Origin of the sequence: Limnospira indica PCC 8005, assembly GCF_000973065.1 — a bacterium.
GTDB classification, from domain to species: Bacteria; Cyanobacteriota; Cyanobacteriia; order Cyanobacteriales; family Microcoleaceae; genus Limnospira; species Limnospira fusiformis.
Map to the genome: position 1 here is coordinate 918,910 of NZ_FO818640.1, position 57,671 is coordinate 976,580.

Sequence of the window (57,671 nt, forward strand, 5' to 3'; positions counted from 1 at the left end):
GGAAATTACTATCGAGGTCATCATCATCCAAGTCAGCGCTATCGGGCATAAAAGCATATCCCGCCGCATCTGGAATCCCAAAACCCTCTACATCATCAAACTCTTCAAAATCCTCTAAAAATTCGTTGACTTGAGAACCAGAGGTTTGATTTGTCTTGTTGTGGGCGATCGCACCATTAGCCGTCCCATTGCTTACAGTTGACTCTTCCAGGCTATCGAGGTCAAACGTATCCGGGATATCATCCAGTTCCAACTCCTCAGATACTGAATCATTAATTTTGTCCCCATCCAGATTGAAATCAGAGAAATTTTCTTCTTCCTCATCTAAATTATTATTTGGGGTCTTATTCAGGCTGATCTGATCAGGTTTCACCAATCCTTTACCGTTACCATTACCGTTAGTTTCTGCCACAGTTTGATGCCTAGCATCAGCCATATCTTCTAGGGGAGAAAAAATATCATCCTCCTCTAGTTCCAGTTCTCCGATATCCAGTTCATCCTGCACATCGCCCAAATCCGGCGGTTTAATTTCTTCGGCAACATTATCAACTATCGGTTCATTAGTTATCGGCCCATCAGTTAAAGGTAGATCTGTCAGGCTGAAATCGTCATCCAAATCATCCAAACTGTCTTGATGTTCTTGAGTCACCCCAGGGGTATTTGTCGCGGGGGAGTCTTTATGGGAATCATCGATTAAATCTTCCTCAAACAAGTCTTCTGATAGTTGTTCGAGGGAGCCACTCATGGGGTCTTCTGGATCTAATCCTTCCGTCAACACCAGTTCATCCTCTTCGTCCATCACAAAGGGATATGATGTTTCTAGGTCAAAATTCAAGTCAGGGTCTTCTTCTTCCTCGTCAGTTTCTTGCCCCTGAGCAAAGGGGTTATTTAACGGGTTGGTTAGGTCCGGGTCTACCTCATCATCTAGGTCGAAGTTGGAATCATCTACCAGGGGATTAGCTTCTAATTCTAGGGGATTAAAGTTATCTTCTTCTAAGTCAAATTCATCTTCTAGGGAGTCATTTAGTTCTTCACCCCCTACACTGGCTTTACCATTCAAATTTTCCGGCTCTAGTTCATCTGCAGATCTATCTAAGTCCCCGAGGTCGTCGTCGATCGCCTCTAAGTTTTCCTCTGTTCCTTCCTCAAATTCGAGGTTACTTAGTTCATCTAAATCATCCAAGGCTGACGATATATCTATTTCTTCCATGCCCATATCTTCGTCATCATACAAATCCAGAGCATCATCCAGGGTTTCTATAGTTGCCGAGGGTTTTTGGGGATATTTCCCTAGTTGTTGGGATGCTGCCGTTAATTCTTCCAACTCATCTAATTGTTCATCGATCGCATTTAGATCTAGTTCTTCTTCCAAATCAAAATCGAGGGAACCGTTAGCATCATCACCTACCGAGCTCAAATCCTCTAGGATAGTTTCTTGAGCATCATCAAACTCATCATCAAACTCATCATCCAAGCTAATATCTCCCAAAGACGAACCGGTCTCCGAGTCCTCGCAGAATTGACTAGCTTCTGTCAAGTAGTCTTCCGCCTGTTCCACCAGTGCCGGGTCTTCCGTCAGGCTAAGGACCACCTCATATTGTTCCCGTGCCACATCGTATTGTTGTAAACCGTAGTAAATGTGACCACACAGGAGGCGAGCGAATGGGTCTTCCGGGTAGTCTTCCACTAATTTATAGACTAAAGTAGCCGCCTCGTCCAATTTTCCATCTGTGTAGGCTGCCTCAGTTTTTTGGTACTCCTGCAGATATTCTGCACTTGCTGTCATTGGCCATTCCCCTTACGACTCTATAAAGTTACCGCAAAAATTACATTTAAAACTTAAAACAACTGTATTAGCTTAGTTAGTATCTTGATTACTGCTTGGGCAAATGTTGGACTGATGATGACCACAACCCCCTCAATTGTAATCATCCTGAGCCACAATTAGTTATATTATAGTGATGCAGATAGCTGTATTGGTTCAATCACCTTGTATACAGCTTATTTATACTGCCCACCGAGCCGATCGCAAAACGGCAATTTGGTCTAACAGGCGCAAAGGTTTATCTGGTGAATCCTCCAGAACCCACTCCCCTTTTATATAGGGAGCCATGCTATCGGGAACCTGAACTGGCGTTCTCATTTTTTCTATGGGTAGCCAGTCCATAGCCGTCAGATTGTTTATCGACTCTACTGCTAAACCCAACATAGTATCTTGGTCTTCTACGGCAATTACGGGAATTTCCGTGCGATCGGTGTTTAATTGCATTGTATCTCCCAAAAACTGTCCTAGATCAGCCACCCAAACCACTCGTCCCCTCAAGTTGAGAGTCCCCAACAGTAGGGATGATACATTGGGAATGGGAGTAATGCGGTCAATTGATTGAGATAGGACTTCTTTGATACCCATAGCGGGCAAGGCAAATTCGGCACCCGATGCCACAAAAAAACGCAGATGCAACTCACCCTCTGGGGTTTCTAGCTCCTGAAACTCGGAGCCGTCTGCACCTTGACCCGTGATAAAATCGGGACTTCCAACCATTACCCCTCACCTACCCCCTTAATAGCTGTTTAACCGTCCCTACCAGTTCAGTCGGCTGAAATGGTTTGGCGATATAAGCATCTGCCCCCTGTTTCATGCCCCAATATCGATCGAACTCCTCTCCCTTGGAAGAACACATCACAATGGCAATTTTTTGAGTTTTCGGATCAGACTTGAGACGGCGACACAGTTCGTAGCCATTCATGCGAGGCATTACAATATCCAACACCACTAGATCGGGAGAGATTTGTTGAACTTGTTCTAGTGCCTCTACACCGTCGCTTGCTACCGCGACTTTTAAGCCACTTTCTCTCAGGAGATTTGAGATCATCTCCCGTTGTGTCACACTGTCTTCTACAACCATAATTGTATTCATACTATCTTGCTGAGTTGCTGGGTTCTAAGTTAACTGAGGCAGGGCGCGGAGGGACTGGGGCATTTCCAATATAATTCGGCCAACCCTCAGCTCCGAGACATTCCAGTTACAAGCCATTGGCTTTATTGCAACCGCGATATTCCACCCGCAGAGTTGATTTGATCAAATCCTTAATGCGAATGGATTTAATCTCAAGTATACCTAAGTTCGCCACCTATTGATTACACTTTGAAATCAGACCGAATAAGACTCCTCCGAGTCAAGAGAAGGCCACTTATGGGAAAAAGTCTCGGCGAGTTGACTTTCTAGCTTCCGGGAATGACCGTCGGCTGTACCCACATAGTTTTCTACCAGCGTCAGTAACTCCCTCTTGCTAAACGGTTTGGTCAGATAATTGGTCGCTCTCACCATTCGGGCTTTGAGGCGATCGATAAATCCATCAATGCCTGTTAGCATGATAATCGGAGTTTCCCGAAAAGCACTAGAACTTCGCAACATCGCGCAAATTTCATATCCATTTAGTTCCGGCATGGCGATATCGCATAAAATCAGATCTGGTTTCAGTTGGAACACTTGACTTAATGCCTTCAGGGGATGACCTATAGCCGTCGCCTCGTAGCCATGCTCCGTTAAGATTAACTCTACTGTCTCCCGAATTACGCGATCGTCATCAATACAGACAATGCGGGGAACCTTACTCTCGAACTGAGAACGGGGGTACGGACTTGGTTCGGTCGGCCGAAAGCGCAGTTGCACAAAACCCTGTTGTAAAAAAGGATAGATCGCCTTGGTGACTGCGACAATATCTCGGTTCAAATAACGGGAAATTTGTCGGAAAGTCGTTTTTCCGTCCGCCCAACGGGTTAAAGTTTCAAAGACATTGGGACGCACTACTTGTCTAAGTTTGTCTGGGTCTAAAATGAGGGGGCACTGACTGGGGGATTGGATATGGGGGTGAAAAGTTTTCCACTCCTGCACCTGTTTCATAATTTTAGGTAACACCGTGTTGATTTGTAAAGTCATTAATTGCGGTGCTAGGGGTGAACCCATTTCAAAGTTAAAAGCCCCGTGGTGAAGGCTGAGAAGGTCGAATAGGGTTTCGGAAATCATCCCATGGAGAATGCTGCGCCCCTGGGTGGGGGTAATCGCGTTTTGTTCTAGTAGCACCCACAAATAGCCGTATTCGGGCGCGTTAACTGCCGTAATTGACGGCACTTCTAACTCATTGAGGACTTCTGTTAACTTGTAGCGGTACAGGTAGTCCCGCAGTCTTTTCAGGCTACCCTCGCTTTCCCCAGCATAGACAATTCTACCGTTGGAGCAAAAAACTAGCCAGCAGTGACTCTTCAAGCGATCGCTATATTTTTCCGAAACTACCGAGGCGGCGGGGCTATAGGCTTCCACCATTAACTGACCGGTGCGTTGACCGACTTCGACCAACTGCAATATACTGCGGATATCGATTTCATTTAAAGAGCCTTGCATGAAGCCGCTTGGCCTCCTGACGATCGCTTAAATTTTTTTAATGTCCTCATACAACTCAATTAATGGGATTGAGGAGGGTAAGGGCAACATTACTGTCTTACACTCTCGTTAGGATAGCATAAATAGTGAATTAACTCAATCCATCGTGGTGGATAATGTATAATGGACAATTGATAATGGTGGACGCGGGTTCTCCCAGGACTTGACCTCCTCTGGGTAATACCCCATCACTTGCCCCCCGGCAATAATCAAGAATTGTGAATAATTAATAATTAATAATTAATAATTAATAATTAATTATTCCATTGATAATGGTGGACGCGGGTTCTCCCAGGACTTGACCTCCTCTGGGTAATACCCCATCACTTGCCCCCCGGCAATAATCAAGAATTGTGAATAATTAATAATTAATAATTAATAATTAATAATTAATTATTCCATTGATAATGGTGGACGCGGGTTCTCCCAGGACTTGACCTCCTCTGGGTAATACCCCATCACTTGCCCCCCGGCAATAATCAAGAATTGTGAATAATTAATAATTAATAATTAATAATTAATAATTAATAATTAATTATTCCATTGATAATGGTGGACGCGGGTTCTCCTAGGACTTGACCTCCTCTGGGTAATACCCCATCACTTGCCCCCCGGCAATAATCAAGAATTGTGAATAATTAATAATTAATAATTAATAATTAATAATTAATTATTCCATTGATAATGGTGGACGCGGGTTCTCCTAGGACTTGACCTCCTCTGGGTAATACCCCATCACTTGCCCCCCGGCAATAATCAAGAATTGTGAATAATTAATAATTAATAATTAATAATTAATAATTAATTATTCCATTGATAATGGTGGACGCGGGTTCTCCCAGGACTTGACCTCCTCTGGGTAATACCCCATCACTTGCCCCCCGGCAATAATCAAGAATTGTGAATAATTAATAATTAATAATTAATAATTAATAATTAATTATTCCATTGATAATGGTGGACGCGGGTTCTCCCAGGACTTGACCTCCTCTGGGTAATACCCCATCACTTGCCCCCCGGCAATAATCAAGAATTGTTAATTGTTAATTGTTAATTGTTAATTATTAATTGCTTATGGCTACTTTGAATCTGAAACCTTCCCACAAGGCGGTAAAGTCCTATTACCAAACATTACAAAACTTCCAGAAGTTGGGGGCGGCTAATGAAGGGGCGGTTAAAGTCGCTTTTGCGGATTTGTTAACTTCCTGTTGTCAGCAGTTTAATTGGATTTTGGTACAGGAAAACAGCCTGAAGTTGACCGACACAAAACGGATTCAAGTTGATGGGTTATTTGTCCGAGATGATACCCTAAAACATGGCATTTGGGAAGCTAAAGACACCGCCGACGACTTACCCAAAGAAGTACAAAAGAAATTTGCCAAAGGCTACCCCAAAGATAACATTATTTTTCAGTCCCCTGACCGGGTGATTATTTGGCAAGGGGGAAAACAAGTCTATGACCAGGATATCACCAAACCCGAAGCCTTGGTCGAAAGTCTAAAGTTGTTTTTTGAATATCGCCCACCCCAAATCGAAAATTGGGAGAAAGCCGCGGCCGAATTTGGCGATAAAGTGCGCGGGTTGGGGGAAAAACTGGTTGATTTAATCGAGAGTCAACGCAAAACTAATCCCCAGTTTATTGGGGCTTTTCAAGGGTTTAGTAACCTGTGCCGTCAGTCGATTAATCCTAATATTTCTGATGCGGCTGTGGAAGAGATGCTGATTCAGCATTTACTCACGGAAAGGATTTTCCGACAGATTTTTAATAACCCCGATTTTACCCGGCGCAATATTATCGCCGTGGAAATTGAGAAGGTGATCGAGGCTTTAACCTCGAAGTCGTTTAGTCGCGCTCATTTTCTGGGAGATGTTGATTATTTTTATCGCGCCTTAGAAGAGGCTGCGGCTACTATTACTGAGTATAGCGAAAAGCAGCATTTTTTAAACACGGTTTATGAAAGGTTTTTCCAAGGGTTTGCGGTCAATGTCGCCGATACCCATGGAATTGTTTACACGCCTCAGAGTATTGTCGATTTTATGGTGAGAAGTGTTGATGAGATTCTCCGCACGGAGTTTAAGAAATCTCTGAGTGATAAAGGGGTGCATATTCTTGACCCGTTTGTGGGGACGGGTAACTTTATTATGCGGATAATGCGGGAGATTAGAAAAACTGCCTTATCTCATAAGTATCAGCAGGAGTTACACTGCAATGAGGTGATGTTATTACCCTATTATATCGCTTCGATGAATATTGAGCATGAATATTTGACGGCAACCGGACAATATCAGCCTTTTGACGGGATTTGTTTGGTGGATACTTTCTCGGTGCAAGAAGCATCACAACTCGATTTATTTACTCCCCAAAATACCCAACGGGTCAAGCAGCAGCAAAGTTCCCCCATTTTTGTGGTCATTGGCAACCCTCCCTATAATGTCGGACAGCAAAATGATAACGACAATAACAAAAACCGCAAATATAGCCAAACGGGAGGAGTTGATCAACGGGTGGCGGAAACTTATGCGAAAGACTCGAAAGCGACTAATAAAAATAAACTTTCCGACCCCTACGTTAAGGCATTTCGCTGGGCGGCTGATAGGATTGAAGATGAGGGAATTGTGGCATTTGTCAGCAATAACAGCTTTATTGATAATATTGCTTTTGATGGAATGCGGCAGCATTTAGCCCAAGATTTTGACGCAATTTATATTTTAGATTTGGGGGGTAATATCAGAAAAAATGCCAGCAATCAACCGATTTATAATGTTTTTGATATCAAAGTAGGGGTGAGTATTAACCTGTTGATTAAAAAGAAGGAAGGTAACAAATCTCCGGGTAAAATTTATTATGCAGCGGTGGGTGAGTTTTGGCGGAAACAGGAAAAATACGATTATTTAGAAAAATGTCAGCATTTAGGTGGGGTAGACTGGGAAGAGATTAAACCGGACAAAAAACATACCTGGTTAACCGCAGGGTTGCAGGCGGATTTTGAAACCTTTATCCCCATGGGAAGCAAGGAAACCAAAGCCGACAAGGGAGAAGCAACGGGGGCGATTTTTAAGTTGTTTAGCAATGGAGTAAAAACTAATCGCGATGTTTGGGCGTATAACTTTAATCCTGATGAATTAGCCGCCAATATTCAAAGGGCGATCGCCACCTATAACGAACAAACCCGGAAATGGCTTGATTGTCCCGATAAATCGGCTAACGTCGATGATTTTGTGACCTATGATGATGCTAAAATTAGCTGGTCTGGAGACTTAAAAAATCATTTACAGCGTGGGGTTATCGTAGAATATGACCCGAAGCATATCAGACAGTCTCTGTATCGTCCTTTCACGAAATCTTGGCTTTATTTTGATGCAAAATTAAATAACCGTCGCTATCAATTCCCCTACATATTCCCCACCCCGGAGACAGAGAAAGAGAATCGGGTGATTTGCGTTACTAATCATACACAAATCCCTTTTTTGGTGCAAATAACAGATGTAATTCCTTCTTTAGATGTTGGCGGTCGTCCTGGTCAATGTTTCCCTTTCTACACTTATGACGAAGACGGAAATAACCGCCAGGAAAACATCACGGACTGGGCGTTAGATGCTTTTCGGGAAGAATACGAAAACCCGGCTATCAGTAAATGGGAGATTTTCTATTATATATATGGTTTGTTACACCATCCCAGGTATCGGGAAAAATACGCGGACAACCTGAAAAGGGAGATAGCGCGCATTCCCTACGCCCCCGACTTTGAGAGTTTTGCCAAAGCGGGAAAACGTCTAGCGGAAATTCATCTAAACTATGAAAAGCAACCGGAATATCGGCTGGAATTTATCGAAAATGATGAGGTCGCGTTAAATTGGCGTGTCGAAAAGATGAAACTGAGTAAAGATAAAACCCAGTTAATTTATAACGAGTTTCTGACGTTGGCGGGTATTCCCCCGAAAGTGTTTGCATATCGCCTGGGGAACCGATCAGCTTTAGATTGGATTATTGACCGCTATCAGGTTAAAATAGATAAACGCAGTGGTATTGAAAATGACCCCAACCGCTTAGACGATGAACAATATATTGTGAGGTTAATTGGTCAGGTGATTACAGTTAGCTTAGAAACCGTGGATATTGTCAATCAATTACCCTCCCTGGAATAAGGAAAAGATGATCGTCTACCCCCAGCCATATCGGTGAGTTATGGAAACCTGGGGGGAACCCTTGACAAATATCACCATGGCTGGTAGGTTAAAAGGGGGGGTAAAAATCAGCCTGTTTTGAGATTGCCCACAGAGGGGAAGATTCCCGAAATATCTACCCGCGAAAATCCTAGGAAGTTTACCCGTTGACGGGACTGGCGCAAATTGATGTGGTGGCTGAAGTGTTCGCTGATGACCATATTACCGCTGACCGTAACAGTGGGATTAATCGAAGTAGGAATTACCCCACCATCCCCCGATCGCATTCAGGAATTAACATCGTTTTTGGGTGCGGTCACGATTCCCACAGGTTTCCGATTTGAGGATACAGAAGTGGGGGGACTGTCGGGAATAACTTATAACCGGCAAAAAGATGTATATTATGCGGTGTCGGACTCCCAAGGCGATCGCGGTGACGCGAGATTTTACACGCTGAAATTGCACTGGAGTGGGGACCCTTTCCAATTAGAAGGGGTGGAAGTAATAGGAGTAACGCGGATATTAGACGCCAACGGGGAAGCCTTCCCATTGTATAGTTTAGACCCGGAAGGAATTGCTTTTACGGGAGAAACGGTTTGGATTGCTTCGGAAGGAAATATAGCGGCGGGTTATCCTCCGTTTATCAAGGAGTTTTCCCTAGAGTCGGGTCGCCAACTAAGTGAATTACCCATCCCAAAACAATTGTTTTCGCGGGATAATCCTAATATAGGAGTGAGAAATAATCTGGCTACGGAAAGCCTGACCCTAACCCCGGACGGAAAAACTCTATTTACAGCTACGGAAAATGCTTTAATTCAAGACGGACCGGCGGCCACGGTTAAGGAAGGAAGCCCTAGCCGGATAATTCGCTATAATTTGGAGACGGGTTTAGTAGATGGTCAGTTTCTGTATATGACAGAAGCGATCGCGGGTAGTTCCCTGATGTCTGAGACGTTACAGCTTAACGGACTGGTGGAGTTGCTGGCTGTGAGTGAGAGGCGATCGCTGGCTATGGAAAGGTCATTTTCCCTAGACCGGGGATTTGTGATCCGCCTGTTTGAGGTATCGGTGAAGGAAGCGACGGATATTAGGTCCTTGGACAGCCTGCGAAACCAATTAGAGGGAATTACCCCGGTTAGCAAAACTCCGGTCTTGATTCCCCCAGAGATACAGGCTGAGGTAATCTGGGATAATCTGGAGGGGATGACTTTTGGGCCAACTCTCCCGGACGGAAGGCGATCGCTAATCATGGTCAGCGACAACAATTTCCACCCGCTACTACACACCCGGATCGTAGTTTTTGCGATCGACCGCGAATATAGCGCGAAACCCTATCAGCAAAGGGTTTGGGAGTGGATAGAAAATTTTTTCGGTTCAGGGGTTGACAAAACCGGGAATTAAGCTGATAATAGATCTTGTGCTTAAAACGAAGCACGCGCACCTAAAAACAAATTAGGGTCTATAAATAGGGGACTGTAGTTCAATTGGTTAGAGCACCGCCCTGTCACGGCGGAAGTTGCGGGTTCGAGCCCCGTCAGTCCCGTTTATGTCAAACCCCTACCCTAACTGCGGTTACCGGGATTTACTCAACCCGATAGTCGTACCGTCACACTCAAAATGCACTCCATTTAGTCTTAGCACACGGGACGATTAGTGCATATCCCTTAGCAACAAAACTTAATTATTGACGGGTTAATCAATAAGCACAACTTAATCAATCTGTCAAATAGCTACATCACCCCCCAACCAGACACCGATAGGTTAAGTTAACTCCCTTGTGATACCCGTCAATGGCAAGCCTATCGGTTCGTACCTCACCATTGACTGCTATCACGTCGGTCGTTTCCCCAAAGAGTGTTTGTTCCGGTTGGGGGGAGGATATGTTTCAAAATCAACCACGATAGCCGTAGGTAGCCGTAGGGGGGAACCCGCTAGGGAATCAACGTACAAAGATATCAGACCGCCTTTCCGTGGACTAGACCTATAGGGGAAACTATGTGCGATCGCAAAATCTAAATCATCTCCTATCGGATCCAACCCGATACCCACCAACTTCTAATCAACCGGGAAATATCTGGGATGAGAGCGACTACCCACATAATCCTTAGCAAGTCTCCAATCTTTGGTGGTAATCACCCCGTGCGGAAACCGATACCAACATAATCAGTTCACCTCCAAAATCTTAGCCGTAGGTTGTAGGTAAAGCTATCTGTTGGGGGTAACTCAGTTCTGGGTAATATCTGGACATGATAGGGTAGGCATTCATATTTTAGAAGTTACATAATGTATTTACATAATGTAAATGAGAAAATACATAGACACCCCCTACAGTCAGAAACCATAGGGGGCCATTTTAGGATATTGGATTATGGGTTAGGCGCTAGGCTGTTAGCTGTTAGGGCTTACGCCAACCATCATCATCAATATCATCTCTGTTGATTGGGAGATGGGGTGATTGCTTTTTGCCCCCTAACTGTTGTTTACAGGCTATTTGTTCTAACGATTTTTGTAAAAACTCAAATAATATACCTAACTTATGATTATTTAAATCTAGTTTTGATTCGATAATTTTATTCTCCTTGACTATCGCATACGTTGAACACAAGACCACAATTATTATCAAAGCTAATTCAATAATTACGAATCTTTGACAGATTGATACTGTATTCATTACATTAATCTCCAAAAATAAAGGGTAAACCATTTAATCCTCTCCAAGGGTTCAAAGATTGCGTAAAAATTACTATATGGTGGTGATTCAATTATTTGATATTCATTTAGCCAAATAGTTTCACGTTTAACCATCATATTCTGTTTAACATCATTGTATGCGTAAAATTTTAACCAACCCGCCATTTTCCAATAAGTGGAAACCTGGTCAGCATCAAATAATATTCTAACAAATTTGCTACCCGATATATCTGGCAATCGCTTACTCCCGTGTGGGGTATCATCTTCTTGGATAAAATATTGATTGTAAGCTAAAAACCAATTAGTTTCAGATATATCATATTTGTTAGGCATATTATTAAGTTATCCAATGAGTAGGTTTAATAGTTTGAAGACTAGATTCTGTTATATGGGTTAATCCACTAACGTCTATTGATAACGGACTCCAGGGAAAATAAATATTGATATCATCCTCACACGATAATAAATCCCAACTCACCCCGTTATAACCACTATCTGTAAAGTGAGTTACTAGATATATTTCGTTGTTAGTTTGAGACATATAACAACGCAATCCTGCCACAGACGGGCTAAATGTATGGGCTTGATGATGTGTAGAAAACTGAATCGATATGACACCAGTGGCTAATACTCTATAAAACAATAAAATCGGAATAACACCTAATTCGCTATGAGACGCAATAACTATATCGCCTTTTATCCAGCCATAGGTATCGCTAGAATTAACCGTTATTTTGCAGACTTGGTTCCAATCTGATATAGTCGCAGAATCGTCAAAAAAACCGCCAACATATTTCTTGATTTTAAAATTGCCAACCGGACTACTGCTTCTGTCATTAAAAATAATATTTCTTGTGGTGATATCTCCGTTAACGTCTAACTCTGTTTGTGGTGTTGTGTTTGCAATTCCTAGACGAGAATTTTCAGTTAATACCATACCATCATCGTTGTTCCGTTAGGTCCCGGATTAAACCTTCTGCCATCGTGACTACCGCCCTTGAACCACGCAAAATTGAAGTCAGTTCTATAGTATTGTGTATGGTATTGAATGCCTATACCGTACCCGGGATGGTTCCCCCATAGGTTTATCGTTTGCCTCGTCACGTTAGTACTAAATCTAATAGTACCTAAAAATAATTTATTGCCGTCTATTGTTTGATCTCCAGTCAAATTAACTGTTCCCGGTAAGGTAGTGGGTTTGTCTGTAATATTATCCCAAGATAAATCAGTTAATTTAATTAAATCAGTGTTTGAGTCAATAACGGCTTGTATCCTTTCATTAGTTAAATAAAGGTTAACTTCACCTTCTGGTAAGTCATCGGTTGATTGCCCAAATCTACTGGAATAAATATTAAAGTTAGTCATAAATTAAGTCCTATTTAATAGGGGGAAATCCCCCCATATCATTTAATCAACAGTTACAAACTCAACTACAGTTACCGAAATATTTGCAACAGACTCGGCAATAGCTTGTAGTTTACTAGCGCCAATAGTGAGCATAACAGTATCGCCCGGTTTAACGGAAAATGCTGCATCAGCGATAGTAGTCCCCGTTGGGTCTAAAATTAGGTGAACGGGTACAGTAGACCGATTTTTGATAAATACATTACGTCCGTTTGTGTTAGCTTTTACTGCCACTAATTCGGCAATTGTATTAGCCGTTAAACTAATGGAAGTTGTAGTAGGTGTGCCCGGTATCTTAGCAGTAATATTGAGAGTGTCTAAATTTAGAGCGCTACTATAAACCGAAAAACTCATAATCACCTACCTCCTAAATAATTCCACTGTAGCCGGTTAGTAAGTGATTGTCTGCTCTAACCCGACAATCTGCGAAACACTATCCTCTGTTATCCCGTAGATACTAGCAGTAGATTTTAACTCATCATCCCATGCAGTGTTAGGCGGTAGCCATAAACATTGACCTGGTATGCAATTGCTGATGTGTCCATGACTAAACCAAACCCCAACGCTACCCGTGTTCTGTAGGTGCAAGCGATATCTGTAAGTATTAGCAGCGCGGATTAGGGTAGGTGTATTGCCTACTGAAATTCCAAAATTTTCGGGTTGGGTTAATGATGGTGTTTTCGGTAATGTGTCTAGTTGATATTCTGCCATACCGAAAATATTAATCGAATCATTATTGTGCAATTGATTTAGACATCTAGCCTTTAACACGGAATGTGAATCTATGGCTAACCCTTCTGTTTGATTGGTAATCAATTCGATTAATAAATTTTCGGTATGGATTCCCCCATAATAAGGGAGTTTTACGATACCTAGATTTAACCCGTTTTCTGTGGCTAGGTTCCAATAAAATATCTGTAAGTCTATAGAACCTTGTAACACATCTTGTTTCTTTTCCCATCTTTGGTAATAACTATCTTCTGGGTAAATCTTGGGTATTTGTGATTGATTGATACTAGGGATATAACACCTAGCGTTCAAACTAGAAACATAGGCATAAGCAGTAATATCGTAACGGAATCTATCAGTTATCAAACCTTCTAAAATTGCGCCATTAAATAACTCTACAGCGTTATTCCAATTACTAGCATTAATTTCCGTAGCAATATTTTTAATTCCTCTCATGAATATTCCTCAATTATCTTGTAATATTATATAATATTTCTAAGTTATTAATTAGTCTCATGTAGTTACTCGGTATGGTGAAAGATAGTATCAGGTCAAGTACGTCTAAAAATGTTGGTAGGTCTGGCGGCGTAAGTTCAGGTTTAGCGGGAGATTTAGGCGACCAGACATCTTCAGCAATGGACTTTGGTAGGGGTTTGCCGTATGCAAGAGAAAGAGATAGAGCGGGTATTCCAGGATTGGTAAATCCTTGGGACCCAATTACTAGGCTACCGCGTGGAATTAAGCCAGAAGACCATGGCAGGTGGAAACGAGAGGATGATGCGAGGCGAATAGATGAGGAGTATCGGCGACGTGATGTCAAAAAAGAGGCAACCGTTAAGGAGCCACCAAAAAGAGACGAGCCAAAGGGAGGCAAAAAACCTAAGGGAGGTAGTAGTGGTGGAGGCGGTAATGGTCGTAGCTTTGGGGGTCCTGGTTCAGGCGATAAAATAGATGATGAGGAGGGGAGAGATATCGATGATGATGATGATGATGGTGGCGAATGGATTGTTATAGATGATGAGCCTGACCCAGAAACCGGGAGAGGTAAAAAAGGTAGTAAAGGTTCTGATTCATTACCTGAAAATTGTAACGGTTGTTTAGTTATTTTACATCATAGTTATTATAAAATAACCGTTAAATATCCTAGGATGCCGGAGAAAAATTATGAACGTATCACAATTAGGACGGAAGATGTATCACGAGCAGACGGGGTAGATTATTTAATCGTAAAGAAGACTACTGTTGGCGATTTTTTTGATGTTAACAATGGTATTCGATATTCGGACCCATTCTCATGGAAACGAAACCCGGTGCGTCTAGAGATGTTCCTTTTGCTTACTGGGGGGGTATGACATCAGACGATAATTCACACCCTCCCTCATATAATAGGATTTTCCCTGAAAGAAGTGCTCGCGCAATATTTGTAACAAGCCGTCCCAAACAATTACTAGAGACAATAGAAACATGGACGGGTGTCATTCAACCTAATCGAAGATATACCTATATAGACCATCGCGGTATTTTATATAGACCTAATGATAATTACTGGCTATGGGTGCCACCATCATTTTCCAGGGAAACAACAGAGATAAATCATTACGGTAAAAATCATAGGTGGGAAGGGGAAGTGTACAGTATTACTAATATAGTACACAGAGAGGGTTGGGAATGGAAATGGTTTAGTAATGAGTGTGGAGATATTCAGTGGTATTTCCCTAAAACTAAAAAAAGAAAAATTTGGATACCAGATATGAAAGATGAATGTTGCGGAATGATTAGAAGGATTTATGAGTTTTTAGACCCTGAATCCTTTCCTGCTGAAATGCCAGAAAAAATAACAGTTAATGCCGAGAATCCAGAAAATAGAATTAAACGAATAAACACATTACCAGAATGGCTGATGTACAGGTTTGACATCGATGACGAAAGATGGGGTGAATTTGAAGTTAAAGTAGAGATTGATGATGTCAATCTCATGACCAAAGCCGAAGAAAAAGCCGAAATCAAGTTACCTAATCTAGCCGAAGCTATCGCCGAAATATTTGGGATGGTGATGGAAATTGCTATTAGTCACCAAGTTACCCAAAATGCTGTTTTAACAGCATTACACGAAGCAGGTTTAGCTCATGCTGCTGCTTTTAAAGCAGGTAGAGAAGTGTCGGAGATAATCGACTATTTGGGTTTTGCTACCGAGGAAAAATATGAAACAATTAAAACAGCATTTACCCCGGAGGCTGATAATTTTGAGGAGCTACTGGAACCCAATGAAAGCAAAATTAAGATTACAAATCAAAAGGACGCTAAGGAAACATTACAAACAACATTAAATCAAATCAAAGAAATATTTGCTATTGTACGCGCTCAAGGCACTTTACAGGTGAACAGTAATGACCCTGCAAAGGACATATTAGCTGACTTAACGCGGTTATATGATTCAATGAAAAAACAGGATGATATCAGAGAAGAGGAAACCAGAAAAGTACAAGAATTGCTGAAAAAAGACTTTCCTGATATCAAAATAGAAACCGAATTGATTGATGGCGATAACCCACTAAGAGGGACTTTGTAATGGTTGCCAGAAGTGCAAGAATGCTAAGGAGGACTCGTAGCTTGTCTAGTCGTCAAACCCGTAGCAGTATAGGTAGAAATGGCGTTAGACAAGTTAATTTAGCACAAAGAACATCTACCCAGGAAATGGGTTGGTTTGGCAAATTATGGGCTAAAGTTACCGGTAAAGTTGTCGAATGGGGCAAAAGTTTTGGTGGGTGGCTATGGGAAGGAATTACTAAGTTTTTATCTAACTTTAGCTTTGAGAAAGTAGCGAGATTTATTACCTCTAATTGGGATTCTTTCTGGAATTTTAATTGGAATATTAGCGATAGCGATATTGATAAAAACATCCAAAATATTGCCGGACAATTTATAAGCACTACTGCTGGTTTTTTAGGCAATATGGCTGGGAAATTAGTATGCGGTGTTTTACCAGTAGCAGGTCTCGCTTTTATCAATAAAGCGGCTGCTATGCACGTAGCATTAAGCAAGGGACCTGAAATGCTTATGGAGGTATCTACAGCATTCGGCTCATACGTTAAACAGTCATTTAATATGGCTATGAAAGCAATAGCATGGACGTTATTTAAACACGGTAGACGGGTTGTTAAAATGTTTTTAACAAAAAGCCCAACAACACTAGCAAGGACTGTCACTGGAATGATTCCCGGCGGTAAATCAACAATTGAAAAGTGGGGTGATGAGAAAGGTGAAGAATGGAGTTTTGGGAAACAAAGAAGGGAAGCTAGAGAGAAATTACCAGAAAAATATGATGGTAATATAAACACTATTTGGAACCAAGACAGTTCCGAGGAGTTCTGGGATGAGTTTAGCGATAACTGTAAAGAGGCTATCATCTTAGTCGCTCAAGGTTTGGATGAGTATATTGCACTACAAAGAATAGAACAAAATAGACAACAACAATTAGTTAACGCTGTGGTAGAGACTGGTGGAGAAAGATTCAGACTTGTGTCATCTTTGAGAAATTTACAGGAAAATGTTGCGAGTACATTAGCTCAAACTGAAATACTAGGGAATAGGGATATAGGTCAATTTATGGGGTCAGGTGATTTTCAGGAAATCAGTACATCAGCTAATCTTAAAATACAGTTAACTTTTGTTTTGTACAACTACGAAAAACCACCGTATTGGACTAAAGATAGGCGTTCAAAACTACAAAAAACTCAAATAGAGTTACCGTCGGTCAATAGGGATAAAATTACGTGGGATAGGTTACAAAGGATATTTACTCAACCCAGTAAATCAGCCTTTACTAAAGGGAATATCAAGGTTACTTGTACTATGAGCAATGGCAGAAGATTCTCGTTTTTTGTTAATGAATCAAGCAAAAACGAAGCTGAAGCTCTATGCAAAGAGTTAGTTGACTTAACTGACGCTAGGATAGTTTACCCTATTACTTTTGAGGAAAGAAAAGGTTTTGGTAGTAGACAAAATGCGAAAAGAATTAAAGAGAGTAAAATGTATATCAGTGAAGTGAAAATACTTAACTGGGAATTAATTGATAAATTTGAACAAGCTAAAATCGACTTAGGGGAAGCTAGTGTTTTAGCAATGTATCAGGACCCTAGAAAAGCCAAAGTCAAAATCCCTCTACATTTTGAGAGAAAACCTAGTTGGGTTGATAATGCCATACGGAAAGCCACGAGGACATCGTTAGAATTAAAAACCGGAAATCAACCCCCAACTACAACCTAATCATTGAGTCATATCAGTCACTAACTATCATCCACGATGAAAGAGATTACCAACATACTTAGACATGGTTAAACTGGTAGTTAGCGTAATGTTGGTATTGGTAGCGTACTGTTGAGTTAAACGCAACAGAAGCTACATATATGTAGCAGCTTTTGAGTTAAACGAAACCACCATAATCAGCGAATATACTGCTATAGTCTAAATATTGAATTGAGTAAAAATAAAACTATGGCTACTAAGAAAACGCTAGGCGCTGCGACACTGGAAAACCAATTACTTGAAATTATTGAGCAAACCCAACGGATGCAATCTGTTGCAGCAAACAATCCTGATGGTGTAACCGTTGTCACAAGTTACACCCGTAATATGGCTACCGGTCTTGTAACCGTTTCATTATCAATTCCAACAGATGATGTTTTAGACCCTACAGACGGCAGTATTGATGTAATAGCTACAGAGCTATTTATTGATTAATGGATATCGGGTAGGTGTTAATATCATTATTTTGCCTACCCTAGCTTAGATAATCTAGAAAAAAGGAAACTAATATCATGCCTTTAGCTGACGCATGGAACAAATACAAAGATGGTTGGATGGAAAAGTTAGTAACAGCCAAGGGTCCACACCTAGGCAGAAGTTTAGTAGTTGAAGTTCCAGTGGATGCAACTTCAAAAATAGGCGTACCTACCTATGCCTATGCTTTTACTCCACGTTTTAAGTGGAAGTTCAGTAACTAATGAGCCAGCCGATGTTAGGAATTTAACCATTTGGAGGCCACCTGTTAGCAATACTTCCACGCCTAATGCTAACAGACGTAATATCCTAAGAGGAACTCGAGTAAGAGCATACAAGAAGGCTGAATACACCCGTTTCTTTGTTGAGGCCCCGGTTAATCCTGGCTATTGGCGCAAATACACCCAAACACGGGTAGGTGAAAAAATACTGAGATTTATCAGTATTAAAGCGCCTCCTATCGTTTCTGTTAGTGGCTTGTTATATGTATTTGCTCACTATTTTACTGTCAAGCCAGCATCATTAAGGACCTATAACAGTATGTTCAGAATTCCTAGTAGCGAGGGGCTTACCCTAGCTAACTTAGGTGAATTAACTGTTGGGAGAAGTGAAGCACCAAACCAAGTACAGGGTGAACTTTTCGCTGATGCTCCTGTTAGCAGCGAAGGCAATAAGAGTGTGAAAAAATAAATCAGCATCAAAAAGTAGACAAAGAGAATTGACCACTATATAAAAAAATAGTGGTCTTTTGTTTGAGTTGTATGTGGCGATAATTTAAACATTTCACAATTATGGTATCAAGTCAATAATTCTTTTATTTTTTTGGGCTTATATGTTTCTTATGTATTTATAAGTATTAATTAGATTAAAAATAATCATCATCAACAACAAAAAATATCAAAAACAGTGATTTCCAACTCAATAACTCAATCGTATTTTGGAAAAATGATTTTGTCCATGAGTTGAAAATCACTGACAGATGCGTAAAAACCAAAATACATTAGTAGACCAAAATACCGCTATTTACCAGCTTGACAAAGACAGCGTAAAAACCAAGGATACACATGGACTCTCACCTAGTGAATATCTGGCAATCTTAAAAAGGTTCAGCAACTTTGCCGGATTTCTTGACCAGGTAGTTCCTTATCTGCCATATCCCAAAACATCACCTATCTACACATTAAAAGAAAAGTTGGTGTTTGCATCTGTAACGGACGAAAAGGACTTTAATCTGGAATTAACCTACTCTGAGATTATCGCGTTAAAGAATAGCATTAAAGCTATTCTAACTCTGATTAAACTTGGTGGTGGTGTCAAGATACCACGTAAAGTTTCTGGTGCTATTGCTGACGATATCGCTGCCTTGGAGGGTCACTTTTTGAATCTCTCCGATAATCATGTTGACCCTGATATGCCCGAATCATTGCCTGACCCTGACCCATTTTCAGCCGGGCTTCAAGGTTAATCCCTAACAGTCTAATTACAGCAGTCTAATTGGGAAATAGAAAAGGCTACCCGTAAAAAGGTAGCCAATACACCAAACATCGAGGACTATCACCATGATATCAAAGCACTGGAAAGAAGTGCGGTTAAATCTCAGGAATATTAAACTTGACCCGTTGATGTATGTGGGAATGTCGTTTGCTATAAAGGTTCCTAACTATGCAGGAAGAGGACAACTTCAATGGCAATTAACAGCCGTTAAATTTGACCATAAATTTCTGGCTTATTATCTGGGAGAAATGATTAAAAAATTAATTCCATTACACCCAGATAAAATTGAGGAAATTCTCAACGAGGCACTCGAATATTATCGAGCGGAGTGGAATATTTACCAAGCCGAATCTGGCGGTGATAGAGAGCCCGACAACGAAACTTACTTCGGGGATGTGAATGATGATTAATAAGTATCACGCTAAAGGTCAATACTACGACGGGTATTACTTTGGTTCAACATTAGAAGCCAAAGTGTATCACTTGCTTAAAAAATATGACGATAGGCTGTTAGTTCACCCGCAATTAACTTTAGTTAATGGTAAGAAACCTTGGCGACCAATTACTTGGAAACCTGACTTTTATAGTCCAGTTTTCAACCAATACATCGAAGTAAAGGGAGCGCTAACAACCGAGTTTAAGTTCAAGATGCAGTTGATTAATTATCTCAATCCCGGAATGATTGAAGATATTTGGTTTGTCACTCGGAACAGGTCTTATCGCTGGCAAGGTATTTATTTAATGAATATCGATGAGTTTCAACGACACCTAAAAGCACAAGAATTTAAGTTAACAGGAGAACATCAACCGTGAGAAATCTACACTATAAAGGCATATTTAGCCTCAATGGTGAACTTGTGCAAACTCACTACAATCCGCATGAATTTGATAAAACTACAATCATTGTGGCTTATCAAATTCTGACACATATTGATGAACACAAAACACCTGAAGTAAAGAATATTACCTATCAGGTAATGGGTAGTTACAGACCACGTGGTGATTATCAAGGCTCTGCAATTATTAGACTTATCAAGCAAACTCACTTAGTTAAACTTGTTAAGGAGTCAAGACTTCGAGTCTATTTATCTGGCAATCCACTGTTTTGGGCTGCTTGTCGCCAAATTGCAGCCAGAATCGAATCACCTAACACAATCAACAATCAACAATTAACTGAGGAAGAGTAATCATGAGTATTGGATATTACGGTAAAAAAGATGACGATAAATTCGCATTCTGTAGCGCGGTTAAGCCGGGAGAATCTGGAACATATTTGGAAGTCACTAGCGCTATGTTTGTTGTACAATCGCCTCACCTGTGGCTTATTGGCTATGGATTAAGTGGTGATTTCCAGAACTTCAATGATAGGTCGTGGAAATTTGAAGAGCAATTAATCGCAGTACGCTTCTGTATTGCTGAGTACTCTAGTGAATATCAAGGGAAAAAACGGGAATACAAGCCTACTCCAGTAGAATTGGCGTTACTGCATTTAGTCGAAAGTGACGCTATGCTGACAAACGGTAAAATGATGTTCACGGGAACTGTAAATCTAGGACAATCAGCCACACGGGTAGCCGAGCGACTCCTTGAGGTAAATAGTGAGAATTCAAATGATTTTGAATCAACTAAAATTAAACATGATTTAGCGTCATTTATTCTAGAATACGCTATGGGATTAGATACCTTTGAACCTACTGTTGCGGGTTACACTGTACAGGAAGCTATTGATTTTGTTGAATTAAAATCTAACAAAAAAAATGGTAGCTTTGGTGGTAAAGCTAAGTACAAAACCTGGGAAGAACGAGTTGAAGGGACAGCAAAAATTCTTGATTGTGAGCCCGACTTTGACAGCCTCTACAGCAAGGTTAAAAAATTAGACCCCAACGTTTTGATGGCGTTACTTGAGCTGATGAAACTCAGTTAATCACAACAAAAATCCCCCCAATATTGGGGGGGATGACTACCATACAGCAAGCCAATATATTAAGAGGTCACTACCATGTCTGAGGACTATTTAGATTATAGGCTAATACGCGACTCATTGGCAGATGAATTAGAGGAAATAATCGTTGATGGTGCATTGGGTGAACAAATAGAGTCAATATGTAGAGCTTGTGCTATCCTACCCTATCCGGATGTTCAATTCCCAATTATTACTAGCTTTATTTGCTCACCTGTCACGCTAATGTCAACCGCTGGGTGTCTGTTTCTTTGGGGGTCTAGTGGAACGGGTAAAAGCCAGATAGCTACTATTGCCGCTTCACTATATAACACCGATACAGTGCTGGCTAACAGTACATTTGCGTCACTAAGAAACAAAATCCAACAGGAGAGATATTATGACCCGTTACGGAGTGAGTTTGAACGTAATTTCTTATTAGTCTGGGAAGATATCACACCCAACCTATTGATTGAAAACGAAAATATGTTATCTCTATTTAAAGTCTTAAATAGGAAAAATAGCCGAATAACAATTAGTAGTCAAACGCCTGGTCAAAACATGATGTTTAACGCATTTGCATTAAAGGTTATAAATTCAATACATCCAATCTGGACATTTTGGGAATTAAACGAATTAAAACGCCGTATGTTTCCTATATGGTTTAAAAAACGGCAATCAATGACAAGTGAGGAATACAAGGGAAACGGTTTTGAGTTAACGGAACTTTCTGATATTGAAGATATAAACCTTGGTAAAATATCATCTCGCTTAGAAATGTTTTGGAGAGATATAAATAATTGCACTAATTATGCCAAAACTAAACGGACAATGCAAAAAAAGAAACAAGACATAATTAATTACAGATTATCTATTGATGTAATTGCTACACATTCAATGATATATAAATCATCAATGGATAATTCAATCAAAGCATTTAACCATTACTGGGAGTTAGCGGAAGATAAAATATTTACAGTATCTAGCGGTACAGAACAATTCTTAGATAGCTTTATTACTCAAAGTATTGAGAATAAAACTAAACAAAATGAGCAAGCGATAAAAGCAGGCTGTCCCGAATTAATCGAACCAGTAACAGATATTGACCCCAAGACGCTAAAAATAGCCATAGAAACCGCTAAAAATGATGGTTACCTAGATTCACTGGTTACTGTAAATGAATTGACAAATCTAATGAAAAATAGGGGATATAGCATGATTAATGTTAACGGTAAAAATGTATGGAAACAAATCACTTGATTTCCAGTTAGTTTATTAACCTAGGAGCATAAAAATGATGCAAGATATCACAAATCAGATGTTTGTAAAGTTTAAAACTATGGTAGATAGTTTAGTTTACAACAGCAACAAGGAGGAAGGCTTGGCAGCATTAAAATCAATTTTAGACGATTGTGAAACAGAATTAGCTGCTACAGAACTCAAAAGACAATTACTGATTAAACAGCTAAATTACACACAACATCTGATAAATAAAGTTCAGTAAATACCCGTCCGCAATGACGGTAAACTAAGGTAAAAAACGGCAACCAATCAACGATTAACAGGAGTTTTAATCATGAATGAGGAATATGCAAAAATGGCGGTTATTGCAGAATTAGCGCGCGATATTTATATCCTATCCAGTTAATGTCACGAGACATTCCCTACAGCAACCAAGATACCAGAATTAAGTTAGCTGAGGTTGCGCATAACGCTGCTATTGACTTTGTGACGGTACAGCAACAATGGGTATCATCCCACGAAGCAATTATTCAACCGGCGCCATTTATGCCCGACTTTACCGGCAATGGTTACAGTAGCGATATCTTTATGGGGGGTGACTTCAATGCCTAAGTTATTGCCAGTAATCAGCCTACATACTGGAAATTTCAGCAATTTTCTGCTGGGTTATGGTGGAACTTGTGTAGAACTAGATACGCCTGAGTGGTTTGATTACCTGAGAAAAAACAAGTCATTTTCGGTTGAGTTAAACGGCAAAAGGTTTACAGCTTGCAAAAAAACGTCAATCAATGGCTTTGCATACTGGAATCTGAAAGGTTGGGACGGTACGGTTAACCATCACATCTATATCGGAAAATCCGACCAAGTGACAACAGAAAAAATCCAGCAAGCCGCTATGGCTATGCTTTATCGGTGCAATCCCGATAGCAAGGTAAGCCCTAACAGCTAACAGCCTAGCGCCTAACCCATAATCCAATATCCTAAAATGGCCCCCTATGGTTTCTGACTGTAGGGGGTGTCTATGTATTTTCTCATTTACATTATGTAAATACATTATGTAACTTCTAAAATATGAATGCCTACCCTATCATGTCCAGATATTACCCAGAACTGAGTTACCCCCAACAGATAGCTTTACCTACAACCTACGGCTAAGATTTTGGAGGTGAACTGATTATGTTGGTATCGGTTTCCGCACGGGGTGATTACCACCAAAGATTGGAGACTTGCTAAGGATTATGTGGGTAGTCGCTCTCATCCCAGATATTTCCCGGTTGATTAGAAGTTGGTGGGTATCGGGTTGGATCCGATAGGAGATGATTTAGATTTTGCGATCGCACATAGTTTCCCCTATAGGTCTAGTCCACGGAAAGGCGGTCTGATATCTTTGTACGTTGATTCCCTAGCGGGTTCCCCCCTACGGCTACCTACGGCTATCGTGGTTGATTTTGAAACATATCCTCCCCCCAACCGGAACAAACACTCTTTGGGGAAACGACCGACGTGATAGCAGTCAATGGTGAGGTACGAACCGATAGGCTTGCCATTGACGGGTATCACAAGGGAGTTAACCTATCGGTGTCTGGTTGGGGGGTGATGTAGCTATTTGACAGATTGATTAAGTTGTGCTTATTGATTAACCCGTCAATAATTAAGTTTTGTTGCTAAGGGATATGCACTAATCGTCCCGTGTGCTAAGACTAAATGGAGTGCATTTTGAGTGTGACGGTACGACTATCGGGTTGAGTAAATCCCGGTAACCGCAGTTAGGGTAGGGGTTTGACATAAACGGGACTGACGGGGCTCGAACCCGGTTTAAAGGCTACAACCCCTATTCTACCGTCACTCTAATACACTCAATACCGATCGCACATTTAGGAGTGAGTGCAAAATGAAACCCCCTAAGTATTTAGCCTAGGGGGTATTGTATTGTGGGTTTATTGGGGGTTAATCATCTAGCTGATATATCGTCCTAAGGATTGCCTTGACTTCTGGTAGGTCTGGATTGATACCGATATTAGTTAAGGCTTGTTTCCCCATATCTAGTGGCAATGGTTGCCTTTGGTGTCGTGTTAGGATACCTAGCTCTGTGGCAAGGTTCCGGCGTTTTTTGTACTTACCATCATTAACTGCCACGCTGTGACCAAACGAACGCGCCCTGATTTCCTGTGGTATCCCGTTCATCTCTCCCAGTTGGTTGGCTAGGTGTCGGAAAGCATAAGCCTGAGTAATTCCCCAATCGTGACGATTAAGCCATAACCTGTGATTGTTGTTAAAACTATTAGGGTTCTTGGATGTTGTGATAGGTAAACAGACGTTATGAATCCCTAGGCGGTTAATCAGAGTCTTATCTTTTGACATCGGGACTGCTAACCGTTGACCTGTTTTAGTGCTACTGCCAAAGTAAGTAAACTCACCAATAACTAGCACTAATTCAGTGTTTTGGGGATCAGAGATAGCAGGGAAGGTAATGCCGTCAATTTTAATCGGTTTAGTCAGGTTTTGTCCTGCTGCTATCTCTGATGGTCTTAACCCATACAAAGCACACATTGCCGATACCCAACACCAGCCATCACGTGCTTGATTTTCTGGAACAGAACGATAATCAGTGTTGCGTTCTTTGTTTAGCAAACCTAGCAAGGTATCTAAATCTATACTTTGGGACTTAGTAAACACTGTTTGAGTAGGGTTAATTTTTTCTAATTTCTCCAATGCCTTCTTGCAGCCAGCACGTTCTGCTACTTGTCTTAATCGATAGTAACGATTCTTGAAGTCTTTGTGACCTACCGGACTACTACCGTCTTGTAGTGGGCTATATAGCGCTTCTTTTCTTTTATACCCTACCCTCCCAAGTGACGTAACTATCCCAGTCTTTCACTTTGTCAAATACATCCAGAAAACAGCGAGTAAATGACCTGTTGTCACTAGCGATATCGCGGGAACGTTTCCGTTTAGTGTTTTTGTGTACGCCATTAAAATAATCATCCTCCATTTCTTTAAACACTTGACGATAAGTGATTAAGTCATTCTCTAGGGGAGTTTTGGATTCATCTAGGATAGCAGCCTTGTACCAGTCCAGCCATTCAGATACTGACTGGAATTGTCCTTCAAGGGATTTATGAACTAACCAGGCTTTGTCAACAGCCCTACGGATACCCTCAGAAGTAAATTGACAATTGCATCCCCGTTGTTTACGTCCCCCGGTTTCTGGGTCATTGGTGATATCTAACTGAATCGTCCCCCGGTTACGTTTAATCCTGACACCCTTGGGACATTGTTTACGGGATAGGTTGAAAAATTCAAGCATATCCTCAAAGCCTTGATATACACCACTGTGTGTACTGTTTGTACTTGCACTCATTTTGCACTCACTCCTAAATGTGCGATCGGTATTGAGTGTATTAGAGTGACGGTAGAATAGGGGTTGTAGCCTTTAAACCGGGTTCGAGCCCCGTCAGTCCCGTTATAAATAATTAACAATTAACAATTAATAATTAACAATTAATAATTAACAATTAATGCTGCGCCGTTGATTGATTTCTGGGAAGGCAATGGGCAATGGGCGATGGCTGGGGATAAAATCATCAATGCGATCGCGCTTATTATAGGTTTAATTCAAGCATTTTCTGGGATGCGATCGCTATGGCATCTTCACGGGTGGATATTTGACCCTCAGCCTTAGCAATTTGTATCTCTTGGAGTAGATCCCCTAATAAGGGACTGGGAGAGAGTCCCAATTTTGCCATTAAGAGTTTCCCGCTAATGACGGGTTGGGGGTGAGCGATCGCATCATCGGGATTCAGATAATGGTTAATTAGGGTAGTAAACTCCTGTAGTGATGCTCCGGCGGCTATGGACAGGACTACTAAGGCGGGGAAAAATTCCCCCACATTAGCAAATAGAAAATATTGTTGGCGTATGGATAGATCGGCTATGGGGGTGGGTTGTAGTTGCTGAAAGGTTCCTAGTAAAGCCAGAACTCCCCGGATCTCAACTCGGCTATATTTGAGGGTAATTAACTCGGCTTCGGCTTGGTCCCGATCCTCGCTGGTCATGGTGGCTAATTTGGCGATCGCGAGTTGGGACATTTTAATGGTTTCCCGCACCGACTCCCTCAAGGGTTTGGCTAATGGTGGATAGGTTTGTGAGACGGCGGCGGCGACGTGATCAAGATTTTTGAGGCGATCGCATCTATCTCCCAAACTGCTAAACCAGGGGGAGATCAGACCGATTTTCCAGGCTTCAATTAATTTCGGCACTCCCAAGGGGGTATTGAGTAAATATCCTAACTCAGTGCGGATACGTTCTGCTGCTACCCGTGGTAATAAACTGGCTAAATCGGCGATCGTCTGTTTAGTTTCCGGTTCAATCACAAAGCCTAACTGCGCCGCCTGTCGATATCCCCGCAGCAACCGCAGGGGATCATCAGCTAAGTTTTCCCGACTGATCATGCGCATCAGACCCTGTTTTAAGTCTTGTTGTCCCTGATAGGGGTCGAAAAAAGTTTTGGTTATGGGATGATAGGCGATCGTATTAATTGTAAAATCCCGCCGCCCTAGATCTACCTCTAAACTTCCTCCCTCAGCTTGAGCAAAATCTACTGTTACCCCTGGGAATACTACCCTAGCAATTTGTCGCTCCGCATCTAACAACACAAATCCGGCTTGATAATGGGAGGCGATGGTTTTGGCTGTGTTTACTGCTTCCGACAACACCACAAAATCTAAATCCAAATCACCCACGGCGCGACTCAATAAGGCATCCCGCACCGCACCCCCGACTAAATAAGCTGATTCGGGTAGATTTTCTAAACCAAACGGCCAGTTTTCGGGAGATAATGGGGATGTAATAGCAGCAGACATATAGCAAGCAATACCTATCTATAGAAGAATCCGCGATCGCAAATAGTCAATCAAATTACCAAAGTCCACCCAGTTCAAGTGTTCAGATAACGATAACTTTCCCAGGTAACTTTCTTGATGTTGCCGAAAGGGACTATTTTTGACAAAGCTCAGGATTTGGGTTAATACTATACAATACCATGAGACCAAAAATATTTTGAGGGAAAATGGATCAAGCTATACCGCCAGAATTAGAATTCAGTAATCCTCTTGGTTGTCTCCCATGTCCTGATAGTCCGCTGTCTCTGGATTCTGCTTTTTATGTGGAGCGTCCCCCCATCGAAATTATAGCCTATCAGCAAATAACCCAACCTGGTAGTGTTATGCGAATTAAAGCACCCCGAAAAATGGGCAAAAGTTCGTTAATGCTAAGGTTGATTAACCACGCCAACAGTTTAGGATATAGTACCGTCTTAATTGACTTTCAGCAAGCGGATTTAGGGATTTTTGAAAGTTCGACCAAATTTTTTCGTTGGTTATGTAGTAATGTCACCAGACAGTTAGGAATAGCCTATAATATTAATGATTATTGGGATGAAGACATCGGCGACAAAGTGAGCTGCACGATGTATTTTGAAGAATACTTAATTGCCCAAATTAACCGACCTTTTTTATTGGTTTTTAATGAGGTTAATTTGCTGTTTGAGTATCCCCAAATCTTCATGAACTTTCTGCCATTATTGCGATTTTGGCATGAGAAATCTGCACAGTCAACAATTTGGCAGAAATTGCGCCTGGTTTTGGTTCATTCCACAGAAGTTTATGTTTCTTTAGGGATTAATCAATCTCCCTTTAATGTAGGTGTATTGATTGATTTACCTGAGTTTACGCATCAGCAAGTGGGAGAACTAGCCGACAAATACCAACTCACTTTAACCGAAAATCAGTTACACAAATTAACCTGCTTGGTCGGTGGACATCCCTATTTAATTCATCTAGCTTTTCATTATTTATATGAGCATCAAACAAAATTTGATGATTTTTTTCATCGAGCTTCTACCGATGCAGGTATTTATAAAAATTATCTGAAAAAAATCTGGATATTAATTCAAAAAAAGCCAGAATTAGTGGAAATGATTCAGCAGTTAATCACCGCCAAAACAGCCTTAAAAATTGAGCCAATATCAGCCTATTACTTAGAGAGTATAGGGATAATTAAAAGCCTAGGAAATAATTATATTTTGGCTGGTGATTTGTATCGTGTTTACTTTAGCTATAAACCGATATCCCCCCAAGTGCCTAGTTCTATTTATATAGAACAATTGGAACGTGATAACCAATATTTATCAAATTTAGTTTATGTTGATGAACTCACTAAGGTGGCTAATCGCTCACAATTCCAGAAGGCTTTTAAAATGGAATGGGAATGTATGGCTATCAAACATAATCCCCTGGCATTAATTGTCTGCGATATAGATTACTTTAAACTATATAACGATACTTTTGGTCATCTAGCCGGAGACGTATGTTTACAAAAAATAGCCCAAGCTATTCAACAGAATTTACAACGTCCCAATGATTTATTAGCTAGATATGGTGGAGAAGAGTTTGTGGTGCTTCTACCCCAAACTGATGGGAAGGGAGCCATGTTTGTGGCGGCAAAAATTTGCCTCGCGGTCAAAGAATTAGCTATAGCTTCTGGAGTGCCTAAATCTGTAGATTCTCAGCATCCGGTAGTAACGATAAGTATAGGAATTGCCAGCATAATTCCTAGCAGTGATTATCATCCAGAGACCCTGTTTATGGCAGCAGATCAAGCACTGTATGAATCCAAAAAAGCTGGACGCGATCGCTATACTATGAGTTCAGAATTTAACTTTAAATACTAACCCCATCCCCATGAAATTCCCAGAAATTGGCATCAGGTTCGAGATCGGGTAAAATTGTACTGAGGGGGGTTAAGCCAGTATCATCCCCCAGTCTGAGTCAGAAACAGCCGTAACAGTCATCTGTGGACGCCAAAGTGCCTGAGATAGTGCCTAGACCAGGATAACAGTAGGCGAGACTAATAGCACCATCAGCAAGAATCGATTAATATAAGCTAAATTAGCAGAAAGGGAAATCAAGTAGTCAATCCTTTTGAAAATATACAGAGGGTTTTGAATATGTGTATTTGTGTTAACTGTTACTATGTCGATCGCTGTATCACCTACCACGCCGTAGAAACACAGCATCAGGAACGCCATGTTAGCGACAATCCCACCTTTGACCCCGTTGAACCCAGCATCAACGTTAATATCCGCACCACAGAAGATAGCATCGAGATGGAATGGGATGTAGTTGGCTGTGAAAGTTTTAAACAAGAAACCGGAAAATGGTCAAAATTGCGACCGGGAGAGCCCATCCCCACCTAATCACCAGCGGACAGCCATTAACCATTGGGGGTCAATAGTCACCCCCATCTTTAATTTTTTTTAACATCCTCAGATTATGAGTTACTGTTTTAATCCCCACTGTCCAAATCCCCAAAACCCAGGTGAGGGGGAGTCGTGCCAACACTGTGGCGCTGCTGTCAAACTATCGGCCCCAATTGGGGGGTCAGCCAATAGCTGTTATGCTGCGCTGGAACTCCTGGGACAAGGGGGATTCGGTCGCACATTTTTAGCGGTTGATCAACTGACACCCAACCATCCACAGGTCGCGATTAAACAGTTTTTTCCCCAGGGAAATAATGCCAAGCGATCGGCGGATTTATTTCGTCAGGAAGCCCAGCAACTGGAGATTTTAGGGGAACATTCCCAAATCCCTAACCGGGTGGCTTATTTTGAGTCGGAACCCTATCAATATTTGGTTCAGGAGTTTATAGAGGGTCATAACCTGGCTCAAGAATTGATGCTCAAGGGTCCGTTTACGGAAAATAAAATTTATCAGGTTCTGGATGAATTATTGCCTGTGTTACAGTTTATTCACAGCCATAAGGTGATTCATCGAGATATTAAACCGGAAAATATTATCCGTCGCCGCTGTAGCAGTAAAGGCTCGGAAAATAGCTTGGTTTTGGTGGATTTTGGGGCGGCTAAATTGGTGACAGGGGGGCTATTACCAAAGACGGGGACTCTGATTGGTTCCGCTGCTTATACGGCTCCTGAACAGTTGATGGGAAAGGCTGTATTTGCTAGTGATATTTATAGTTTGGGGGTGACTTGTATTCATTTGTTGACGGGTGTTACCCCTTTTGATTTGTTTGATAGTCATGAGGGAAATTGGGGCTGGCGTAGTTATTTAAAAAGTCCTGTTAGTGACGAATTAGGTGATATTTTAGATAGAATGTTAGCCGGGGCGACTAGCAAGCGTTTTCATTCGGCGGCGGCGTTACTGCTGAAATTGCAACCTACTCCTAAATATATTGAGGCTATGCCGGGTTTAAGGCCAGAACCGGAAACTGGTTTTGTGGCGATCGCCACTAATCCAACCACTATTAAACAGCCAATAAAGCCTAGTACACTCCCCCAGGAAGAACCACAAATCACGGACGTTCTGCAAAAGGCTCTACAATCCTATCAAGTCAAGGTGCAAGTTAATCGGATTAGTAAGTCCAAGTTAACTATTGTCATTAATCGTGCCGACAAACAACAGGTGGATTATCCCCAAATAGCTAAGGCGATCGCCACTGAATTAACTCAATTAAACCTCAAGAATATTGTCCGGGTTAAGTTATTAGGCAGAGTCCAAAATCGTGGGGTTCCTGAATGGCAAATAGTGCTTAAATTAGACCCAAAAGCCAGACGCAAAAATCAGCGCCTGCGGTTTAAGCAGTATTGCCATAAGTTAATTAGCAGTGAAAATTGGCGAAAAAGAATCCAAAGCAAACAGTTCTGGATGGACACATTAACTATGGCTATGGTTGCCTATATTTTTAGCAACAACTTTATAGTGTTTACCCCATTTTTATCACTGCTAATTGCTCCAATATTTATCATGTTTAAAAACTGGATAAAACCATATCATGAGGTTGACGAAAAGCAAGTTTTTGCCATGGTTGTCGGGTTATTCTTGGTGCTAGAGTTCCTGCCATTCAGATGGGTTCGTAACGACCTTTTTGGTATCATTATTGCTGGGATGTTTCTATCTATACCACTGTTTTCAAATCGGAATAATTACTAATTTATAATTGATAGTTAATGCTGCCCAAAGGCGTTGATTAACTTCTGGAAAGGCAATGGGCAAGACGATCGCCTCGCCCATCACTTGGACGCGCGCCCCTAATTGGTAGAGGACAAAATAATTAATAATTAATAATTAATAATTAATCCTGCCCCGTTGATTAATTTCTGGAAAGGCAATGGGCAATGGGCGATCGCCTCGCCCATCACTTGGACGCGCGTCCCTAATTGCTAGAGGACAAAATTTGCTGAATTTCCTCTAATGGTAAACCCAAAATTTGGGCGATCGCTTCCGCACTATTTCCTAAATTAGCCAAACGCAGAACAATATTTATCCTTTCCCGTTGCAGACCTTCTTGCAGCCCTTGTTGGAGACCGTCAGCAAATGCTTCTTGATAGAATCGGGTTTGTTTTAAATCGGTGAGTCCTAACATTTGGGCAATCTCCTCGCGACTTATTTGGGGCAGTTTGTAAACAACAATGGTTTCGATGATGTCAATGATATCCCGTTGAATTGATTCTGGGGTACGGGTTTGTTCGGCTTGTTCGATCAGGTTTATGGCTGATGCGATCGCATCGGATTCTGATTCGAGTACCAGTTTGATTATACCAACTCCCAAACGGTTTTGGGCTTCTAACTCGTCGATATAAACACGAGTTACCCTGCCTGAGTTCAGGAGTTCCCGGAATTGGTGGGGCTGTTCCCGTTCAATGCTCCGGTTGGGATAGATAACCACCACTTGCCACGGGTGGGGCGGTTGGTATTGTCGCAAGTACAGGAACAGTTCCGCGAAAATGCGATAATATAAGTCCTCGTCCGGTTGGAATTGCACCTCGGCTAGGTAGAAGGGCCGATCGCCTTCTGGGGTCGTTGGCAGAAATACTCCGTCGAGGCGGAAGGCTAGTTGCTTCACTTCCACAGAGGTGAATTGATAGCGATCGCTTTCTTCCGGTGGACGGTTCAGCAGCTCAAAAAAACTGCGGGGGTACTGTTGGAAAATTCGGTAGAATATACTATCTGTTTTCACAGGGGATAATCCCTCGATAATTGGCGTTCCACTGCCTTGATTTGCCCTAGTCTCCTTGGCAGTTGAACTTTGATTGTAACCCACTGGTTAACTGATAGGTAGGCAATGGGCAAGGCGATCGCCTCGCCCATCACTTGGACGCGCGCCCCTAATTGCTAGAGGACAAAATAATTAATAATTAATAATTAATAATTAATAATTAATGCTGCCCCGTTGATTAATTTCTGGAAAGGGAATGGGCAATGGCCGATCGCCTTCTGGGGTCGTTGGCAGAAATACTCCGTCGAGGCGGAAGGCTAGTTGCTTCACTTCCACAGAGGTGAATTGATAGCGATCGCTTTCTTCCGGTGGACGGTTCAGCAGTTCAAAGAAGCTGCGGGGGTACTGTTGGAAAATTCGGTAGAATATACTATCTGTTTTCACAGGGGATAATCCCTCGATAATTGGCGTTCCACTGCCTTGATTTTCCCTGGTATCCTTGGCAGTTGGGCTTTGATTATAGCCTACTCCTTAACCTGGCAGCACCTCTCATAAATGCCTATTTCAGTGCGATCGCTCTATCACCCGTGGCGACCTTCAGGACAGCTACCCATAAGACAATCATCATGTTTCCTCTGTGATTGTATGTATAAGGTGTCAGGGTCCGACTGCTAACACCTTGCCCCTTTACCCTCAGCATCAGCAGCCGATATCTACCTTAAAAAGAACCGCCATCACCTATCAGAATTAATGGCGACCAATAAAAGGGATGTATGCCTTCTTGGGCGAAGGTTAATTTCGCCTGCCGTAAGGCTTCGGCTTTCGTCATTCCCTGCTTGACATTCTCATAAAATTCTGTCATAATTAAGAGGGTTGTATTATCCTCCGCATTCCAGAGGCTGGCTATCACGGCATCGGCTCCCGCCCGTTCAAATAAGTAGGCGATCGCTACTAATCCGCCGCCCTCTGATTCGGTTTCCATCCCGGTTGGAAAACCACCACTTAAAACTACCAAGTTGGTTTGGTTTAATCCTAACAATCCTATATCCGCAATATTGAAGGTTTCTCCATGGGCAAATAATATCTGATTTGCCCCTAAACCTAGCCCCGGACATCCGTTGGCTTGAAAGCAGATTGGGTTGGCTAAATGGAGGATATTAAACCGGGGAGAATCGTTCTGAAAACGGTCGCGGGTCGCTTCTTCCCTCACCCAATATTCCCCTGAGAAAATTTCCGTAACTTGGCGGGCTTCCTGTTCCGCTCCGGGGGTATCAAAGGGGCTGGGTTGGGGGTTGCCAAAGGCTAAAACACGGGGGGATGAGGTGGTGTTGCTGCGTAATTGGCGACGGGCGGAAATCCTCGTCAGGTAGTGGATGGGGTACTTTTCAATTAGGTGTTGGTTCCTTTGATTATCATACAGAGTTTCAAAGGGGATATAACGCAGTTTTCCGGGGGCAATAATCGCGAGTTTTTCGGGAGAATGGGCGGCAATATCTGCCTCTATGGGACGAATTAGATAATCATACAGGAGTTCTTGATTTCTATCGAAATTTTCGGAGTTGTGGTTTTCGAGTTGGGCGCGATATTCGGTGAGGATGCCATCAAATTCGCTGGGGTTAATCGGGGTTTTTTTCACGATCGCTTTTTGGTCGCGGCTGACGATAAACAGGGCGATGGTGTCGGGAACGTCGCTGATATTTGTTAACAATACCGGTTGAATAACTAGGGTTCCGGGGGCGATATTTTCCCGGAGATTTTCCAGGTCTTGCGGGGTGGTTTCAAAGAGTTCCGCAACTTCGGGATATTGGCGGGCGATATCCTCGGCGATTTGGCTATTTCCGGCTTGTAATTCGTTGATTTGTTGGGATAGTTCCGGTGTCCAGTTGTTGTCAACTTCGGCGTAAAGTAATTTTAGGCGTTCATGGTTTTCATTCCATTGGTCAATCAGTTTCTGGGCGGGTGGATTAATAACTTGGGCATCGATAAGGTGGCTATAGTCCGCGAGGTCGAAGGTGGTGGCGAGGTGATGCCATTTAAAGGCTTGGTCGGGTCGGTTTTCGTCGATGAGAAGATCCACCAGAGCCACCGATATCGCTCGGTTATTTTGTAGGAATTGTTGGCGGTTTTCCTGTGCTAACCCGGCTCGTATTTCTAGGGTGATTTTTAGGGCTTTTTCCAAGTTGTCGATCGCTTTCTGGGGTTCACCAATATCACGGTAAACTAAACCGATATTATACAGGGTAGCCGCTTCCCTGGCGCGATCGCTCACTTCCCGCCTAATGGGTAATGCTTGCTGTAAGTATGTTAAGGCTTCCTGGGGTTTACCGATATCGCCGTAAACTGCACCGATATTATGGAGAGTAGTGGCTTCACCGGTGCGATCGCTCACTTCCCGCGTGATAGATAATGCTTGCTGGAAGTATATTAACCCTTCCTGGGGTAGACCGATATCGCGGTAAACTTCACCGATATTACTGAGGGTAGCGGCTTCCCTGGCGCGATCATTAACTTCTTGAAAAAGTCTCACAGCTTGATGATAGAAGTTTAAGGCTGCCTGGGGTTGACCGCTCCGATTATAGTTTAAACCTAGACCAAGATTGACGAATGCTTCCCCTTCTCGACTTGGGATACTTTGGGCAATAGCTAGGGCTTGTTTAAGTGTTTCTATGGCTTGTAAAGGTTGCCTTTGCTGAGTTTGCTGAAGTCCCAAATCAATCAGTTGTTGCAGTTGTGCCGCCTGAGTCTGGGAGGTTTGGGCATAACTGCGCTGTGTCAGAATTGGGAATATGGCGGGAGTCGCCACTAGCATTGTTACTCCCAATAGAGAACCAATCATTAATCTTTTCATTGCACCACCTACTATTAATGGGAAATCGATGTTGGGTTTCGCGGCGTTACACCCCACCGACGGGAAGTTAGTTGGGTTTCGCGGCGTTACACCCCACTATCATTTCAAGTTTCATCCAGAGATGAAATTATGGAATTATGGGCTAACCACTCGGCTAAAGATTGCTGAGTTTTCTGGTCAGTTGACAAGCGTTCCATTATAGTGACAACCTCTGTCTCTGGAACGTTAAGCAAATATCCATTGACCAATAAAAATGTTGCCATTACTGCAAAAGCAGTCCGTTTGTTTCCATCAATAAATGGATGATTTTTAGTCAAACTGTAGCCATAAGCAGCAGCCAGATCGAATAAGTTACATTGACTGTAAGCAAATAAATGTTGGGGTCTTGCTAAACTCGCAGAAAGCAAATTTTCATCCCTAATCCCCAAACAACCACCATGCTGCTGAATTTGATCTTGATGAATGAATCTAACAATTTCTTCGGATATCCATAATGGTTGGTTCACTTTGCTAATTCCCGCAACGCATTCTTGTACTTATCAGCGATCGCCTTATAAGCCGCGATCGCACGACTCGATTCTGCCTGATTATTGGCAGTATCATTATCTGGAATTATTGGTTTTTTGCGGTCATTGATAAAGCGTAAAAATGTCAGAACATCTGGCAAAACATCATCGGGTAGTTCTCTGGCTAGGTCAATAATTTCTTGACGGATATCGGAATTCATGATGATCTCCTCTTGTCTATTTAGTCTACTTGAGTGGACTTTTGCTATCAGCCTTCAAATTCATTTCAAGGCGGGTCTAAAATTAGTCGCTCAGTCCGAACCGCTCTGGCGGTTGCTATATAATCCTAGAAAGTGTTAGTTGGGTTTCACTGCGTTACACCCAACCTACGGGAAGCGGCGTTACACCCCACCGACGGGAAGTTAGTTGGGTTTCACTGCGTTACACCCAACCTACGGGAAGCCGCTGTCAGCTATTCCCGCTTCCACCATTTGCCTGACATAAATCGAATACATCAGGTCATCCCAAGTCGAATTATCGGGAAGTTCATCAATCAGGCGTTTTGCTTCTTCTTTAATATTGGTCTTTTCCATAATTCATTCCTCAATGAGGTTCAGTTAAAATTATCATCCCAGTTCCCCTAACTATTCGGAAGGGGATAGCAATTTCGCCGTGATAATTAACTCGGAATTCTGGCGGTCAAATTCTATGGCAGTCACCACATAACGACTATGAATTATGTTCCTCATTCCCCTGGGAACACCGGGTTCATCATCTACTGCGATAACGGCTTCTGGTGCGATCGCCAAAATGCCTTTATCCGCATCTTCCCAAACTAATCCATCCACCCGCACCCGGAAGCGTCGGGGGTTTCCGCCTGTGTTCTCATGGTCGCCGCGAATCACCATCCGACCGTCGGAAGTTGGCCACCAAATATCCCCGCTAAATTGCACGCGGGAAACATTGGCGATCGCTTCTTGACCGCGACTCTCACCTCGTGTTACAATGAGATATTGAGGGTTAATTTCAACCAGTTGACCGGAGCGTTGACCGCCATTAACCAGAGTCACCGCCGCCCGGGTCGGCAAGGAAACCGGAATCGGTTTATTTTGTGCTTGGTTTTGGGCTACAATTACCGGGAGGGCGATCGCTGGTTGAATGTCACCGGTGGCGATCGTCAGACCAGCTAGGGATAGGCAAATCATCAGTTGAGGAGTTCTCATCGTAGGTGTCCGTTCAAATCTAATCTCATATTAATATCTTCAAGCTGACTCCGCTATTTTTCGGAAACTTCCCGACCCTCAGCGGCAGATATCCACCTTAAAAAGAACTGCCATCACCAATCAGAATTAAAGGAGACCAATAAAAGGGATGTATGCCTTCTTGGGCGAAGGTTAATTTCGCCTGTCGTAAAGCCTCAACTTTGGTCATTCCCTGGTTGACATTCTCATAAAAATCTGTCATAATTAAGAGGGTTTTATTATCCTCGGCATTCCAGAGGCTGGCAATCACCGCATCCGCCCCCGCCCGTTCAAATAAGTAGGCGATCGCTGCAAATTCCCGCCCGTCTGATTCCGCTTCCATGGCGGTTTGACAAGCACTTAAAACCACCAAATTAGTTTGGTTTAATCCCAACAAGGCGGCATCAGCAATATTGAATTTTTCACCATTAGCAAATAAGATATTATTTGCCTCTAAACCTAGCCCCGGACATCCATTGAGGGTAAAGCAGCCGTGGGTCGCCAAATGGAGGACATTAAACCGGGCAGAATCGTTGTAAAAACGATCGCGGGTCGCTTGTTCCCTCAGCCAATATTCCCCTGATAAAATTTCCGTAACTTGGCGGGCTTCCTGTTCCGCTCCGGGGAGTTCTTGGGCGGTGGGGGTGGGGTTGCCAAAGGCTAAAACATTGGTGGATAATCGGGGATTGTTGGGGATGTTACGGGTGGCGGAAATGCGGGTGAGGTAGTGGATGGGGTATTTTTCAAGTAGGTATTGGTCCCTTTGATTATCATAGAGGGTTTCAAAGGGGATATAACGGAGTTTTCCGGTGGCAATAATGGCGATTTGTTCGGGAGAATAGGCAGCAATATCCGCCTCTACCGGACGAATGAGATAATCATACAGTAGTTCTTGATGGCGCTCGTAGTTGTCGGAGTTGTGGTTTTGGATTTGGGTGCGATATTCGGTGAGGATGGCATCAAATTCGCTGGGGTTAATGGGAATGGTGCGGACGAGGGTGGCTTGGTCGCGGCTGACTAAAAAAATGCCGATTTTATCCTCGACGTTACGAATATTAGTTAACAAAACTGGTTGAATAACCAGGGTTCCGGGGGCGATGTTGGCTTTGAGAGTTTCGATGTCTTGGGGGGTGGTTTCAAAGAGTTCGGAAACTTCTGGATATTGGCGGGAGATATCCTCAGCTAGTTGGCTGTTTTCGGTTTGTAATTGGTTGATTTGTTGAGAGAGTTGGGGTGTCCAGTTGTCGTCAATTTGGGTGTAAAGGAATTGTAGGCGTTGATGGTTTTGATTCCACTGGTCAATCATTTTTTGGGCTTGTGGATTACTAACTTGGGCATCGATAAGGCGGGTATAGTCGGCGAGGTCGAAGGTGGTGGCGAGGTTATACCATTTAAAGGCTTGGTCGGGTTGGTTTTGGTCAATGAGGAGATCGACGAGGCCGACGGGAGTTCCTCGGTTACTTTCTAGGAATGATTCGCGGTTTTCCTGTTGCAAACCTGCACGGATTTCTAGGGTAATTTGTACGGATTTTTCCAAGTTTTCGATGGCGGTCTGGGGTTGACCGATATCGCGGTAAAGTAAACCCATATTACTGAGAGTAGTGGCTTCCCCACTGCGATCGCTAACTTCCCGGCTAATGGGTAATGCTTGCTGTAAGTATGTTAAGGCTTCCTGGGGTTGACCTATTTGACTGTAAGCTGCACCAATATTACTGAGAGTAGCGGCTTCCTGTCTGCGATCGCTGACTTCCTGCGATATGGGTAATGCTTGTTCGTAGTATTTTAAAGCTTCCTGGGGTTGACCAATATCGCTGTAAAATCCACCAATGTTATTGAGAGTATTAGCTTCACCGCTGCGATCGCTTACTTCCCGCCTGATGGATAATGATTGTTCGTAGTATTTTAAAGCTTCCTGGGGTTGACCAATATCGCTGTAAAATCCACCAATGTTATTGAGAGTATTAGCTTCACTCCTGCGATCGCTTACTTCCTGAAAAATGGATAATGCTTGCTGGTAGTATTTTAAAGCTTCCTGGGGTTGACCAATATCGCTGTAAAATCCACCAATGTTATTGAGAGTATTAGCTTCACTCCTGCGATCGCTGACTCCTCGGAAAATGGCTAATGCTTGCTGTAAGTATGTTAAGGCTTCCTGGGGTTGACCAATATCGCGGTAAACTGCACCGATGTTATGGAGAGTCCCGGCTTCCCCAGCGCGATCGCTCACTTCCCGCCTGATGAGTAGTGCTTGTTCGTAGTATTTTAAAGCTTCCTGGGGTTGACCAATATCGCTGTAAAATCCACCAATGTTATTGAGAGTATTAGCTTCACTCCTGCGATCGCTGACTCCTCGGAAAATGGCTAATGCTTGCTGTAAGTATGTTAAGGCTTCCTGGGGTTGACCAATATCGCTGTAAAATCCACCAATGTTATTGAGAGTATTAGCTTCATTCCTGCGATCGATTACTTCCCGAAAAATGGGTAATGCTTGCTGGTAGTATTTTAAGGCTTCCTGCGGTTGACCCATATCGCTGTAAACTGCACCGATATTATTGAGAGTAGTGGCTTCCCCGGCGCGATCGCTTACTTCCCGAAAAATGGATAATGCTTGCTGGTAGTATGTTAAAGCTTCCTGGGGTTGACCAATATCGCTGTAAAATCCACCAATGTTATTGAGAGTATTAGCTTCATTCCTGCGATCGATTACTTCCCGAAAAATGGGTAATGCTTGCTGGTAGTATTTTAAGGCTTCCTGCGGTTGACCCATATCGCTGTAAACTGCACCGATATTATTGAGAGTAGTGGCTTCCCCGGCGCGATCGCTCACTTCCCGCCATATTGGTAATACTTGCTGGTAGTATGTTAAGGCTTCCTGAGGTTGACCTATTTGGCTGTAAACTACACCGATACTATTGAGAGTATTGACTTCCCCGGCGCGATCGCTAACTTCCCGCGTGATAGATAATGCTTGCTGTAAGTATGTTAAGGCTTCCTGGGGTTTACCTATTTGGCGGTAAACTCCAGCGATATTATTGAGGGTATTGGCTTCCTCGCTGCGATCGCTAACTTCCCGCCATATGGGTAATGCTTGCTGTAAGTATGTTAAAGCTTGCTGGGGTTGACCGATAGCGCGGTAAACTGCACCGATATTATTGAGGGTAGTGGCTTCCCTGGCGCGATCGCTTACTTCACGAAAAATGGGTAATGCTTGTTGGTAGTATTTTAAGGCTTCTTGGGGTTGACCAATATTGCTGTAAACTCCACCAATATTACCGAGAGTATCAGCTTCTTCGCTGCGATCGCTAACTTCCCGCCATATGGGTAATGCTTGCTGTAAGTATGTTAAGGCTTCCTGGGGTTGACCGATCCGATGATAGTTGAAACCCAGAACAAGGTTTGCAAAAGCTTCGTCTTCTCGACTTGGAAGGCTTTGGGCAATAGCTAGGGCTTGTTTAAGTGTTTCTATGGCTTGTAAAGGTTGCCCTTGCTGAGTTTGCTGGACTCCCAAATCAATCAGTTGTTGCAGTTGTGCCGCCTGAGTCTGGGAGGTTTGGGCATAACTGCGCTGTGTCAGAATTGGGAATATGGCGGGAGTCGCCACTAGCATTGTTACTCCCAATAGAGAACCAATCATTAATTTTTTCATTGCACCACCTACTATTAATGGGAAATCGATGTTGGGTTTCGCGGCGTTACACCCCACCGACGAGAAGTTAGTTGGGTTTCACTGCGTTACACCCAACCTACGGGAAGCGGCTACGGGAAGCGGCGTTACACCCCACCGACGGGAAGCTAAATTTTTTCCGAACATCTTCAACGGCAGTTACTTTACCATTTTCGCTGTCAGCTATTCCCGCTTCCACCATTTGCCTGACATAAATCGAATACATCAGGTCATCCCAAGTCGAATTATCCGGAAGTTCATCAATCAGGCGTTTTGCTTCTTCCTTAATATTGGTCTTTTCCATAATTCATTCCTCAATGAGGTTCAGTTAAAATTATCATCCCAGTTCCCCTAACTATTCGGAAGGGGATAGCAATTTCGCCGTGATAATTAACTCGGAATTCTGGGGGTAAAATTCTATGGCAGTCACCACATAACGACTATGAATTATGTTCCTCATACTCCTGGGAATGCCGGGTTCATCATCTACTGCGATAACCGCTTCTGGGGCGATCGCCAAAATGCCTTTATCCGCATCTTCCCAAACTAATCCATCCACCCGCACCCGGAAGCGTCGGGGGTTTCCGCCTGTGTTCTCATGGTCGCCGCGAATCACCATCCGACCGTCGGAAGTTGGCCACCAAATATCCCCGCTAAATTGCACGCGGGAAACATTGGCGATCGCTTCTTGACCGCGACTCTCACCTCGTGTTACAACGAGATATTGAGGGTTAATTTCAACCAGTTGACCGGAGCGTTGACCGCCATTAACCAGAGTCACCGCCGCCCGGGTCGGCAAGGAAACCGGAATCGGTTTATTTTGTGCTTGGTTTTGGGCTACAATTACCGGGAGGGCGATCGCTGGTTGAATGTCACCGGTGGCGATCGTCAGACCAGCTAGGGATAGGCAAATCATCAGTTGAGGAGTTCTCATGGCAGGAGTGAGAGACGATATGATTTAATACTAACATCTTCAAGCTGACTCGACCCTTTTTCGGAAACTTCCCCCTTGACATTGGCTAAGTAGTCATTCCCCTACCCCCCATGGTTCTGGGTTCAATTGGCGATAAACGGAGGTTTAATGTTTAGTAAATTAGCCAGTTTATTAACTATCTTAGGAGTCGGCTTGTATTTTACGGGCTGGATTTACCGCTGGGCATATTTCGCCTTTTTTAAACTAGAAGTGACCACGTTAGATTTGCCGATAAAATCATTTTTTATTGCCCCGATTTAGGTATTTTTTGGGCATTTGTCGGGGGGCGATTGGTCTACTTTCTGGCGCACTTTTCGGGTGGCGATCGCTACCTTTCTGCTAATTTTTCTGAGTCTCAAATTACTGGAATGGAGTAGCGGCAAATTCGCGAATTTCATGAACACCAGCCGTCATTATCTGTTAAAAATAAGCATCAAACAGCACCACTCTCGCGCGACTCGCACTTTGAATGCTTTGCCGGATTTCCAACCCATTAACTATGATAAAAACTTTGTCAATGAATTGGTGATTGCGGGTTGGTGTTTGGCGGGTCTATTTTATCTAGGTCAAACCCAGGGAAACCTAGACGCGATTCGAGATGCCCATAACCATACATCAATGTTGCCTGTGGTAACTATAATTACCCCAGAAAATCGGCTTCCCCTAGGTCGCAAAATCTACGACTTGACTGATGACCCAGTAGTGGGAAATTTTCGATTTATCGGGGATTTAGAACTTTATCAGATGTTACTACAGCGAGATTATAACGACAAAACCCAGGCGGATAACTCCAGCATCTGGCGACTGTTAATTGACCGAGACAGTCAATATTATATTTTCCCATCATTACCAGAAAATGCCCCCCCTAATGTGCGCCCTCCCCTGGTGATTATTCAGCAAAGCACAGCGGGAGAATATGTGATTATTCTGAGTCCAGAACCGGGTCCCAAATAACTTTAATGATGGGCGGTTATAGCCTTTTTCCTTGACCTGGGTTTGGTTAACGGGATTTCCATGGGTTGTATGGGGAAACTGACACCTATTAGGATAGCATAATATCAGTGAGTTACACAAGGTACACTAATGGCAAAAAACTATGGTTTCGCTATCCATACCAGTAGCCCCGAATTGGGTTTAGCTATGGGGAAGTTTGGGGAACCTGTGCGCTGCCAAACTTGGCATTTGGGGAGGGATTTATCAACCCAACTCCATCAACATATATCGGAATTTATGCCCCCTCAAACTTGGGCGGATTTACAACTAATAGCGGTGGCGCGGGGTCCGGGAAGTTTTACGGGGACTCGCTTGGGAGTGGTGACGGCGAGAACCCTCGCACAACAGTTAGATATTCCCCTGTTTGCGATTTCTACTTTGGCGGCGGCTGCCTATAATTTAGCGGGGGATTATGCGGGGAATATTGCCCTAGAAATGCCGGCACAACGGGGAGAATTATTTGTGGCTATTTATCAGGTTTCTGCCCAGGGTTTGGTGACCAAATTGCCTGATAGTGTCATGTCTGCCTCACAGTGGGAAATGCGGTTATCTCAAGAAGAAAAACCATTAGAAAAAATCTCGCTGACGGGTGGACTCGGACAGACAAGTTGTGCTATATTGGGATTGGCTACTCTGTTATGGCAACAGGGAAATCGCCCCCACTGGTCGGATGCTTTACCATTTTATGGACAGCATCCGGTTCAGAATTTTAAAGGGGATTAATCCGACCATTTGCGGTTAAGTGGAGATGGTGGAAAGGGTGACAAATAGGGTGGCTAAAATTAAACTGATTCCCAGGGCGATCGCACTAGGCAAGTCGGTCAAAAACTCCCACGGTTTATGGGTTTTGTCGGGGATGCCATAACCTCGCAATTGCATGGCTTTATAGACCTGTTCCGACTGTTGATAACTACGAATTAATAAACTCCCGGCTAAGGCTGCGTAAATCTGCAAATTGCGACGACTGAATTGGTGGGGTTGAAAACCTCTTAATATGGTGGCGCGTTTCATCATTTGCAACTGATGGCTGAGTTCAAATATATATCGGTAGGATATTAATAACATATCGGCTAAAATGGGGGATAAACCAAGCGATCGCATGGCTTTAATTAGGGTGATAAATGAACAGGTCCCCAGCAAGACAACTCCGGTGGTGAAAATGGCTAAAAATCTACTAGCAATTAGCAAAACGGCTAGACTTCCCTCCTGGCGAATAATCAGGGGACCCCAAGACCATAAGACGGTCTGACCGGAAATAAATGGCAATAAGCCAACTACCCCCAATATAAACAGTCCGGGATATTGTAGGCGATCGCCTAAAAAGGATAGCGGCAGTTTGGATATGGTGTATAATGTTAATGTGACTAGCAACATGGGGGGGACTAGCCAGAGTTGTTGAACATTAGCAAAAGCAAACATTAAGATTCCCAATCCAATTAGTTTTGATTGGGGGTTCCATCTATGAATAAATGAATCGAGATTAGCATACTCATCGATCCTAAATTTCATGGTTAATCTCTCCGGTTTAGGAAGGGTGAGTTAAGGGGGGTTATTCAGACTCCCCCATCAATACAGTCTCTTCAGAAATCATCTGATCACATCTCAAAGTCCCTCTCCTCTCTGGGAGAGGGATTTAGGGTGAGGGAAATGTATTAAGGGACTGGGGGATTTAGGGTGAGGGAAATGTATTAAGGGACTGAGGGATTTAGGGTGAGGGAAATGTATTAAGGGACTGAGGGATTTAGGGTGAGGGAAATGTATTAAGGGACTGAGGGATTTAGGGTGAGGGAAATGTATTAAGCGACTGAGGGATTTAGGGTGAGGGAAATGTATTAAGCGACTGGGGGATTTAGGGTGAGGGAAATGTATTAAGCGACTGAGGGATTTAGGGTGAGGGAAATGTATTAAGCGACTGGTAAACAAGTTATAATAGGGGTTATTGGGTTAATAATTCTGGCTTGACTCTATTCAGAAAATTAACCACCATGGCGGTAAATACTCCCTCAATAAACATCAGGGGAATATGGGCGATAATTAGGGCGATAATGGCAGCTTTTTCGGCTTCACTTTCCAGGGTCGAGGGAAGATTGGTAATCAGGATGGTCAAAAATAAGATGGTTGACAAACCTACACTAGACGCACCTGCTACAAACCCGAATAAATTTAGGCTGATGGTAGGTTTAAAACGCTGACTAAATCGATGTCTACTTTGAAAAATTAGGGCGGCTATTATAGCTGGAATTCCCATAATTATGGCATTAATTCCCAGGGTGGTTAATCCCCCATGTCCGAATATAATCGCCTGGAATATTAAGCCGATTAAAATAGCCGGAAAAGCATAATATCCTAAAATCGCCCCCAGTAGACCATTTAAGAGTAGATGAACACTGGCGGGAGGGATGGGGATATGTATGGAGGAAGCGACGAAAAAGGCGGCGGTTAAAAGGGAGGCTTTGGGAATGTTTGCGGTGGGGTTGGCTTGTCGGTTGATTTGACGCAGAGAATACCAGGTTAATAAACCGGTGATTCCATAACCAGCTAAACAAGTTTGCGCGGGAATAATACCCTCGGAAATGTGCATGATTTAATGATATTTGTCAGGTTTGATGGTGGGTTAGTTTTCGGATTCTTGAGAGGTTATAGGGGGGCTGTTGTCTCCCGTCTCATCAGAGGGTTTTAATCGGGTAAAAAATAGGGCGGTGCCGATAAATCCCCAAATTACGGCGGCGGCGGCTACCCATTTCTGTACGGGGTTTGATGCGGAATTGGAAGCGATCGCATTTTCGCTGCTGTGAGATACCTGTTCCCCTGGGGGACTCACGGGAATGGCAATTAACGCCCCATGTCCTGCTTGACGGACGGTGGCTTCCCACAAACCGCTATTATCGTGGTCGGGAATGAAGACAAAGTGACCATTTTCGTCGGTGTTTCCGGTCATCCAAGGGGTAGTGGGGTCTTGGGGGGTGTAAATTCTCACCTCGGCGTTAGCCATGGGTGTCCCGGTGTCGTAGGTGGCATTAATTTTTATGGCTGAGGTGGTTTGAGATTGGACTATGACCCCATGGGCGATCGCTGATTCCGGTATGGCGATCGTCCAAAATAGTAGGGATATACAAAGTTTCCAGTTCATGAAATCCTCCTGATTATTCAACAATAAGTAATTGATAATTTACCCTAATTCCGTGGGAGTTTATCAATCTCTTTGCATCTGCTTTTCGGCGCAGTGACCCTCACCCACATGGGCTAAATTCGGTAAAATTTCCATGATTCTCTGATAGTCCTCGGTCGCTAGTTGTTCTCTGAGTGTATCTAAATTGGCATCTACACCCTCGGAAGTGGCGATCGCTGCTAGGGGTTCAAAACCTAATGCACGAGTATTAATCGCCGCCTCCGCTTCCGCTTCTCGGTCTCCAAATAAGTGATCAAAATGAAAGGTGGCTTCTAGGTTGGCGCGACTCCCTGGCTGCAAAATACCTTTGCGTTTTTCTCCCACATAATCACCACAAGTAAACGCCATTTCTTGATTAAATCTCAGGTTAAATGGTACAGTTAGACCATCTTTTGATGCCCTCCCCACTAGCATTAATGAATAACCCGCAGCCATACCATCTACCGCCGGAACCATTTGCCACGAAATCGCATTATAGCGCCCCGGTGGTGCGGGGACTTGATTAACTAAAATCGTTTCTGCACTCTGGTCACCTCCTGCTAAATCCACGGTTTTAAATTCTACTAAACTGATGATTTGTTGGGCTAGGGGTTCTACTCCCGCGTGGGGATTATAGGGGATTAAAGTTTGATAGGCTTGGGCATTCGCCAAGGTTACATAAACATGATTAAATGCTAGTTCCCAACCATCTTTACTCACGAAACCTTCCCGGATAAAATCTTCTCCATTGGCGCGAAATTCCATAGTCCCAATTTCCGCCGACCCTGGCTGTATAGCAGTGGTTTCGGAGGGAGGGGTTTCTGATGTTTGACTCTGTAGGTTATCGGTGTCAGCACAAGCACATAATGCGATCGTACTCAACAATAATATATTGCCTAATCTGCCCAACTGTTTGTTCATATTACACCAATGGTCGGGTTTGCCACCAACATTATACCTAAAACCACTCAGATTTTCCATAATCATAAATTGTCTGATTTGACAATGCCCTTGGGGGGCATATTTATCAATTCTGTGATTCTTAATTATTGCCCCCAATATCACATTATCTTACTAGGGGGGGTAAATTTCTGGTTTGGTTGAGGCTTGCCAGATATTTAAGGTTCAATAATTCTCGATTAACGCGCCCATATTTCCGGGATTTATGAAAGTTTGACAATTCCCCTAAACCGGACTGCTTAACCACTCCGACCCTGATTAAATTTTTCGATTTACCCCTTGACAAATTTCGTTTTTCATGGTATAAATTAAGCTGAATATCCCTAATGCCATCTCAACCTACTAGCAGCAAATGTTAACTCGTGCCATAATGTCCTATAATCGTTATGGTAATCATGGGGGTTGGGGAAGTTATCAAACCCAGTCCCTTTCAGGGCCGAAGGATGTCAAGCGGGATTCACAGACTAATAGAAAATTATGAGAGACCTTGACCAGGACAAAACCATTGAGCTACTTAACTCCATCATGGAATTTGAGTTAGCTGGGGTGGTTCGATACACTCACTATTCCTTAATGGTGACCGGACCCAATCGTTTACCCATTGTGCAGTTTTTTCAAGCTCAAGCTACCGAGTCCCTCACCCATGCTCAACAAGCGGGGGAAATTCTCACAGGATTAGAAGGACATCCCAGCCAAAAAATTGCTCCCATTGAGGAAACTTATCAGCATTCGGTACAGGATTTATTGGCGGAAAGTTTCAACCATGAGAAAAAAGCTCTATCTTTGTATAAAGAACTACTGGAAACCGTAGAAAATGCCAGTATTTACCTAGAAGAGTATGCTCGCACTATGATTGGTCAGGAAGAACTACACAGCATCGAAATTCGCAAGATGTTACGCGATTATAGCTGAGGTTATGTCGGCCCGGTGAAACTATAGCAATTAATAGCCTAGGCGGTCTAATTCCTCTCAACCACCTAGGCTGAACTATGATCAAGACTCTGGGAAAGATTTTGATGTTATGATTAATTTGAGCTAGACCCAAAAGATGGCCATAACCCTACTATCCCATTTGAGATAAATACCCACGATGAAACTCCAGGATATCGTCAATACAGATAAACGTTACGATGTCAAAGATATCGCCACAGATGAAGAACTCACCCGTCAGATTCAAAATATTTTGGTGAGTTTGAACTTACTTGATCCCCCTGTCGATGGCATTTATGGCCCCAAGTCAAATGCGGCTATGCACCGTTTTCAAGCGTTGTTAGAATGTCGGGAAAGCGGTTTTTTGGGAACTATCACCGCCCAAAAATTACTGAACACGAAACCAGAGGATATTCGCACAGATATACCCATCCTGAAAATCACTAGGGATACAATTCTGAAGCTGAGACCCGTTGATTCTGCTCAATTAAGTGAATCGGAAAAACAAGGTGCTAAAGCTGGGCAAGAATTTCAGTTATTAGCCTTTGAACCAGACCGAAATCACATCAGAGTTGCTCTCAGAAGTGAAACTTTTAAACAGCATTCAATCTGGTATATTTTTGATAAACACGGGGAAATATATCAGGGGAAAAAGTTAGTTTATCCCAAGTTATTACCAGCGGAAGTGAGATTGCGGAACTTTCCCTATTTTTCTCAACTCGATAACTGGTTTAATCCTACGGGATCATGTAATGTTACCTCGATCGCTATGTGTCTCAGCTATTATCAGGCTCGTCGTCGGGTTAGTTATGGTCAATTTGAAGATGAGTTATATGAATATGCTCTCAATAAGGGCTATAGCCGCCACAGTCCCCAAGATTTAGCCAAAATTGTCCGAGAGTATGGCTGTAAAGACTACTTCACCACTAACGCGACTATTGATGATGTGAAAGAATGGTTGGCGGAAGGAAAACCTACGGTAATTCATGGTTATTTTACCTCCTTTGGTCACATCATGCCAGTAGTAGGTTATAATAGCTCTGGGTTCATAGTTCACGACCCCTATGGCGAATGGTTCTCTAGTGGATATCGTACTGATTTAAGTGGCGCATATCTCACCTATTCTTACTCTTTAATCCGGCGGCTGTGCCTCCCTGACGGCAATTTTTGGGTTCACTTTATTGCCCCATAATTTTAGGGATACAGCTTGTTCACCAGTCGCTTAATACATTGCCCTCACCCTAAATCTGGATCCCAGAGAGGGAGAGGGACTTTGAGAGGTGATCAGATGATTTCTGAACAGGCTGTAATTGAAGCACAAAATATCACTAGAAATTCCGGTTTTCTGTGCCTCGGTCTTCACGACTACCAAATTGGTCCACCAGAAGGGGGATTATTTCCTGGGGTGACAGGAGTAGATGGGGTAGCGGGAGTAGATGGGGTAGCGGGAGTAGATGTGCCTTCTACTGGGGTGGCTTCCAGAAAATTGTTAAAGTCAATATACACGCCGCTGTCGTCTTCGCTTTCAAATAGGGGACTACTGGCTCCGGCACGAACATTAAAAAGCTGTTGTACAGTAGTCACAGGGTCTGAGCCGGGTTTGAGAGTGAATAAAACGCGATCGCCTGAACAGGGAATGGCATTGTCACTAGCCACACATACGACATTTTGGCGATTAACTATGCCGTGGGTAATGTAATTTAACCAACCCAAACTGTAAAAGTTTTGGAACCGCGCGGAAACTTCCCGACAGCGTTGTTCAGAGGTATAGCCGGAACCACTGAAATAGTCCGAATACCATTTAATCACAGGAACCCTTCCTCTGGGTGTGACTGCATAGGTGGTAGGTAAACCGTCTGGCCCTTGTTCACAGATAAACTGAGTTCTGGAAACTGGGGGAGGGTTGACCATAGCCTGGTTAGAGGAATTATCATTAGTTGGTATCGGCTGAGTTGTTTCCTGGGGGGGGTTTGTGCTTTGGATTCCTAGGGGAATGAGTCCGGGGGGTAACAAAACTCGATCAATCACTACAATTACACTATCATTAGGACCGGGAATTGGTAACTGATCAGCGTTAGCCTCGTTAAGCATTAGTTTTTGGTCTCTGGGGTTGCCACTAATGCGAACAGTGTTCCCTTGCCGAGTCGTGATTTCCCCGGATTCTACCTGCTGCTGGGTGATGCGACCAGCGACAACGTGATAGTTTAAAATCTCTCGCAGCATTCCCTGATTTTCTGGCCGGAAAAGGCGATCGCGCATTTCACGGGGCAGATTAGCAAAAGCTGCGTCTGTTGGCGCTAAAATGGTGTAAGTTTCCCCCTGGAGTTGTTGGCTCAAACCGGTGTCTTGTAAGGCTTTCCCCAGTGTCCTCAATCTGTCCTGTTTACCTATAACCTCTGCTAACCCTAAATCGTCTTCTGACTCGTAGTAGGAAGACATGGGGTTAAAAAAGCTATAGAAGGGATAATACTGAGCTAGACTGGGTGCGACACTATGCAGAGCCAGAATGCCTAACGCTGCTGTGCCTACAGACCAATGTTTAAGACTGGTAATATTCATAGTTTTTCTCCGAACACTTTTCACATAGAAAGGCAAGTCGAGCCTATCACTACTGACGACCTCACCAGCAATTATCTATTTCCTAATGGCTGTACCAACCCTGACGCATGATCGCCGCCCCTCTGTTCCATTGTGGCACATTCCCATCACTCCCATTCTACCCAACTAAATCACTAAATAGGTAATCCCACTCAATATTTACCCTGAATCAGTGGCGATGTACCAGTGGCGATCGCTTCTCCGCACTTGACAAAACTGCCAAAATGTGCATCATTTATCCATAATGTCGAATTGCTGAGTTTTGTTGATTTTTGTCTGGGGTCAGCATCACACTTCTAAAAAGACAGTATACAATAGTAAGTGTACAGTCAATAGCCGATTCAGAGTGAGAGGATAACAAAAATGCCGACAATTAATTTGGCATGGGAAGAGTTAATGATCCAGGCAGATGGGCGTTATCTAAGCGACGCAGAACTAAAACCTTTTCATCAATATATTCAAACCCTGCCGGCGCGGACAAAAACCTATGAAATTCTGCGGGCGAAATCACCGGAACTTATCAAGATTGCCTTGAAAAAGTTTATGCTAATTCACCCGGAAGTAATGCAGCAACACTCCAAGCGCTGTATTTACGATATGAACATGGCGATTTGCTTAATGTCGGTGGCTATGTTACGGGATGACCCCCGCTATTTTCGGGAATCTTTGATGCTGTGGTTAGCTAATATTCTGTCTGCCTATCAGAAAAACGTCGCCTGTCTAAAAGCCTATCACTGCTTGGAAGAAACCATGCAGGAGAAACTTCCCAGCACTTGCAATCAACTACTGAAACCTTACATGGATATCATTATGGAAGTCTTAGACATTCCACCTAAGTTGATGGCAACAGTACAACGGGGCGCGGCGAGTGCTAAAGGTTAGTTAGTATTTTTTGGATGTGATTTTTGGATGCGATTAAAGCATAATAGGAGCGGAAACTATGCCCTTACATGAAACCATCACGACTACCCATAATGCGTCCGTTGAAGAGCGCACATTTGTTCTCAGTAAAATCTATCAGCAAGTCTTAGAACGTCAGCCCTACGAATCGGAACGCAAGCAATTATGGGATTTAGAAAGAGACTTCAAAAAAGGTAAACTAGGAATCCGCCACTTCCTGAAAAGTTTAGTAGTGCGACCTGTTTATTTAGAACATTTCTACGAAAATAGTTCTAACCTGAAGTTTATCGAAAATGCCTGTAAGCATTTTTTAGGGCGCACACCCCACGGAGATGAGGAAATCCACCATTGGGATAATATTCTGCTGCGACATGGTGTAGGCGCACTGGTTTCGGATATGGTGGACTCAGAGGAATATCGTAAATGCTTCGGCTATTTTACTGTTCCCTACTGGCGTGAACAGGCTTTGTATCAGTCGGCGACTGAATACTTAGAAAATGAGCGCCTCGGACATGAACACCCCGGACAGCGCGGCTGGGGTATTCCGAATCACTATCAACAAAAGCTACATATTAACTCTGATAGTGAGAGTGAGGTAGCGAAAACTGAACCAACGCCGCCACAGGAAGACCCGCAACCATCTCCAACGGCGCTGGGAATGATGAACGAAACGGAGGCGGAAAAAATTATGGAGTGTATTCAGACAATTTCTAAAATTCTGTTTGACAACCGCATTCCCGAACAGCGAATATCTCGCAAACGTATGGAAAATGCGATTCGACAACAGGTGTTAGAGTTTATGACTCCAGAAGATGCCGTTTTACTCGGTGAATAGTAGGGTAGTAGGGTGCGTCACCTGACGCACCGCCGGTGGATACCCCGGAGCTCCCTGTTAACTGATTTCGGCATTAGCGACGCTCAAATTAGCGCCTTCTGGGTTGGTATCGAGGATGGGATTACGCGCTTTAATTAAAGCGATCGCCCGATTAACACTCTCAGGTAAAATCACCACCAGAGCCTCCTTGGGAGCCTGGTCTAGGGCGAGATTAATGGCATCTGTCTCATTAAGGATCGTCTCATGCTTAACCCGAGGATCGGGAACCGGTGAAAGGACTTCTTCAATACCCTGAGTAATCAGAACGGCTGCATCTCCGCGAGGTCGTCCTCGGGTATCATCATCTTCCTTAACAATAATCCGGTCAAACATCTTAGCGGACAATTTACCCAGAGTCACAAAATCTTCATCACGGCGATCGCCTGGACCTCCTACCACCCCAATCCGAGGCCCCGGCCAGTTATTGACAAACCCAGACAAGGCTTCATAACTAGCGGGATTATGGGCATAATCGATCAAAGCATGATAACTGCCCATATTAAAGAGATTCATGCGTCCAGGAGTCTGGTCAGCCGACGCAATGAAAGTAGCCAAGGCGGTGCGAATATGCTCAATTTTCACCCCTTGAGCAAAAGCGGCGGCGCAAGCAGCCAAAGCATTAGCAATCATAAACGGAGCCATACCGCCCATAGTGAGGGGAACATTTACCGCCTGTTCAATTCGCAGCGTCCAATCACCCTTGAGAATTGACAGATAGCCATTTTCATAGACGGCGGCCAATCCTCCGGCTTCCGTATGGCGCAGAATAATCTCATTATCGGGATTCATGGAGAAATAAGCCACTTGAGCCTTCACCCGTTCCGACATGGCAGCCACTAGGGGATCATCAGCATTAAGGATAGCATAACCGCGATCGCTAACTGCCTCAGCCACCACACTTTTGACCTTAGCCATTTGTTCAATGGTATCGATATCTCCTAAACCCAGGTGATCAGCAGCGACATTGAGGACGACACCGATATCACAGGTATCAAAACCCAGACCCGATCGCAAAATTCCCCCCCGCGCCGATTCCAGGACGGCGACTTCTACGGTGGGGTCACAGAGGATCAGGTGAGCGCTTTGGGGTCCCGTATTATCCCCCGGTTCAGCCATATAATCGCCGATATAAGTGCCATCGGTGGTGGTATAACCAACTACTTTACCCGTCTGCTTCATAATGTGGGCTAACAGACGAGTGGTGGTAGTTTTGCCATTAGTCCCCGTGACGGAAAGAATGGGAATCCGACTAGGGGAAGACCCAGGGAATAGCATATCCATCACCGCCCCGGCCACATTACGCGGTAGGCCTTCACTGGGGGCGACGTGCATTCTAAATCCTGGGGCGGCGTTGACTTCCACAACCACCCCATCCACCTCCCGCAGGGGTTTAGAAATATCTGGGGTAACTACATCAATTCCGGCCACATCTAGGCCAATAATTTTGGCAACCCGAGCAAATAGCCAGATATTTTCTGGGTGGACTTCATCAGTGCGATCGATAGCACTGCCCCCCGTACTGAGGTTAGCCGTAGCCCGCAAAAAGCAAACTTCCCCCTTTGGTAGGACTGAATCGATAGTATATCCGGCTTCCTCAATCATAGAAAGCACAGTTTGATCAACCACAATTCTGGTGAGGACGTTATCATGTCCATCTCCCCGGCGAGGGTCTTTGTTAGTTTCCTCGATTAATTCCTCAATGGTGGATTTACCATTACCAACCACATGGGCGGGGACTCTTTCCGAAACTGCTACCACCCGACCATTGACGACTAAAACCCGATGATCTCGACCTTTGTAGAATCGCTCAATAATCACACTACGGGTTTTTGAGGCTTCACTGGCTGCATCATAGGCTGTCTGAGCCGTTTCCCAACGAGTCACATCTAGGGTAATACCTCTGCCATGGTTGCCATCTAGGGGTTTAATAGCAATGGGATAGCCCCCCACATCCTCGATCGCATCACTGAGGTCTTCAAAGTAACGAATTACCGTCCCCCGTGGTACAGGAATCCCCGCATCCCGCAGCACTTGTTTAGTGCCTTCCTTATCGCAGGCCAGTTCCACCCCCAAAATACCAGTGCTACTGGTGAGGGTAGCTTGGATACGCTTTTGATTGACACCATAACCAAACTGGATCATAAAGCGGGCGTTTAGTTGCATCCAGGGGATATGGCGAAATTCCGCTTCTTTGATGATCGCTTCCGTACTCGGACCGAGGGACCCTTGGGCTTTTAATTCCTTGAGATCTTCGAGGTCTTGAGTGAGTTCTTCAGCCGGATAACTGCCAGTTTCGGCAATACTCTGACACAGACGCACCGCCGCCCGCCCTGCATATCGGCCCGCCTGTTCATTTTCGTATTCATAGACCACCTGAAACACTCCCGCCGTGGAGGTTTCCCGCGTCCGACCAAACCCCACAGGCATTCCGGCTAGTTGTTGCAGTTCCAGCGCCACGTGCTCAATAATATGACCCATTAATGTTCCCCGTTCCACCCGACTGAGAAAGCCACCCCGCACTCCCGGAGAACAACAATGCTCTACTAAACTAGGCAAAACGGAGGTTAAACCTTGATAAAATCCGGGAATATCTGAGGAGTAGCGTTCTGATAATTCTTCTAGGTCAAGACGCATTACGATCAGCTTGTGTCGTCTGATACTCCAGTAGTTAGGACCTCTGAGAGTTTGGATTCTAAGAATTTTCATATCTGTCTCGGTGGGTGATCCAGGAATTATTTTGGTGACAAGTCTCTGTGTTATTCAATGTCAAACTTCAAAGACCTCAAAACTGTTCAATGCGAACAGTTTTGCGACCTGAATATGATACAGCAATCCGAACTATAAGCTGGCTGCTGCTGGGAAGGCGGTGTGGGTTCGCATATTATAACTGTCACCGTGGCAGAGAATATTGACCCGCAGGTTAAATAAGCTCAGTGGGTCCGTAGCCCCCGCCTGGGCTACATTGGTATAGGATAGATCTTTAGCATCTATTATGGTCACGGTTCCCTTACCAATTACCCGCACTCGCCCTTCTCCTTCAAACATGGCGCAGGTGTCTTCATCAATGCCAATCCCCATTTTATCGGGATGGGCGGCGATCGCACTAATTAGACGAGAGAAGCGGTTGCGATTATGAAAATGTTGGTCTACGATCAAATCCGGTAGAATATCCAGCCCGGTAGCCATATCCACTAGCGATCGATTAGGAGATTCCCCACTACCCCCCCCAGCGATCATGTGATGGCTCATCACCGCCGCCCCGGCACTGGTTCCCGCCAGGGCTATTTTACCCGCCCTAGCTGCTACCCGAATTTTCTCCATTAGCGGCGTATCTGCCAACAAACTGTACAGCCTTAACTGATCTCCTCCCGTCATAAACACCCCTGTACAATCCTCTAAATAATCGTGCCATTGTGGATCTTCACAGTGATGACGTTCCCGAATATCAAATACTTTCAGGGTCTTCGCTCCCATATTCTCAAAAATTTTTTGGTAGCGTTCTCCTTGAATACTCGGTTCTCTGGAGGCTGAGGGAATAATTGCCAGTTGGGCATTTTCCCCCCCAGCACGACTGAAAAAGGTTTGCAGAATCTCACGTCCATGAATCTTATCTTCGGCTCCTCCAATGACTAAAATTGAGGTTTGAGTTTTTGGATTAATCATTTGTTCAAGGGCTTGAGATGTCAACTGCTGCATATTGTTCTCCTCATGATAGGCATGAATTCAACTTAGCGGGCTTCTTTGGCGGACTCCAGATTCTGCACCACCACCCTTTTCCGGGTCTGGTTTGACTTCACTGCCTTCTGACATAAATTTGGCATAAAAGGGGACAGCAAAACTTTGTGTCTTGTGAAGTTGCCCTCCTCGGTTGTAGGTGAGTGACACTAACCATCGCCCTAACCAGAGGATATTTACCCAATTTGACCAAGAATCTGGCTAGTTTCCCAATGGGTTATGGTTCTTTCTCGATTCACCCCATCACCTGCCCGGATTCCCAAATCTCTTGAGTTAGAGATGCTCGAACTTAACATTTGCTTAATAGCCAATTTAACTTAAATCCTGTCAGGGAACCCGGATAAATTTGGACTTGAAGGTGATCACACCAGATTCTATTTGCTTGGCAGACCCTCGCTTAATCTCCTTTTGCCGGAAATGCACACAGATGCTGCCAGGAAAAATTACCAAATTAGCGCAAATATTAGCATTTTAGTATATTTTGATACGGATTTAAACAATTCTTTAGACCCACCAGACCCACCGGACTTTCCCAGATTTTCGGGATCGAGGGTGTTACACCAAGCCCCGCTGCCCGATTTTATAACAAGGAGTCTGTTCTTGTTCACGGATCACATCTGTTTTTATCTTTTTGGTTGGTTGCCAGTAAGGCTCAAGTTGTCTAATGGCTGTGGCTAAAAGTATGACGCGCCCATCTTTTTCAGCCATAGTCGGTACCAATTTGCTACAATGCTTCTATCAGCTCCCAGCAAGCGACCGATTGAGAGTAAAAGTCAGGCATTGCCCCAGCCTGCTAACTCTGGGAACGGTTGGCATCAGTCAGTCGTCAGATCTACTGGTTTTGCTGCCTGTCGAGGTATCTCTCAGGAGCAATTCTGGGAAACAAGCACCTACCCTAGCAGGTACGGTGGCTGGAGGGTTAATCATACAGTTACTGGCTTGGTTTGAGGTTCCGTGCGATTTGACATTATTACTCTGTTCCCTGAATTTTTCTCTAGCCCCCTACAGTCAGGACTTCTAGCTAAAGCAATAGCTCGCCAGATCGCGGCGGTCTACTGCACTAATCCTAGGGATTTTGCCCTGGACAAGCACCGAAGAGTCGATGATGAACCATACGGCGGCGGGGTGGGAATGGTCTTGAAACCTGAGCCGATTTTTGCGGCAGTTGAGTCCCTTCCCTCTCTTCCCCGACGAGAGGTGATTATGTTGACCCCCCAGGGGGAAACTATGCACCAGGGACTATTTCGCGATTTGGCTACTGGTTATGACCAACTGGTTTTGATTTGTGGACACTACGAAGGCATCGATGAGCGGGTCATGCACCTGGTGACTCGCGAGGTGTCTTTGGGTGATTTCGTCCTAACTGGGGGCGAAATTCCAGCCCTGGCTTTGATTAATGGTGTGGT

General features: G+C 43.5%; 54 protein-coding genes, 1 tRNA gene and 5 pseudogenes (2 of these 60 only partly in view). 28 read left to right on the forward strand and 32 right to left on the reverse strand.

The features are described from left to right. The 4 genes from XZ46_RS03900 to XZ46_RS03915 all read right to left on the reverse strand — a co-directional run. On the reverse strand, nucleotides 1–1,786 hold the 5' portion of the coding sequence (locus XZ46_RS03900) for a methyl-accepting chemotaxis protein (protein WP_008057213.1). It extends 1,589 nt beyond the left edge of the window; the window shows 1,786 of its 3,375 coding nt (coding positions 1–1,786); it begins with the start codon at nucleotides 1,784–1,786; its stop codon lies beyond the left edge, outside the window. 219 nt (nucleotides 1,787–2,005) lie between these two features. Next, nucleotides 2,006–2,542, reverse strand: a complete 537-nt coding sequence (locus tag XZ46_RS03905) for a chemotaxis protein CheW (RefSeq protein WP_006621462.1) — start codon at nucleotides 2,540–2,542, stop codon at nucleotides 2,006–2,008. A gap of 10 nt (nucleotides 2,543–2,552) precedes the next feature. Further along, nucleotides 2,553–2,918 carry a response regulator transcription factor gene (locus tag XZ46_RS03910; protein WP_006617199.1) on the reverse strand — a complete coding sequence of 122 codons (366 nt, stop codon included), beginning with the start codon at nucleotides 2,916–2,918 and terminating at the stop codon, nucleotides 2,553–2,555. A 234-nt stretch (nucleotides 2,919–3,152) separates the two neighbouring features. Continuing rightward, nucleotides 3,153–4,403 (reverse strand): response regulator, encoded by a 1,251-nt coding sequence (locus XZ46_RS03915; RefSeq protein WP_006621459.1) that lies wholly within the window; start codon nucleotides 4,401–4,403, stop codon nucleotides 3,153–3,155. Between the two features lie 1,113 nt (nucleotides 4,404–5,516). On the opposite strand from XZ46_RS03915, the gene XZ46_RS03920 reads away from it, so the two are divergent. The 3 genes from XZ46_RS03920 (at nucleotide 5,517) to XZ46_RS03930 (ending at nucleotide 10,149) form a co-directional block, all read left to right on the forward strand. Next, on the forward strand, nucleotides 5,517–8,588 hold the full coding sequence (locus XZ46_RS03920) for a type ISP restriction/modification enzyme (RefSeq protein ID WP_008057210.1): 3,072 nt from the start codon (nucleotides 5,517–5,519) through the stop codon (nucleotides 8,586–8,588). Between the two features lie 231 nt (nucleotides 8,589–8,819). Then, nucleotides 8,820–10,007, forward strand: a complete 1,188-nt coding sequence (locus tag XZ46_RS03925; protein WP_048894912.1) for an esterase-like activity of phytase family protein — start codon at nucleotides 8,820–8,822, stop codon at nucleotides 10,005–10,007. Between the two features lie 68 nt (nucleotides 10,008–10,075). Further along, a tRNA-Asp gene (locus XZ46_RS03930) sits at nucleotides 10,076–10,149 on the forward strand. Nucleotides 10,150–10,436: 287 nt separating this feature from the next. Here XZ46_RS03930 and XZ46_RS28160 read toward each other — a convergent pair. From XZ46_RS28160 to XZ46_RS03960, 7 genes and pseudogenes are all read right to left on the reverse strand, one after another. Continuing rightward, the gene (locus tag XZ46_RS28160; RefSeq protein ID WP_071829405.1) at nucleotides 10,437–10,643 is read right to left on the reverse strand and encodes a propionate--CoA ligase; all 207 of its coding nucleotides are present in this window, start codon (nucleotides 10,641–10,643) and stop codon (nucleotides 10,437–10,439) included. Between the two features lie 358 nt (nucleotides 10,644–11,001). Beyond that, entirely contained in the window at nucleotides 11,002–11,277 is a 276-nt protein-coding gene (locus tag XZ46_RS03935; protein ID WP_048894913.1) for a hypothetical protein, read from the reverse strand. Next, a complete protein-coding gene (locus XZ46_RS03940; RefSeq protein ID WP_008055664.1) occupies nucleotides 11,277–11,630 on the reverse strand; it encodes a hypothetical protein in 354 nt (117 codons plus the stop codon). Before XZ46_RS03940 ends, XZ46_RS03935 begins: the two co-directional genes overlap by 1 nt. Before the next feature lie 4 nt (nucleotides 11,631–11,634). Continuing rightward, entirely contained in the window at nucleotides 11,635–12,234 is a 600-nt protein-coding gene (locus XZ46_RS03945; RefSeq protein WP_048894914.1) for a hypothetical protein, read from the reverse strand. Nucleotides 12,235–12,479: 245 nt separating this feature from the next. Then, a pseudogene (locus XZ46_RS38205) lies at nucleotides 12,480–12,662 on the reverse strand (hypothetical protein); the annotation flags it as partial. 42 nt (nucleotides 12,663–12,704) lie between these two features. Beyond that, nucleotides 12,705–13,055, reverse strand: a complete 351-nt coding sequence (locus tag XZ46_RS03955; RefSeq protein ID WP_048894916.1) for a hypothetical protein — start codon at nucleotides 13,053–13,055, stop codon at nucleotides 12,705–12,707. Nucleotides 13,056–13,091: 36 nt separating this feature from the next. Beyond that, nucleotides 13,092–13,886 carry a hypothetical protein gene (locus XZ46_RS03960; RefSeq protein ID WP_048894917.1) on the reverse strand — a complete coding sequence of 265 codons (795 nt, stop codon included), beginning with the start codon at nucleotides 13,884–13,886 and terminating at the stop codon, nucleotides 13,092–13,094. A gap of 74 nt (nucleotides 13,887–13,960) precedes the next feature. On the opposite strand from XZ46_RS03960, the gene XZ46_RS38210 reads away from it, so the two are divergent. From XZ46_RS38210 to XZ46_RS28180, 15 genes and pseudogenes are all read left to right on the forward strand, one after another. Continuing rightward, nucleotides 13,961–14,782, forward strand: a complete 822-nt coding sequence (locus tag XZ46_RS38210; protein WP_438829471.1) for a hypothetical protein — start codon at nucleotides 13,961–13,963, stop codon at nucleotides 14,780–14,782. A 377-nt stretch (nucleotides 14,783–15,159) separates the two neighbouring features. Further along, nucleotides 15,160–15,999, forward strand: a pseudogene (locus XZ46_RS31600) (hypothetical protein); the annotation flags it as partial. A gap of 41 nt (nucleotides 16,000–16,040) precedes the next feature. Further along, a complete protein-coding gene (locus XZ46_RS35785; RefSeq protein WP_228116473.1) occupies nucleotides 16,041–17,696 on the forward strand; it encodes a hypothetical protein in 1,656 nt (551 codons plus the stop codon). 228 nt (nucleotides 17,697–17,924) lie between these two features. Continuing rightward, nucleotides 17,925–18,170 (forward strand): hypothetical protein, encoded by a 246-nt coding sequence (locus XZ46_RS03995; RefSeq protein ID WP_008055877.1) that lies wholly within the window; start codon nucleotides 17,925–17,927, stop codon nucleotides 18,168–18,170. A gap of 216 nt (nucleotides 18,171–18,386) precedes the next feature. Next, nucleotides 18,387–18,899, forward strand: a complete 513-nt coding sequence (locus XZ46_RS36280) for a hypothetical protein (RefSeq protein WP_228116474.1) — start codon at nucleotides 18,387–18,389, stop codon at nucleotides 18,897–18,899. A 289-nt stretch (nucleotides 18,900–19,188) separates the two neighbouring features. Further along, on the forward strand, nucleotides 19,189–19,674 hold the full coding sequence (locus tag XZ46_RS04005) for a hypothetical protein (protein ID WP_006622124.1): 486 nt from the start codon (nucleotides 19,189–19,191) through the stop codon (nucleotides 19,672–19,674). 94 nt (nucleotides 19,675–19,768) lie between these two features. Beyond that, nucleotides 19,769–20,113, forward strand: a complete 345-nt coding sequence (locus XZ46_RS04010) for a hypothetical protein (protein ID WP_048894920.1) — start codon at nucleotides 19,769–19,771, stop codon at nucleotides 20,111–20,113. After that, nucleotides 20,103–20,516: a DUF1064 domain-containing protein gene (locus tag XZ46_RS04015; protein WP_048894921.1), complete on the forward strand. Its 414-nt coding sequence runs from the start codon at nucleotides 20,103–20,105 to the stop codon at nucleotides 20,514–20,516. Before XZ46_RS04010 ends, XZ46_RS04015 begins: the two co-directional genes overlap by 11 nt. Further along, entirely contained in the window at nucleotides 20,513–20,890 is a 378-nt protein-coding gene (locus tag XZ46_RS04020) for a hypothetical protein (RefSeq protein ID WP_048894922.1), read from the forward strand. Before XZ46_RS04015 ends, XZ46_RS04020 begins: the two co-directional genes overlap by 4 nt. Nucleotides 20,891–20,892: 2 nt before the next feature. Beyond that, nucleotides 20,893–21,627, forward strand: coding sequence for a hypothetical protein (locus XZ46_RS04025; protein WP_048894923.1), 735 nt, complete (start codon nucleotides 20,893–20,895; stop codon nucleotides 21,625–21,627). 75 nt (nucleotides 21,628–21,702) lie between these two features. Beyond that, nucleotides 21,703–22,902, forward strand: coding sequence for a hypothetical protein (locus XZ46_RS04030; RefSeq protein WP_048894924.1), 1,200 nt, complete (start codon nucleotides 21,703–21,705; stop codon nucleotides 22,900–22,902). Nucleotides 22,903–22,936: 34 nt separating this feature from the next. Further along, a complete protein-coding gene (locus XZ46_RS04035) occupies nucleotides 22,937–23,146 on the forward strand; it encodes a hypothetical protein (RefSeq protein ID WP_008054702.1) in 210 nt (69 codons plus the stop codon). 72 nt (nucleotides 23,147–23,218) lie between these two features. Then, nucleotides 23,219–23,496, forward strand: a pseudogene (locus XZ46_RS04040) (hypothetical protein). Next, entirely contained in the window at nucleotides 23,489–23,833 is a 345-nt protein-coding gene (locus XZ46_RS04045) for a hypothetical protein (RefSeq protein WP_048894925.1), read from the forward strand. The pseudogene XZ46_RS04040 and the gene XZ46_RS04045 overlap by 8 nt, the downstream one beginning before the upstream one ends. A 351-nt stretch (nucleotides 23,834–24,184) precedes the next feature. Next, the gene (locus XZ46_RS28180; protein ID WP_071829405.1) at nucleotides 24,185–24,391 is read left to right on the forward strand and encodes a propionate--CoA ligase; all 207 of its coding nucleotides are present in this window, start codon (nucleotides 24,185–24,187) and stop codon (nucleotides 24,389–24,391) included. Between the two features lie 440 nt (nucleotides 24,392–24,831). On the opposite strand, the pseudogene XZ46_RS37755 reads toward XZ46_RS28180, so the two are convergent. Both XZ46_RS37755 and XZ46_RS04055 read right to left on the reverse strand, forming a co-directional pair. After that, nucleotides 24,832–26,245, reverse strand: a pseudogene (locus XZ46_RS37755) (site-specific integrase). Nucleotides 26,246–26,486: 241 nt separating this feature from the next. Continuing rightward, the gene (locus tag XZ46_RS04055) at nucleotides 26,487–27,746 is read right to left on the reverse strand and encodes a tRNA nucleotidyltransferase/poly(A) polymerase-related protein (protein WP_006669105.1); all 1,260 of its coding nucleotides are present in this window, start codon (nucleotides 27,744–27,746) and stop codon (nucleotides 26,487–26,489) included. A 206-nt stretch (nucleotides 27,747–27,952) separates the two neighbouring features. On the opposite strand from XZ46_RS04055, the gene XZ46_RS04060 reads away from it, so the two are divergent. The 3 genes from XZ46_RS04060 to XZ46_RS04070 all read left to right on the forward strand — a co-directional run bounded on the left by XZ46_RS04060 (nucleotide 27,953) and on the right by XZ46_RS04070 (nucleotide 31,889). Next, complete coding sequence (locus XZ46_RS04060; RefSeq protein ID WP_006669104.1) at nucleotides 27,953–29,614, forward strand: AAA-like domain-containing protein; 1,662 nt, start codon at nucleotides 27,953–27,955, stop codon at nucleotides 29,612–29,614. Nucleotides 29,615–29,890: 276 nt separating this feature from the next. After that, nucleotides 29,891–30,139, forward strand: a complete 249-nt coding sequence (locus XZ46_RS04065) for a Ycf34 family protein (protein ID WP_006621453.1) — start codon at nucleotides 29,891–29,893, stop codon at nucleotides 30,137–30,139. A gap of 76 nt (nucleotides 30,140–30,215) precedes the next feature. Next, nucleotides 30,216–31,889, forward strand: a complete 1,674-nt coding sequence (locus XZ46_RS04070) for a serine/threonine-protein kinase (protein ID WP_008057240.1) — start codon at nucleotides 30,216–30,218, stop codon at nucleotides 31,887–31,889. Between the two features lie 223 nt (nucleotides 31,890–32,112). Here XZ46_RS04070 and XZ46_RS04075 read toward each other — a convergent pair whose 3' ends face one another. The 10 genes and pseudogenes from XZ46_RS04075 to XZ46_RS04115 all read right to left on the reverse strand — a co-directional run bounded on the left by XZ46_RS04075 (nucleotide 32,113) and on the right by XZ46_RS04115 (nucleotide 42,088). Next, complete coding sequence (locus XZ46_RS04075) at nucleotides 32,113–32,916, reverse strand: Rpn family recombination-promoting nuclease/putative transposase (RefSeq protein ID WP_048895369.1); 804 nt, start codon at nucleotides 32,914–32,916, stop codon at nucleotides 32,113–32,115. A gap of 243 nt (nucleotides 32,917–33,159) precedes the next feature. Further along, a pseudogene (locus XZ46_RS04080) lies at nucleotides 33,160–33,339 on the reverse strand (DUF2887 domain-containing protein); the annotation flags it as partial. 274 nt (nucleotides 33,340–33,613) lie between these two features. Beyond that, the gene (locus tag XZ46_RS04085) at nucleotides 33,614–35,743 is read right to left on the reverse strand and encodes a CHAT domain-containing protein (RefSeq protein WP_008057236.1); all 2,130 of its coding nucleotides are present in this window, start codon (nucleotides 35,741–35,743) and stop codon (nucleotides 33,614–33,616) included. A 104-nt stretch (nucleotides 35,744–35,847) separates the two neighbouring features. Next, nucleotides 35,848–36,249: a type II toxin-antitoxin system death-on-curing family toxin gene (locus XZ46_RS04090; protein ID WP_006621448.1), complete on the reverse strand. Its 402-nt coding sequence runs from the start codon at nucleotides 36,247–36,249 to the stop codon at nucleotides 35,848–35,850. Next, nucleotides 36,246–36,470 carry a hypothetical protein gene (locus XZ46_RS04095; RefSeq protein WP_006621447.1) on the reverse strand — a complete coding sequence of 75 codons (225 nt, stop codon included), beginning with the start codon at nucleotides 36,468–36,470 and terminating at the stop codon, nucleotides 36,246–36,248. The genes XZ46_RS04090 and XZ46_RS04095 overlap by 4 nt, the downstream gene beginning before the upstream one ends. Before the next feature lie 231 nt (nucleotides 36,471–36,701). Continuing rightward, nucleotides 36,702–36,842 carry a hypothetical protein gene (locus XZ46_RS35180; protein ID WP_008057233.1) on the reverse strand — a complete coding sequence of 47 codons (141 nt, stop codon included), beginning with the start codon at nucleotides 36,840–36,842 and terminating at the stop codon, nucleotides 36,702–36,704. 51 nt (nucleotides 36,843–36,893) lie between these two features. Beyond that, nucleotides 36,894–37,472, reverse strand: a complete 579-nt coding sequence (locus XZ46_RS04100; RefSeq protein ID WP_008057231.1) for a hypothetical protein — start codon at nucleotides 37,470–37,472, stop codon at nucleotides 36,894–36,896. A 97-nt stretch (nucleotides 37,473–37,569) separates the two neighbouring features. Then, nucleotides 37,570–41,124, reverse strand: coding sequence for a CHAT domain-containing protein (locus tag XZ46_RS04105; RefSeq protein WP_008057229.1), 3,555 nt, complete (start codon nucleotides 41,122–41,124; stop codon nucleotides 37,570–37,572). A 109-nt stretch (nucleotides 41,125–41,233) separates the two neighbouring features. Further along, nucleotides 41,234–41,458 (reverse strand): hypothetical protein, encoded by a 225-nt coding sequence (locus tag XZ46_RS04110; protein ID WP_008057227.1) that lies wholly within the window; start codon nucleotides 41,456–41,458, stop codon nucleotides 41,234–41,236. 51 nt (nucleotides 41,459–41,509) lie between these two features. Next, the gene (locus XZ46_RS04115) at nucleotides 41,510–42,088 is read right to left on the reverse strand and encodes a hypothetical protein (RefSeq protein WP_008057225.1); all 579 of its coding nucleotides are present in this window, start codon (nucleotides 42,086–42,088) and stop codon (nucleotides 41,510–41,512) included. 315 nt (nucleotides 42,089–42,403) lie between these two features. Here XZ46_RS04115 and XZ46_RS04120 point away from each other — a divergent pair, with 315 nt between their 5' ends. Both XZ46_RS04120 and tsaB read left to right on the forward strand, forming a co-directional pair. Further along, nucleotides 42,404–43,081 (forward strand): hypothetical protein, encoded by a 678-nt coding sequence (locus XZ46_RS04120; protein ID WP_008052839.1) that lies wholly within the window; start codon nucleotides 42,404–42,406, stop codon nucleotides 43,079–43,081. A 129-nt stretch (nucleotides 43,082–43,210) separates the two neighbouring features. Next, nucleotides 43,211–43,843, forward strand: coding sequence for a tRNA (adenosine(37)-N6)-threonylcarbamoyltransferase complex dimerization subunit type 1 TsaB (gene tsaB / locus XZ46_RS04125; RefSeq protein ID WP_008052838.1), 633 nt, complete (start codon nucleotides 43,211–43,213; stop codon nucleotides 43,841–43,843). Between the two features lie 15 nt (nucleotides 43,844–43,858). Here tsaB and cbiQ read toward each other — a convergent pair whose 3' ends face one another. The 4 genes from cbiQ to XZ46_RS04145 all read right to left on the reverse strand — a co-directional run bounded on the left by cbiQ (nucleotide 43,859) and on the right by XZ46_RS04145 (nucleotide 47,255). Further along, entirely contained in the window at nucleotides 43,859–44,629 is a 771-nt protein-coding gene (gene cbiQ / locus XZ46_RS04130; RefSeq protein ID WP_006621440.1) for a cobalt ECF transporter T component CbiQ, read from the reverse strand. Between the two features lie 427 nt (nucleotides 44,630–45,056). Further along, nucleotides 45,057–45,701, reverse strand: coding sequence for a cobalt transporter CbiM (cbiM, locus tag XZ46_RS04135; protein ID WP_006621439.1), 645 nt, complete (start codon nucleotides 45,699–45,701; stop codon nucleotides 45,057–45,059). A 33-nt stretch (nucleotides 45,702–45,734) separates the two neighbouring features. Then, a complete protein-coding gene (locus XZ46_RS04140) occupies nucleotides 45,735–46,250 on the reverse strand; it encodes a hypothetical protein (protein ID WP_006621438.1) in 516 nt (171 codons plus the stop codon). A 63-nt stretch (nucleotides 46,251–46,313) separates the two neighbouring features. After that, a complete protein-coding gene (locus XZ46_RS04145) occupies nucleotides 46,314–47,255 on the reverse strand; it encodes a hypothetical protein (RefSeq protein ID WP_008057277.1) in 942 nt (313 codons plus the stop codon). Nucleotides 47,256–47,705: 450 nt separating this feature from the next. On the opposite strand from XZ46_RS04145, the gene XZ46_RS04150 reads away from it, so the two are divergent. Together XZ46_RS04150 and XZ46_RS04155 are read left to right on the forward strand one after the other, a co-directional pair. Beyond that, complete coding sequence (locus XZ46_RS04150; protein ID WP_006621436.1) at nucleotides 47,706–48,140, forward strand: ferritin-like domain-containing protein; 435 nt, start codon at nucleotides 47,706–47,708, stop codon at nucleotides 48,138–48,140. A 178-nt stretch (nucleotides 48,141–48,318) separates the two neighbouring features. Beyond that, entirely contained in the window at nucleotides 48,319–49,350 is a 1,032-nt protein-coding gene (locus tag XZ46_RS04155) for a C39 family peptidase (protein ID WP_006621435.1), read from the forward strand. 173 nt (nucleotides 49,351–49,523) lie between these two features. Here the strand turns inward: XZ46_RS04155 and XZ46_RS04160 are convergent, their stop codons facing one another. Continuing rightward, the gene (locus XZ46_RS04160; protein WP_006621434.1) at nucleotides 49,524–50,717 is read right to left on the reverse strand and encodes a COP23 domain-containing protein; all 1,194 of its coding nucleotides are present in this window, start codon (nucleotides 50,715–50,717) and stop codon (nucleotides 49,524–49,526) included. A gap of 402 nt (nucleotides 50,718–51,119) precedes the next feature. Here XZ46_RS04160 and XZ46_RS04165 point away from each other — a divergent pair, with 402 nt between their 5' ends. Both XZ46_RS04165 and XZ46_RS04170 read left to right on the forward strand, forming a co-directional pair. Next, nucleotides 51,120–51,638: a bilin-binding protein gene (locus XZ46_RS04165; protein ID WP_006621433.1), complete on the forward strand. Its 519-nt coding sequence runs from the start codon at nucleotides 51,120–51,122 to the stop codon at nucleotides 51,636–51,638. A gap of 58 nt (nucleotides 51,639–51,696) precedes the next feature. Further along, nucleotides 51,697–52,491 carry a phycobilisome rod-core linker polypeptide gene (locus tag XZ46_RS04170; protein WP_006621432.1) on the forward strand — a complete coding sequence of 265 codons (795 nt, stop codon included), beginning with the start codon at nucleotides 51,697–51,699 and terminating at the stop codon, nucleotides 52,489–52,491. Between the two features lie 57 nt (nucleotides 52,492–52,548). Here the strand turns inward: XZ46_RS04170 and cphA are convergent, their stop codons facing one another. From cphA to XZ46_RS35190, 4 genes are all read right to left on the reverse strand, one after another. Next, nucleotides 52,549–55,236, reverse strand: a complete 2,688-nt coding sequence (gene cphA, locus XZ46_RS04175) for a cyanophycin synthetase (RefSeq protein WP_006669096.1) — start codon at nucleotides 55,234–55,236, stop codon at nucleotides 52,549–52,551. Nucleotides 55,237–55,368: 132 nt separating this feature from the next. Continuing rightward, nucleotides 55,369–56,226 carry a cyanophycinase gene (locus XZ46_RS04180; RefSeq protein WP_006621430.1) on the reverse strand — a complete coding sequence of 286 codons (858 nt, stop codon included), beginning with the start codon at nucleotides 56,224–56,226 and terminating at the stop codon, nucleotides 55,369–55,371. Between the two features lie 27 nt (nucleotides 56,227–56,253). Next, entirely contained in the window at nucleotides 56,254–56,415 is a 162-nt protein-coding gene (locus XZ46_RS35185; protein WP_008057267.1) for a hypothetical protein, read from the reverse strand. A 405-nt stretch (nucleotides 56,416–56,820) separates the two neighbouring features. After that, complete coding sequence (locus tag XZ46_RS35190) at nucleotides 56,821–56,973, reverse strand: hypothetical protein (RefSeq protein ID WP_006669095.1); 153 nt, start codon at nucleotides 56,971–56,973, stop codon at nucleotides 56,821–56,823. Between the two features lie 246 nt (nucleotides 56,974–57,219). On the opposite strand from XZ46_RS35190, the gene trmD reads away from it, so the two are divergent. Further along, nucleotides 57,220–57,671 carry the 5' portion of a tRNA (guanosine(37)-N1)-methyltransferase TrmD gene (gene trmD, locus XZ46_RS04185; protein ID WP_006621428.1) on the forward strand. The gene runs 247 nt beyond the window's last position, so 452 of the gene's 699 nt are visible here — the first part of the coding sequence; the start codon lies at nucleotides 57,220–57,222; its stop codon lies off the right edge, out of view.

What these genes read in the sequence shown, in the direction of transcription:
- XZ46_RS03905 (WP_006621462.1), bottom strand. Translation starts at nt 2,542, where the DNA reads ATGGTTGGAAGTCCCGATTTTATCACGGGTCAAGGTGCAGACGGCTCC.
- XZ46_RS03910 (WP_006617199.1), bottom strand. Translation starts at nt 2,918, where the DNA reads ATGAATACAATTATGGTTGTAGAAGACAGTGTGACACAACGGGAGATG.
- XZ46_RS03915 (WP_006621459.1), bottom strand. Translation starts at nt 4,403, where the DNA reads ATGCAAGGCTCTTTAAATGAAATCGATATCCGCAGTATATTGCAGTTG.
- XZ46_RS03920 (WP_008057210.1), top strand. Translation starts at nt 5,517, where the DNA reads ATGGCTACTTTGAATCTGAAACCTTCCCACAAGGCGGTAAAGTCCTAT.
- XZ46_RS03925 (WP_048894912.1), top strand. Translation starts at nt 8,820, where the DNA reads ATGACCATATTACCGCTGACCGTAACAGTGGGATTAATCGAAGTAGGA.
- XZ46_RS03935 (WP_048894913.1), bottom strand. Translation starts at nt 11,277, where the DNA reads ATGAATACAGTATCAATCTGTCAAAGATTCGTAATTATTGAATTAGCT.
- XZ46_RS03940 (WP_008055664.1), bottom strand. Translation starts at nt 11,630, where the DNA reads ATGCCTAACAAATATGATATATCTGAAACTAATTGGTTTTTAGCTTAC.
- XZ46_RS03945 (WP_048894914.1), bottom strand. Translation starts at nt 12,234, where the DNA reads ATGGTATTAACTGAAAATTCTCGTCTAGGAATTGCAAACACAACACCA.
- XZ46_RS03955 (WP_048894916.1), bottom strand. Translation starts at nt 13,055, where the DNA reads ATGAGTTTTTCGGTTTATAGTAGCGCTCTAAATTTAGACACTCTCAAT.
- XZ46_RS03960 (WP_048894917.1), bottom strand. Translation starts at nt 13,886, where the DNA reads ATGAGAGGAATTAAAAATATTGCTACGGAAATTAATGCTAGTAATTGG.
- XZ46_RS38210 (WP_438829471.1), top strand. Translation starts at nt 13,961, where the DNA reads ATGGTGAAAGATAGTATCAGGTCAAGTACGTCTAAAAATGTTGGTAGG.
- XZ46_RS03995 (WP_008055877.1), top strand. Translation starts at nt 17,925, where the DNA reads ATGGCTACTAAGAAAACGCTAGGCGCTGCGACACTGGAAAACCAATTA.
- XZ46_RS36280 (WP_228116474.1), top strand. Translation starts at nt 18,387, where the DNA reads ATGCCTATGCTTTTACTCCACGTTTTAAGTGGAAGTTCAGTAACTAAT.
- XZ46_RS04005 (WP_006622124.1), top strand. Translation starts at nt 19,189, where the DNA reads ATGCGTAAAAACCAAAATACATTAGTAGACCAAAATACCGCTATTTAC.
- XZ46_RS04010 (WP_048894920.1), top strand. Translation starts at nt 19,769, where the DNA reads ATGATATCAAAGCACTGGAAAGAAGTGCGGTTAAATCTCAGGAATATT.
- XZ46_RS04015 (WP_048894921.1), top strand. Translation starts at nt 20,103, where the DNA reads ATGATGATTAATAAGTATCACGCTAAAGGTCAATACTACGACGGGTAT.
- XZ46_RS04025 (WP_048894923.1), top strand. Translation starts at nt 20,893, where the DNA reads ATGAGTATTGGATATTACGGTAAAAAAGATGACGATAAATTCGCATTC.
- XZ46_RS04030 (WP_048894924.1), top strand. Translation starts at nt 21,703, where the DNA reads ATGTCTGAGGACTATTTAGATTATAGGCTAATACGCGACTCATTGGCA.
- XZ46_RS04035 (WP_008054702.1), top strand. Translation starts at nt 22,937, where the DNA reads ATGATGCAAGATATCACAAATCAGATGTTTGTAAAGTTTAAAACTATG.
- XZ46_RS04045 (WP_048894925.1), top strand. Translation starts at nt 23,489, where the DNA reads ATGCCTAAGTTATTGCCAGTAATCAGCCTACATACTGGAAATTTCAGC.
- XZ46_RS04055 (WP_006669105.1), bottom strand. Translation starts at nt 27,746, where the DNA reads ATGTCTGCTGCTATTACATCCCCATTATCTCCCGAAAACTGGCCGTTT.
- XZ46_RS04060 (WP_006669104.1), top strand. Translation starts at nt 27,953, where the DNA reads ATGGATCAAGCTATACCGCCAGAATTAGAATTCAGTAATCCTCTTGGT.
- XZ46_RS04065 (WP_006621453.1), top strand. Translation starts at nt 29,891, where the DNA reads ATGTGTATTTGTGTTAACTGTTACTATGTCGATCGCTGTATCACCTAC.
- XZ46_RS04070 (WP_008057240.1), top strand. Translation starts at nt 30,216, where the DNA reads ATGAGTTACTGTTTTAATCCCCACTGTCCAAATCCCCAAAACCCAGGT.
- XZ46_RS04085 (WP_008057236.1), bottom strand. Translation starts at nt 35,743, where the DNA reads ATGAAAAGATTAATGATTGGTTCTCTATTGGGAGTAACAATGCTAGTG.
- XZ46_RS04095 (WP_006621447.1), bottom strand. Translation starts at nt 36,470, where the DNA reads ATGAATTCCGATATCCGTCAAGAAATTATTGACCTAGCCAGAGAACTA.
- XZ46_RS35180 (WP_008057233.1), bottom strand. Translation starts at nt 36,842, where the DNA reads ATGGAAAAGACCAATATTAAAGAAGAAGCAAAACGCCTGATTGATGAA.
- XZ46_RS04100 (WP_008057231.1), bottom strand. Translation starts at nt 37,472, where the DNA reads ATGAGAACTCCTCAACTGATGATTTGCCTATCCCTAGCTGGTCTGACG.
- XZ46_RS04105 (WP_008057229.1), bottom strand. Translation starts at nt 41,124, where the DNA reads ATGATTGGTTCTCTATTGGGAGTAACAATGCTAGTGGCGACTCCCGCC.
- XZ46_RS04110 (WP_008057227.1), bottom strand. Translation starts at nt 41,458, where the DNA reads ATGGAAAAGACCAATATTAAGGAAGAAGCAAAACGCCTGATTGATGAA.
- XZ46_RS04115 (WP_008057225.1), bottom strand. Translation starts at nt 42,088, where the DNA reads ATGAGAACTCCTCAACTGATGATTTGCCTATCCCTAGCTGGTCTGACG.
- tsaB (WP_008052838.1), top strand. Translation starts at nt 43,211, where the DNA reads ATGGCAAAAAACTATGGTTTCGCTATCCATACCAGTAGCCCCGAATTG.
- cbiQ (WP_006621440.1), bottom strand. Translation starts at nt 44,629, where the DNA reads ATGAAATTTAGGATCGATGAGTATGCTAATCTCGATTCATTTATTCAT.
- cbiM (WP_006621439.1), bottom strand. Translation starts at nt 45,701, where the DNA reads ATGCACATTTCCGAGGGTATTATTCCCGCGCAAACTTGTTTAGCTGGT.
- XZ46_RS04140 (WP_006621438.1), bottom strand. Translation starts at nt 46,250, where the DNA reads ATGAACTGGAAACTTTGTATATCCCTACTATTTTGGACGATCGCCATA.
- XZ46_RS04145 (WP_008057277.1), bottom strand. Translation starts at nt 47,255, where the DNA reads ATGATTATGGAAAATCTGAGTGGTTTTAGGTATAATGTTGGTGGCAAA.
- XZ46_RS04150 (WP_006621436.1), top strand. Translation starts at nt 47,706, where the DNA reads ATGAGAGACCTTGACCAGGACAAAACCATTGAGCTACTTAACTCCATC.
- XZ46_RS04155 (WP_006621435.1), top strand. Translation starts at nt 48,319, where the DNA reads ATGAAACTCCAGGATATCGTCAATACAGATAAACGTTACGATGTCAAA.
- XZ46_RS04160 (WP_006621434.1), bottom strand. Translation starts at nt 50,717, where the DNA reads ATGAATATTACCAGTCTTAAACATTGGTCTGTAGGCACAGCAGCGTTA.
- XZ46_RS04165 (WP_006621433.1), top strand. Translation starts at nt 51,120, where the DNA reads ATGCCGACAATTAATTTGGCATGGGAAGAGTTAATGATCCAGGCAGAT.
- XZ46_RS04170 (WP_006621432.1), top strand. Translation starts at nt 51,697, where the DNA reads ATGCCCTTACATGAAACCATCACGACTACCCATAATGCGTCCGTTGAA.
- cphA (WP_006669096.1), bottom strand. Translation starts at nt 55,236, where the DNA reads ATGAAAATTCTTAGAATCCAAACTCTCAGAGGTCCTAACTACTGGAGT.
- XZ46_RS04180 (WP_006621430.1), bottom strand. Translation starts at nt 56,226, where the DNA reads ATGCAGCAGTTGACATCTCAAGCCCTTGAACAAATGATTAATCCAAAA.
- XZ46_RS35190 (WP_006669095.1), bottom strand. Translation starts at nt 56,973, where the DNA reads ATGGCTGAAAAAGATGGGCGCGTCATACTTTTAGCCACAGCCATTAGA.